This is a genomic window from Mesorhizobium sp. B1-1-7, from assembly GCF_006442705.1.
Taxonomy (GTDB): Bacteria; Pseudomonadota; Alphaproteobacteria; order Rhizobiales; family Rhizobiaceae; genus Mesorhizobium; species Mesorhizobium opportunistum.
This window is the reverse complement of the sequence record NZ_VFWQ01000029.1, coordinates 1-57,671: the sequence shown is the minus strand read 5'-3', so window position 1 is coordinate 57,671 and position 57,671 is coordinate 1. Positions and strand designations below refer to the sequence as shown.

49 protein-coding genes and 1 pseudogene (1 of these 50 running past the window's edge) are annotated in these 57,671 nt (G+C 61.1%); 28 read left to right on the top strand and 22 right to left on the bottom strand.

Going from position 1 to position 57,671, the window contains the following annotated elements; all coding sequences use genetic code 11:
• The coding region annotated (locus FJ978_RS33010; RefSeq protein WP_210241455.1) for a hypothetical protein crosses the window boundary (this coding region is incomplete at its 3' end): on the bottom strand, positions 1-107 show 107 of its 218 nt. Its footprint begins 111 nt before the window's first position.
• A 371-nt stretch (positions 108-478) separates the two neighbouring features.
• Positions 479-1,003 carry a transglutaminase-like cysteine peptidase gene (locus tag FJ978_RS31275; protein ID WP_245265122.1) on the bottom strand — a complete coding sequence of 175 codons (525 nt, stop codon included), beginning with the start codon at positions 1,001-1,003 and terminating at the stop codon, positions 479-481.
• A 178-nt stretch (positions 1,004-1,181) separates the two neighbouring features.
• Here FJ978_RS31275 and FJ978_RS31270 point away from each other — a divergent pair, with 178 nt between their 5' ends.
• From FJ978_RS31270 to FJ978_RS31255, 4 genes are all read left to right on the top strand, one after another.
• Positions 1,182-1,736 carry a hypothetical protein gene (locus tag FJ978_RS31270; protein ID WP_140576649.1) on the top strand — a complete coding sequence of 185 codons (555 nt, stop codon included), beginning with the start codon at positions 1,182-1,184 and terminating at the stop codon, positions 1,734-1,736.
• Between the two features lie 170 nt (positions 1,737-1,906).
• Entirely contained in the window at positions 1,907-2,314 is a 408-nt protein-coding gene (locus FJ978_RS31265; protein ID WP_140576647.1) for a metalloregulator ArsR/SmtB family transcription factor, read from the top strand.
• Between the two features lie 339 nt (positions 2,315-2,653).
• Positions 2,654-4,435: an adenylate/guanylate cyclase domain-containing protein gene (locus FJ978_RS31260; protein WP_013893327.1), complete on the top strand. Its 1,782-nt coding sequence runs from the start codon at positions 2,654-2,656 to the stop codon at positions 4,433-4,435.
• A gap of 117 nt (positions 4,436-4,552) precedes the next feature.
• Entirely contained in the window at positions 4,553-8,788 is a 4,236-nt protein-coding gene (locus FJ978_RS31255) for a cytochrome P450 (RefSeq protein WP_140576645.1), read from the top strand.
• 28 nt (positions 8,789-8,816) lie between these two features.
• Here the strand turns inward: FJ978_RS31255 and FJ978_RS31250 are convergent, their stop codons facing one another.
• The 10 genes and pseudogenes from FJ978_RS31250 to FJ978_RS31210 all read right to left on the bottom strand — a co-directional run.
• Positions 8,817-9,503, bottom strand: coding sequence for a Crp/Fnr family transcriptional regulator (locus FJ978_RS31250; protein ID WP_013893329.1), 687 nt, complete (start codon positions 9,501-9,503; stop codon positions 8,817-8,819).
• A 299-nt stretch (positions 9,504-9,802) separates the two neighbouring features.
• Positions 9,803-10,219, bottom strand: a complete 417-nt coding sequence (locus FJ978_RS32925) for a hypothetical protein (protein WP_181176849.1) — start codon at positions 10,217-10,219, stop codon at positions 9,803-9,805.
• A gap of 111 nt (positions 10,220-10,330) precedes the next feature.
• Positions 10,331-10,870, bottom strand: coding sequence for an NADH-quinone oxidoreductase subunit B family protein (locus FJ978_RS31245; protein ID WP_140576644.1), 540 nt, complete (start codon positions 10,868-10,870; stop codon positions 10,331-10,333).
• Positions 10,871-10,882: 12 nt separating this feature from the next.
• Complete coding sequence (locus FJ978_RS31240) at positions 10,883-12,400, bottom strand: NADH-quinone oxidoreductase subunit C (protein WP_140576642.1); 1,518 nt, start codon at positions 12,398-12,400, stop codon at positions 10,883-10,885.
• Between the two features lie 19 nt (positions 12,401-12,419).
• Positions 12,420-13,871: a hydrogenase 4 subunit F gene (locus FJ978_RS31235; RefSeq protein ID WP_140576640.1), complete on the bottom strand. Its 1,452-nt coding sequence runs from the start codon at positions 13,869-13,871 to the stop codon at positions 12,420-12,422.
• Positions 13,868-14,530 (bottom strand): hydrogenase-4 component E, encoded by a 663-nt coding sequence (locus tag FJ978_RS31230; RefSeq protein ID WP_140576639.1) that lies wholly within the window; start codon positions 14,528-14,530, stop codon positions 13,868-13,870. Before FJ978_RS31230 ends, FJ978_RS31235 begins: the two co-directional genes overlap by 4 nt.
• A complete protein-coding gene (locus FJ978_RS31225) occupies positions 14,530-15,486 on the bottom strand; it encodes an NADH-quinone oxidoreductase subunit H (protein ID WP_140576637.1) in 957 nt (318 codons plus the stop codon). The genes FJ978_RS31230 and FJ978_RS31225 overlap by 1 nt, the downstream gene beginning before the upstream one ends.
• Positions 15,477-17,495, bottom strand: coding sequence for a hydrogenase 4 subunit B (hyfB, locus tag FJ978_RS31220; protein ID WP_140576650.1), 2,019 nt, complete (start codon positions 17,493-17,495; stop codon positions 15,477-15,479). The genes FJ978_RS31225 and hyfB overlap by 10 nt, the downstream gene beginning before the upstream one ends.
• Positions 17,495-17,809 (bottom strand): helix-turn-helix transcriptional regulator, encoded by a 315-nt coding sequence (locus FJ978_RS31215; protein ID WP_013893336.1) that lies wholly within the window; start codon positions 17,807-17,809, stop codon positions 17,495-17,497. The genes hyfB and FJ978_RS31215 overlap by 1 nt, the downstream gene beginning before the upstream one ends.
• A gap of 230 nt (positions 17,810-18,039) precedes the next feature.
• Positions 18,040-18,780: pseudogene (locus FJ978_RS31210) on the bottom strand (YoaK family protein); the annotation flags it as partial.
• A gap of 126 nt (positions 18,781-18,906) precedes the next feature.
• Between FJ978_RS31210 and FJ978_RS31205 the strand changes: the two are divergent.
• Positions 18,907-19,119 carry a hypothetical protein gene (locus FJ978_RS31205; protein ID WP_140576634.1) on the top strand — a complete coding sequence of 71 codons (213 nt, stop codon included), beginning with the start codon at positions 18,907-18,909 and terminating at the stop codon, positions 19,117-19,119.
• Entirely contained in the window at positions 19,116-19,328 is a 213-nt protein-coding gene (locus FJ978_RS31200; RefSeq protein WP_013893339.1) for an alkylphosphonate utilization protein, read from the top strand. The genes FJ978_RS31205 and FJ978_RS31200 overlap by 4 nt, the downstream gene beginning before the upstream one ends.
• 84 nt (positions 19,329-19,412) lie before the next feature.
• Here the strand turns inward: FJ978_RS31200 and FJ978_RS31195 are convergent, their stop codons facing one another.
• On the bottom strand, positions 19,413-20,087 hold the full coding sequence (locus FJ978_RS31195; RefSeq protein ID WP_032922970.1) for a GntR family transcriptional regulator: 675 nt from the start codon (positions 20,085-20,087) through the stop codon (positions 19,413-19,415).
• Between the two features lie 291 nt (positions 20,088-20,378).
• On the opposite strand from FJ978_RS31195, the gene FJ978_RS31190 reads away from it, so the two are divergent.
• From FJ978_RS31190 to FJ978_RS31145, 10 genes are all read left to right on the top strand, one after another.
• A complete protein-coding gene (locus FJ978_RS31190) occupies positions 20,379-21,506 on the top strand; it encodes a BMP family ABC transporter substrate-binding protein (RefSeq protein ID WP_013893341.1) in 1,128 nt (375 codons plus the stop codon).
• Positions 21,507-21,525: 19 nt separating this feature from the next.
• Positions 21,526-22,644: an ABC transporter permease gene (locus FJ978_RS31185; RefSeq protein WP_140576633.1), complete on the top strand. Its 1,119-nt coding sequence runs from the start codon at positions 21,526-21,528 to the stop codon at positions 22,642-22,644.
• On the top strand, positions 22,644-23,570 hold the full coding sequence (locus FJ978_RS31180) for an ABC transporter permease (protein ID WP_140576631.1): 927 nt from the start codon (positions 22,644-22,646) through the stop codon (positions 23,568-23,570). Before FJ978_RS31185 ends, FJ978_RS31180 begins: the two co-directional genes overlap by 1 nt.
• Positions 23,571-23,586: 16 nt before the next feature.
• Complete coding sequence (locus tag FJ978_RS31175) at positions 23,587-24,282, top strand: isochorismatase family cysteine hydrolase (protein ID WP_023765231.1); 696 nt, start codon at positions 23,587-23,589, stop codon at positions 24,280-24,282.
• Between the two features lie 10 nt (positions 24,283-24,292).
• Complete coding sequence (locus FJ978_RS31170) at positions 24,293-25,819, top strand: ABC transporter ATP-binding protein (protein ID WP_140576630.1); 1,527 nt, start codon at positions 24,293-24,295, stop codon at positions 25,817-25,819.
• Positions 25,819-26,487, top strand: coding sequence for an isochorismatase family cysteine hydrolase (locus FJ978_RS31165; protein WP_140576628.1), 669 nt, complete (start codon positions 25,819-25,821; stop codon positions 26,485-26,487). Before FJ978_RS31170 ends, FJ978_RS31165 begins: the two co-directional genes overlap by 1 nt.
• A complete protein-coding gene (locus tag FJ978_RS31160; protein WP_013893347.1) occupies positions 26,480-26,830 on the top strand; it encodes a cupin domain-containing protein in 351 nt (116 codons plus the stop codon). Before FJ978_RS31165 ends, FJ978_RS31160 begins: the two co-directional genes overlap by 8 nt.
• Positions 26,827-28,644 carry an allophanate hydrolase gene (atzF, locus tag FJ978_RS31155; RefSeq protein WP_140576627.1) on the top strand — a complete coding sequence of 606 codons (1,818 nt, stop codon included), beginning with the start codon at positions 26,827-26,829 and terminating at the stop codon, positions 28,642-28,644. Before FJ978_RS31160 ends, atzF begins: the two co-directional genes overlap by 4 nt.
• Before the next feature lie 775 nt (positions 28,645-29,419).
• Positions 29,420-31,555 (top strand): AAA family ATPase, encoded by a 2,136-nt coding sequence (locus FJ978_RS31150; protein ID WP_140576625.1) that lies wholly within the window; start codon positions 29,420-29,422, stop codon positions 31,553-31,555.
• Positions 31,552-32,880 (top strand): restriction endonuclease, encoded by a 1,329-nt coding sequence (locus tag FJ978_RS31145; RefSeq protein ID WP_140576624.1) that lies wholly within the window; start codon positions 31,552-31,554, stop codon positions 32,878-32,880. The genes FJ978_RS31150 and FJ978_RS31145 overlap by 4 nt, the downstream gene beginning before the upstream one ends.
• Positions 32,881-33,332: 452 nt before the next feature.
• On the opposite strand, the gene FJ978_RS31140 is transcribed toward FJ978_RS31145, so the two are convergent.
• Positions 33,333-34,610: an AAA family ATPase gene (locus FJ978_RS31140; protein WP_140576622.1), complete on the bottom strand. Its 1,278-nt coding sequence runs from the start codon at positions 34,608-34,610 to the stop codon at positions 33,333-33,335.
• On the opposite strand from FJ978_RS31140, the gene FJ978_RS32920 reads away from it, so the two are divergent.
• A complete protein-coding gene (locus tag FJ978_RS32920; protein WP_181180446.1) occupies positions 34,597-34,767 on the top strand; it encodes a hypothetical protein in 171 nt (56 codons plus the stop codon). The two genes, FJ978_RS31140 and FJ978_RS32920, sit on opposite strands and share 14 nt — an antisense overlap.
• Positions 34,768-35,159: 392 nt before the next feature.
• Here FJ978_RS32920 and FJ978_RS31135 read toward each other — a convergent pair whose 3' ends face one another.
• From FJ978_RS31135 to ltrA, 3 genes are all read right to left on the bottom strand, one after another.
• Complete coding sequence (locus FJ978_RS31135) at positions 35,160-35,417, bottom strand: conjugal transfer protein TraD (protein ID WP_140576621.1); 258 nt, start codon at positions 35,415-35,417, stop codon at positions 35,160-35,162.
• 1 nt (position 35,418) lies between these two features.
• Positions 35,419-35,745, bottom strand: a complete 327-nt coding sequence (locus tag FJ978_RS31130) for a conjugal transfer protein TraD (RefSeq protein WP_140576619.1) — start codon at positions 35,743-35,745, stop codon at positions 35,419-35,421.
• Positions 35,746-36,037: 292 nt separating this feature from the next.
• Positions 36,038-37,564: a group II intron reverse transcriptase/maturase gene (gene ltrA, locus FJ978_RS31125; RefSeq protein ID WP_140576617.1), complete on the bottom strand. Its 1,527-nt coding sequence runs from the start codon at positions 37,562-37,564 to the stop codon at positions 36,038-36,040.
• Between the two features lie 634 nt (positions 37,565-38,198).
• On the opposite strand from ltrA, the gene traA reads away from it, so the two are divergent.
• The 4 genes from traA to FJ978_RS31105 all read left to right on the top strand — a co-directional run bounded on the left by traA (position 38,199) and on the right by FJ978_RS31105 (position 45,448).
• The gene (gene traA, locus FJ978_RS31120) at positions 38,199-41,246 is read left to right on the top strand and encodes a Ti-type conjugative transfer relaxase TraA (RefSeq protein WP_140576616.1); all 3,048 of its coding nucleotides are present in this window, start codon (positions 38,199-38,201) and stop codon (positions 41,244-41,246) included.
• Between the two features lie 128 nt (positions 41,247-41,374).
• Positions 41,375-41,590, top strand: a complete 216-nt coding sequence (locus FJ978_RS31115) for an AlpA family phage regulatory protein (RefSeq protein ID WP_140576614.1) — start codon at positions 41,375-41,377, stop codon at positions 41,588-41,590.
• Between the two features lie 793 nt (positions 41,591-42,383).
• Entirely contained in the window at positions 42,384-43,913 is a 1,530-nt protein-coding gene (locus FJ978_RS31110; RefSeq protein ID WP_140576612.1) for an FAD-binding oxidoreductase, read from the top strand.
• A 416-nt stretch (positions 43,914-44,329) separates the two neighbouring features.
• Positions 44,330-45,448, top strand: a complete 1,119-nt coding sequence (locus tag FJ978_RS31105; RefSeq protein ID WP_140576610.1) for a Gfo/Idh/MocA family oxidoreductase — start codon at positions 44,330-44,332, stop codon at positions 45,446-45,448.
• 182 nt (positions 45,449-45,630) lie between these two features.
• On the opposite strand, the gene FJ978_RS31100 is transcribed toward FJ978_RS31105, so the two are convergent.
• The 4 genes from FJ978_RS31100 to FJ978_RS31085 form a co-directional block, all read right to left on the bottom strand.
• Positions 45,631-46,344 (bottom strand): TetR/AcrR family transcriptional regulator, encoded by a 714-nt coding sequence (locus tag FJ978_RS31100; RefSeq protein WP_181180445.1) that lies wholly within the window; start codon positions 46,342-46,344, stop codon positions 45,631-45,633.
• Positions 46,345-46,602: 258 nt separating this feature from the next.
• On the bottom strand, positions 46,603-47,016 hold the full coding sequence (locus FJ978_RS31095; protein WP_140576607.1) for an MAPEG family protein: 414 nt from the start codon (positions 47,014-47,016) through the stop codon (positions 46,603-46,605).
• A gap of 21 nt (positions 47,017-47,037) precedes the next feature.
• On the bottom strand, positions 47,038-47,520 hold the full coding sequence (locus FJ978_RS31090; RefSeq protein ID WP_140576605.1) for an SRPBCC family protein: 483 nt from the start codon (positions 47,518-47,520) through the stop codon (positions 47,038-47,040).
• Positions 47,517-47,834, bottom strand: a complete 318-nt coding sequence (locus tag FJ978_RS31085; protein WP_181180447.1) for a metalloregulator ArsR/SmtB family transcription factor — start codon at positions 47,832-47,834, stop codon at positions 47,517-47,519. Before FJ978_RS31085 ends, FJ978_RS31090 begins: the two co-directional genes overlap by 4 nt.
• A gap of 248 nt (positions 47,835-48,082) precedes the next feature.
• Here FJ978_RS31085 and FJ978_RS31080 point away from each other — a divergent pair, with 248 nt between their 5' ends.
• From FJ978_RS31080 to FJ978_RS31055, 6 genes are all read left to right on the top strand, one after another.
• The gene (locus FJ978_RS31080) at positions 48,083-48,748 is read left to right on the top strand and encodes a carboxymuconolactone decarboxylase family protein (RefSeq protein WP_140576601.1); all 666 of its coding nucleotides are present in this window, start codon (positions 48,083-48,085) and stop codon (positions 48,746-48,748) included.
• A gap of 31 nt (positions 48,749-48,779) precedes the next feature.
• Positions 48,780-49,223, top strand: coding sequence for a DUF3224 domain-containing protein (locus FJ978_RS31075; RefSeq protein WP_140576600.1), 444 nt, complete (start codon positions 48,780-48,782; stop codon positions 49,221-49,223).
• 134 nt (positions 49,224-49,357) lie between these two features.
• On the top strand, positions 49,358-50,098 hold the full coding sequence (locus FJ978_RS31070) for a DUF4336 domain-containing protein (protein ID WP_140576598.1): 741 nt from the start codon (positions 49,358-49,360) through the stop codon (positions 50,096-50,098).
• Positions 50,099-50,513: 415 nt separating this feature from the next.
• The gene (locus tag FJ978_RS32915) at positions 50,514-51,782 is read left to right on the top strand and encodes a hypothetical protein (protein WP_181180444.1); all 1,269 of its coding nucleotides are present in this window, start codon (positions 50,514-50,516) and stop codon (positions 51,780-51,782) included.
• Complete coding sequence (locus FJ978_RS31060) at positions 51,769-52,737, top strand: site-specific integrase (RefSeq protein ID WP_140576597.1); 969 nt, start codon at positions 51,769-51,771, stop codon at positions 52,735-52,737. The genes FJ978_RS32915 and FJ978_RS31060 overlap by 14 nt, the downstream gene beginning before the upstream one ends.
• Positions 52,738-52,938: 201 nt before the next feature.
• Positions 52,939-53,850 carry an FRG domain-containing protein gene (locus FJ978_RS31055; protein WP_181180443.1) on the top strand — a complete coding sequence of 304 codons (912 nt, stop codon included), beginning with the start codon at positions 52,939-52,941 and terminating at the stop codon, positions 53,848-53,850.
• A 1,053-nt stretch (positions 53,851-54,903) separates the two neighbouring features.
• Here the strand turns inward: FJ978_RS31055 and FJ978_RS31045 are convergent.
• On the bottom strand, positions 54,904-56,013 hold the full coding sequence (locus tag FJ978_RS31045) for a DUF3578 domain-containing protein (RefSeq protein ID WP_140576592.1): 1,110 nt from the start codon (positions 56,011-56,013) through the stop codon (positions 54,904-54,906).
• A gap of 1,296 nt (positions 56,014-57,309) precedes the next feature.
• On the opposite strand from FJ978_RS31045, the gene FJ978_RS31040 reads away from it, so the two are divergent.
• Positions 57,310-57,651 (top strand): hypothetical protein, encoded by a 342-nt coding sequence (locus tag FJ978_RS31040; protein WP_140576590.1) that lies wholly within the window; start codon positions 57,310-57,312, stop codon positions 57,649-57,651.
• Positions 57,652-57,671: the final 20 nt, after the last annotated feature.

Genomic DNA, 57,671 nt, shown 5'->3' with positions numbered 1-57,671 from the left:
GACAGACATGCCGCATCAGCTAATCCAAAAGGGCGGGCCTTGGTACGAAGACCACGGCAAAAGGCCGTCGCGCGGATGCGGGCTTTTGTCGGGAAGAACTTCGCCACCACAATCGTTTTGCAAGGTGGATGGGCAACGGGGCTAGGAAAAATGTCTCACAATGACGCGAACCTGTGTGCTCGGGCGCAAGCACGAGGCATCACGATCTATCAGCGTTCAAAGACTGTATGGATCGCGGCGGGAAGCCATCGGGGGCAAGATTTTGAAGTGAAGGGACGTTCTCCAGCAATTGCGCTCGCATTCTGGGTAGAAGCCGCCCGATACAGAGGCTCGGGCATATAGGCCAGTCCGTGCCTTGGAGGCGCATTGCGCTGGAAAGGGGTGTCCGGTCGACACGCTTCAAGCCATTTTTGCGCAGGCCGCTATCCCAAACAGCCGCGCATTCTCGCCGGTATGCCTCGGGGGTTTGCACCGGAGCTCAAGAACCGATCCGTACCCACTTCCCGTTGGCCGATTGCGACTGTCTGGCAAAATAACGGTACGAAGTGTTTGACCAATCGCGGATGACACTGCCACGGTTATCCAGGATCAAGTCGCCCTTGTCGGTTCGAACCGTGAGCACCGTGTGACCCTCGCCGCCAAGCGAAGCGACCGTCAGAAGCAAAGCGGAAGCCGGCCATCCACGCTTCAAAAGCTCGCTTTTTTTCAGGATCGCAATATCCTCGCAATCACCCTGTTTGGTCGGTAGACGCCAATCGTCGGCACTGCCTGCCGTGACGAGATCGCTGCGCTCCTCGATCCGGCGATTGACGGAGGTGTTCACCGCTTCGAGTTCGGCTCTGCGTGCCGGTGTCAGCGTCACCAGCTTGACCCGCCCGCTGGTGCTGCAGAGTCGTGGCTGGTTGGCGCAGAACACACGAGCGGCCGGCGGAGGGAACGCATACCCCTTTGTGACCATCATCGCATGGGAGCCGGCTGTCGCGCTGCAACCAGTTGCCACCATGGCTACGGCAACAAGCGTAGCAAAACGCATCACGTACCATCTCCTTTTGGCTGTCAAGCTGCCAACAAGCCTCGCAGAAAATGGTAAATCAATCCTTAAAAAGGTATTCTCGGCAAACATACATAACAATATGTTACCGGATTGTAGAAATTAATTGATAGCGTCTTGGTTTGGGACCATGCGCACCTTTGCGTTGGAGGAAGAAATGCTGCGATCCACGACTTTGATGAGAAAGGTTTATTCGACCTTGCTCGTCTCATCTGCTGTTCTGGCTGCGAGTATGACGAGTTCTACGGCAGCACAGGATAGTATACGGCCGCGGATGACGGCAGCCCAATGCCAACCTCTTACCGACGCGAACTATGCGATGTGTTGTATCGCGATCAATCGCGGAAGCATCCTTTCGTCAGATCAACTCGATCAATGCCCACCCATCACCACCTCGCTCATAGCAACCACGCTTTCACGCATCGGCGACAGCAACGGGCCTGGCAATGGAGGTGGTTCCAGTGGCGGTGGTACGGGCGGCAAGGGCGGAGACGACGGCGGCAAGGGCGGCGATGACGGCGGCAAGGGCGGAGACAACGGTGGCAAGAGCGGCGACAACGGCGGCAAGAGCGGCGACGACGGTGGCAAAAGCGGCGACAACGGCGGCAAGAGTGGTGACGACGGCGGCAAGAGTGGCGACAACGGCGGCAAGGGTGGCGATTCCGGGCGCGGCTCCGGCCATTAGCAGAGGCTTCGGCAACTCGGTGTCGGATGTTGCTGGAGCGCATGTGATATCCGGCTTCGCGCCTGACTGATCCGCTTCAAATTCAGGAAGGCGCGTCGCGCTCCAGCGAGTCCAAGCGACGCGCCTTGACACCGAGCGTTGCCGCTTGGCCAGACAATGGGTCAAGGCTAATGCAACACAATCGCAAAGAATTTTCTGTCAGGCGACTGCAGCCTATCAACACCCTGCAGGCAAACTCGCCGAACCTGGACAGCTTGTCTGACCATGCGGCGCCAGCGGCCGAACTTCTGGCGGTTTTGGGCAATGAGAGAAGACTTGTGATTCTGGGCCATCTGACGGAAGGCGAGATTTCGGTTGGCGAATTGGCTGTGCTGGTCGGACTGAGCAAAAGCGCTCTTTCTCAGCATCTGAGCAAGCTGCGCAAACACCAACTGGTTTCCACCAGGCGTCACCGACAGACCGTCTACTATTCCTGTGGTTTTGGGATCGGTCGGAAAATCACCCAGATAATCGATTTAGCCGTGAACCTGGCTGCAGTTTCGCGGGCCGAGAAGCCTCGCAGGCCCCCCGCCACATAAATCCAGACGTCCGGATCCATGACATCCTGCAGATCCTGGCAGCTCGCGCAGGCAGCAGGTTCCGCTTCGTCTCCAGTCATCAAACGCCGCGTGGCCTTCCCGGCATGGCGTCTGGCGCGTCATTGCCGGCTGTCAAGCGTGGAAACGATGCTTAAGCCCACGATCTATTAGTTGATCGTGGTAGAGCTTTTGCAGCGGCACTGTTAGAGTTCCTGACAGGACGGGGCGATATCGGCGCGGGCGCACCTGCCAGGACGATTCTCACAGCAACGCGACGAAGGTTCAGGAGCGGGTGGTCGCCTGTGCTGCAGCAGGACCAGAAGGAATCGGGACTCAAACATGGCTGAACGGAATTACACCCGTCAGCTGGCGACGATCGTCTCCATCGATGCCGTTGGATTTTCACGGTTGATGGGTCTTGACGATGAATCGGCTGTCGCTGCCTTCGAGGAACGACGCGACATCATCGCCGAGAGCTGCAGCACCTTCGGCGGCCGCACCTTCGGCGATGCTGGCGACAGCGTCATGGCCGAATTCGGCAATCCGATCGAGGCGCTGCGCGCGGCGTTCGATTTTCAGGATCGAATTGTCACGCTCAATTCATCGCTGGACGAACCCATGCGCATGCCGTTTCGCGCCGGCATCAACACGGGCGATGTCATCGTCCGTGAAGGCCGGCTTTATGGCGACGACGTCAACATCGCAGCCAGAATCCAGGAATTCGCGCCCCACGATGGCCTCGCCGTGTCGGAAACCACCTGGCACCACGTGAAGGACAAGACAGCGGCTGAATTCACCGACCTCGGCGAACTCATGCTGAAGAATATCGCGCTGCCGGTGCGCGTTTTGATTGCGAGGCGCGGCGGCAACCTTTCACCGCCACCAGCGCTGATGGCGGCAATCCCATCCGTCAATGGTCGGCAGAACGTGTCGCTCAAAGGTCCACCCGCGATCGCCGTGCTGCCGTTCCAAAGCGATGGAGGCGAGCGCGACGTCGGCTATATGGCCGACGGCATAGCCGAAGACATCATTTACGGGCTTTCCAACAGAAGATGGCTCTCGGTGATTGCCAAGAACTCGAGCTTCCAGTTTCGCGACGACACCTTGGGAACGCGCGTTATCGGCAATGCCCTTGGTGCACGCTACATCGTCAGCGGCACGCTGATGCGCAACGATGAGCGGATTCGTCTGACAACCTCGCTTGCCGACGTGTCAAACGGCCGATTGGTATGGTCGCAACGCTTCGATCGCGCGCTGGCCGACATCTTCAATCTGCGCGACGAGATCGGAGCGGAGATCGTCTCGATCCTCGACAAGGAGGTCGACCGGGCCGAACAGGCGCGGACCTTCCAAGTGCCGTGGGAAAGTCTGGAAACGTGGCAATTGGTGCGGCGTGGGCGCTGGCATATGAATCGGCGCACACGCGGCGACACGGAAATCGCGCTGGAGTTTTTCGAAAAGGCTTACCGGGAAGATCCGAATTCGAGTGCGGTGCTGAACGAACTGGCATGGTGGTATTTCTGGCGAGCCTGGCTGCGGTTCGGCGACAGTGACGATCTGGACAAGGTCAAGCAATATTCACGCAAAGCCTTGCTCATGGACAGCCTGGATGCCCGCCCGCACGCTCATCTCGGCGTCATGGACATCATGAGAGGGCGGCCCGCATCGGCGGTCGATCATCTCGAGGAAGCGCTTCACATCAATCCAAGCTTCGCTTTTGCGCACTCGGCTATGGGCAGCGCGCGCCTGCTGCTGGGCGATGCGGCCGGTGCAATACCGTTCTTCGTCGAGACGGAGCGGTTGAGCCCGTTTGACCTCTACCGGTTCCACAATCTGGGGGAATTGGCGGCAGCTTACAGTTTCCTAGAGGATTGGCCATCGGCGATCTCCACCGCGGACCGCTCGCTCGATCTGTCACCCGGCTATTTCTATTCCCGGTTTCTGAAGATCGGCGCCCTGGCGAGGAGCGGGCGCAAGCAAGAGGCCATGCGGGAGCTGGCTATACTTATGACGCGACATCCGGATTTTTCGGAGCAAAGGGTGCGCTGGATACCGTTCGTGGACAAAGCGGCAAACGAATTTCTCATCGCCAATTTCAAATCCGCAGCGAGCGATGATTAATTGAGGTGGCGAATGCCGACAACTGTGAAAGTATTCACATACGCGAGAAGGCTGCAAACCTAGCCATGGGTTAGCCGGCATCGCAATGACGTGGACAGCCGGGGGGCTTGAACGCGCATGATCCGTTTTAAGTATTTCGACGCCGTCCGGGCCGGACAAGAAAACCAGCGCCCACTAGCCGAAATGCCGCCATTCGATCTGGAGCGACTCCGCTCCAAGGGCATCGTGTCGCGCATCATCAGCGTTCTCTTCAATGATCCGCGCTGGATGCTGGCGCTGCTACGCAGGTTCTGGCCCAATCTCGCCATCGGCAACTTCCTGCTCGTAACCAGGAATGCGGACGTCCGTGAGATATTGGAGCGCGGCGACGAATTCGAGACGCCTTACGGGCCGGAAATGGCCGAACTGGCACGCGGATCGAACTTCATTCTCGGCATGCAGGACGGCGCCGATTACCGGCGCATGAAATCGTCGGTGCTGGGCGCTTTCCCACCGGGAGAAGTCGAGGCCCTGGTCAGGCCGATCGCCGCGAGGCATTCACAAGAAATAATGATGCGCGCAAGCCCCGGCTTCGACGCAATAGCGGATCTGATAAAGATCGTTCCGGTGCGCATCTGCCGCGATTACTTCGGTCTCGAGATCGATGATGAATCCGAGTTTGCCGATTGGGCCATTGCGTTGAGTGCGCTGTTTTTTTCGGACCCGACGGCAAGCCCCACCACGCGCCAGCTCGCGGTGGTGGCCGGCGACCGGCTGGTCAGGGTGATCGACCGCTCCATCGATGCGATCCGCGAGAGGAAGGGGGCCAAGGATCGGCTGCCCCTGGCAAGGCTGGTCGATCTGCTGGATCAGGATCGCCTTTCGCTTCCCGACATTCATTCGATCATGCTTGGCATGATCGCCGGCTTTGTCCCGACCAATGTGCTCGCCGGCGGCAACTGCCTCGACGTGATCCTGTCCCGCGCCGATGCGCGGCAGGCTATCGATGCAGCCTTGGCCAAGAACGACACAGGCAGCCTGGACAGAGCCATTTTGGAAGCCATGCGCTTCAAGCCTATCTGGATTGGTCCCTGGCGTTACACCGCGCGCGATGCAACCATCGCCATGGGCACGCGCCGGGAGCGTCTGGTGAAGGCCGGAACGGTGGTCATGCCGGCAACGCTGTCGGCGATGTTCGATCCCGAGGCCGTGCAAAGCCCCAATCACTTTGACACGTCGCGCCCGCATCGCGATTACCTAGTCTTCGGTTACGGCATTCATCAATGCATCGGCGCCGAAATCGCCAGGATCCAGATTGGCGAAAGCCTTCGCGCCCTGTTTCAGAAGAACAATGTCCGCCGCGTGAGCGGCAAAGCTGGCAGGATGACGCATGTCGGCGCCTATCCAGACAGCCTGAAGGTCGATTTCGAGCGACCCGCTCTTTGCCGCACGGTCACCCATTCGATGGCGACGGTGGTGTGCCCGATCACCCGGCCTGCCTCGCTGGACGCCATCCGCGAAGAGGTCGCAGGGTTCGGCAACCCTGCCAGCGACGAGGTCCGTGCCGCGCTCAATGCCACCGGCATCATCCATTTCGCCAGCCTGGCTGTTGTTCCAACCGGCGAGGCGGGCAATTCCCCCGCCGATGGGAAAGGAGCGCTTGTCCTGGAGGTATCTGGCGACGGCAGCGCCGAAGATGTCATCAATGCTGTTGCGCATGCCATGGGGGACAGGCTGCGGCCAATCCTGAAGGACGTCTGCGACCTGCCTGACGGCCTCGCCTTGGACGCATTCCTGCGCAAGCACAATGTCGAGATTTCACCATCTTTCGGCAGCAACGCCGGACTGGTTTTTTCCGGTACACCGGGCCATTCGGTGCAGCGCATCCTGGCAGAAGCCGAACTTGCCGATGCAGTTCGCCTGCTGGTCGAACAGCCGTGCGCCACCAAGGGCGGAGCGGCGGCCGCGCTTGACGAAGCCCGCCGGCATGTTCGGTCCCTGGAAAAATTCGACTGGGCATTCGAGCCTGCCGAAAGCTTGCTCGAACGGCCCCCCGGAAAATGGTGGCAAGCCATAACAACCACGCTGCTGGCGCCGGCCGTGCTGGCCGCTGTCGCCCTGCTGGTGCTCGCCTTCTGGTGGATGACCTATGTGCTGGTGTTCGGCGATCCGCCCGGTCTCACATTAGGCACCATTGCCATAGCCGGCACTGCGCTTCTATTGGCCGTGCTCGGAATCCTGGCACTGGCAGCGGTGATCCTCGGCCTGTGCTTTCTCGCCCTACGGCGCCTCGAAGACATCGATGTCCCGCACAGCACGCCGGTCGACCTCGGCGATCTCGACAAGATTCTGGGCCGCGAAGACCAGCCCGGGCAAGCCCAGAACCATCTGACGGCGATCTCGACGATGAAGGTCGGCATATTGCGGAGGCTGGCGCTCAGATTGTCGTTCTACCTGATCTCGATCTCGGCGCAGAAGGTCTTCAGGCCGGGGTTCCTTGCCACCATCAACACCATCCATTTTGCCCGATGGGTGCTGTTGCCCGGCACCAACAGGCTGATGTTCTTCTCCAATTATGGCGGCAGCTGGGAAAGCTATCTCGAGGATTTCATCGCCAAGGCCGCCGCCGGCCTGACGGGCGTATGGAGCAACACCGAGGGTTATCCTCGCACACGCTGGCTTTTCCTCGATGGCGCCCGCGACGGCGATCGTTTCAAGCGCTGGGCGCGCCGCCAGCAGGTACCCACCCTGTTCTGGTATTCGGCCTATCCTGCTCTCAACACGTTGCGCATTCGCGCCAATTCCAGGATCAGGCACGGCATCGCCACCGCGACGGGCAGTGAGGCGCGCGACTGGCTGAGCCTGTTCGGCTCCCTGCCGCGCCCGCAGGCCAGGAAGGCGGACGCCGGACCAGCGGCGCCCGACCCGCTGCCGGTCGAACAATTGGAGACCGGTGAGATCCAGTCCTTGTTCTTCGGTCCGTTCGGATCGTTGGGGCATGCCCATATGCTGGCGATCGCCATACCGGAAAACCTTTCCAGGGGCAGGCGCAGGGCCTGGCTGGAATTCATTGTCGAGCAGACCAGCTTCGGCGACGGCGTGCCGGCGGGGCGGGCGATGACCGTTGCGTTCGGTCCCGATGGCCTTCGTCGTCTCGGGCTGGACGGCAGCGTCGATGACAATCCGCTCGACACATTCCCCGTCGCCTTTCGCCATGGCATGGGCAATCCCGAGCGCAGCCGCATCCTCGACGATCTCGGCGAAAGCGTGCCTCAGAAGTGGCAATGGGGTTCGCCGCAAAAGCCGGTTGACGCGGTGGTCGTCTGCTATGCGGAAAGTCCGGAGCGATTGAAGGTCGAGGTCGGCACCGCAAAGGCAAAGCTGACGGCAGCGGGGATGGACCTCGTCTCGGAGCTGCCGCTCGCGACCAAGCGCGACGGCAAGCGCGCCGTCGAGCACTTTGGCTTCGTCGACGGCGTCTCACAGCCGATCGTCAGGGGAACCGCCCGCGCCAACGTTGGCGCGGCACCCATGCACCTTGTCGCGCCCGGCGAGTTTCTGTTCGGCTATCGCGACGAGCACGGTTTCTATCCGTCATCGCCCTCTGTCGAGGCGTCGCTCGACCGGACCGGTATCCTCTCGGCGGTGCGCCGCAACCGGCAGATACCAGGCCTGCCGCCGCCGCGCCGCGACTTCGGCCGCAACGGCACCTTCCTCGTCATGCGCCAGTTCGAGCAGCACGTCGACACTTTCAACGCGTACTGCAAGGCGGCGGCGGTACAAGCGGCCAGCGAGACCGACGACCCGGCCATTACCCCGCGTTGGGTTGCCGCAAAGATGCTTGGCCGCTGGCCCGATGGCAGCTCGCTGGTGCGCAATCCCGACGGCCGGCCGGGGCGCGGTGCCGATAATGACTTTGCTTTCGGCACCGAGGATCCCCAAGGGCACCGCTGCCCGCTGGGTGCTCACGTCCGGCGGTCGAATCCCCGCGATTCGCTGGGTGAGGACCGTGAAACGCAAATCAGGATCGGCAAGCGCCATCGGATCATCCGGGTCGGTCGCAGCTACGAAAAACAGGGCAAGAAGGGGGGCAAGGTCGAAAAAGGACTGCTCTTCATGTGCCTCAACGCGGATATCGAGCGGCAGTACGAATTCATCCAGCAGACCTGGGTATCATCGACCTCATTCCAGGGGCTTGTGGCCGAAAAGGATCCGACGATCGGCTCGCGCGACGGCAACGGCAGGTTCACCATACCATCCTGGGAAAAGGTCACAGTGCTGAAAGGTATCCCGCAATTCGTGACCACCCGTGGAGGCGGCTATTTCTTCATGCCGAGCAGGTCGGCATTGCGGTTTCTGATTTCGCGGCTCTGATCTCCCGGCACTTCAATTGTGGGCGCCGTCAGTAGTCGTCTTGCGACTCGGCAATACGACGAAGCGCGCCAGCGTCCGATATGCGCAGGCCGCCGCGCCTGATGGCGATGACCCGCCGGTTGCGCCAATCGTTGAGTGTCTTGTTGATCGACTCTCTGGTGACGCCAAGGAATTCACCCAGTTCGGATTGTGAGATCGATATCCAGCCCGCGCCGTCGGCCATGACACCTTCCAGAAAGACCAGCCGTTTTGCCAGCCTCGCCTCAATACCGAAAAAAGCCTGGTCACCGAGCTCGCCGCTGACCCAGCGCAGCCTTGCACACAACAGTTCGATCATGGCACGCGCCAGGGATGGGTTTTTCTCAATTCGATCAAACAGATGTGTCCGGCTGAGCGAAACCAGCTCGCATGCTGTGAGGCATATCGCCGTGGCCGTGCGCGGGCGCCCATCGAGCGCGCCGATCTCTCCGACCAAGCTGCGCGACAGCTCGATATTGGCGACCAGCTTCTGGCCATCCGGCGAATAGATCGAGATCTCCACCGTGCCGCTCATCACACCGAAGATTCGGTCGGCAGCGTCTTCCTGGAGGAACAGATGCTGGCCGGCGGCATAGCGTTCGAGCTTGCAGCCGCTGAAAAGGAGGTCGAACTGGCTCGGGTCGATGCGCGCCAGGTGCGGCAGATCCTGTCTGGCGTTCGCACTGGCGGCTGGCATGAAGGCTTCCCGGTGTTGTCTTGACCGGACTGATTGTATGACAACCGGGTGATCGATCAAAGCAAATGTCATTTGGTGCTTGCCCCTTCTACCAGCAGAAAGGGGACCGGAAAGCCCGATCCCCTCTCGCCCCAGCGCCCTTCCCGAATCGCGGCCGAACAGCTCAACCAGTGGCTGTACGAGAAACCCAGCCCGCGAATGATCTCTTTCTCGACTCTTTGACTGACACGAAGGATGCGGCAGTCACGATCTCCAAAGCGCATGTTTTGCCGCTCGACAGATTGATCTCCCGACCAGCACTATTTGTAGAGGGCCGTCTGCACGCACGGCTGGAGGTACACCGATAAACGTGCAGACGGCAGTGCGCCCGGCATATCCGTGCCGACCGCCTTGTTCAAACCGCCGAGATCGTCGCGTGCGATCCGCATGACGATCTCGGCACGACCGTGGGCCAATGCCTTGCATTGGGCAAAGCTCCAATTTGGTGTCGACGGCAGCGTCGAAGATGGTCGTGACAAGGACGTAGGTATCCGTCGTTGCCATCGGCGGAGGTAAAAGCCGCGGCGAGAAACGAGCCGCATGCAAATGAGATCCGCATCTGTTCGCCCCAGGTTGGAAACAAATTCTAAATTGGCGGAAGGCCGATCGAAGGTGGCCAGTTCCGCTGGGTCACACTTCTGTCTGGAAATCTCCTGGCGGTCTGTGAAGGTGGTCACAGAAGCTCGAAAACGCTCGATCGAAACCGTTGCCGTGTTTCGAGATCCATCGTGGATCGGCGGGATCGAAGTTGAAATCGCCGGGCGGCCAACGGCACTGCTGGCGCGGTGTCAGCTTCGGACGGCACCAGTCTTCGAATTCACCCCCTCAAGCAAAGTGAGCAGGCCTTTCAAAATTTCAATTGGCGGTGGCGGACAACCTGGAATGTGCAGATCGACAGGCAAGGCCTCCGACACTCCGCGCATCACGGCATAGCTGCCGGCAAAACAGCCGCCATTGCCTGCGCAATCTCCAAGTGCGACCACCCATTTTGGGTTGGGTGTTGCGTCGTAGGTCCGCTTCAATGCCTCTCGCATGTTTTTTGTGACCGGTCCGGTAACGAGCAGTACATCGGCATGGCGCGGCGAGGCGACGAACCGGATTCCAAAACGCTCGATGTCATAGAAGGCGTTGTTCAGCGCGTGCATCTCGAGTTCGCAGCCGTTGCAGGAACCGGCATCGACCGCCCGGATCGACAGGCTTCGCCCCAATCGTTTGCGAGCGGCCCCATCGAGCGCGCGTGCGAGTTCGTCGACCGCCGTGCCGCTTGCCAACGGCGGACGCTCGGTCAGAGGGCGGCGTATCAGGCTTTCAAAAAGAAGCTTGCGCATGACAGCGTGCCTTCAGAGATCATGGCCCGAATAAGAGCAGTTGAACGATTTGTTGCACAGCGGAAAGTCGGCAACGATGTTTCCTTCGATGGCGGCTTCAAGCAGCGGCCATTGAAACCAAGAGGGATCGCGCAGGTGACAACGCTCGATCAGGCCGCTTTTGCCGATGCGCAGCCAGGCCAGAATGTCGCCCCTAAAACCTTCGACCAGCGCCATGCCTTCATGCGGCCCGCATGTCCGTGAGACGTCGACGCGGATCGGTCCATCCGGCAGTTGTCGCAGGATCTGCTCGATCAGGGACAAGCTCTGTTCGACCTCGCGGATGCGAATCCAGACACGGGCGTTCACGTCGCCTTCCTGGAGGAGAGGGACATCGAAGTTGAGCGTGTCATAGGGAGGGTAGGCGAGACTTCGCCGCGCATCGAAATCCCGACCGGAGGCCCGGCCGACATACCCTCCGGCCCGATATTGTCGAGCAAGTTCCACCTTCAGCCGGCCGGTTGCGACTGTCCGATCCTGCAGCGACGCGGTGTTGTCGTAGAGATCGACCAGTGCGGGAAACCGCTGCCGGATTTCTGCGATCAGGGACCAAAGCGCTGTTGTCCCGTCATCGCTCAGGTTGGCTGCCACGCCTCCCGGCACGATGCGGTCGCGCATCAGACGATGGCCGAAGGCAGCATCGCTTGCCCGCAATATGCGCTCACGAAGCACCCCACAGTGGGCATGCATGAGCGCGAAGGCGGCATCATTGCAGATAGCGCCGATGTCGCCCAGATGGTTGGCCAGACGCTCGAGCTCCGCCATGAGCGCTCGCAGCCAGATCGCGCGTGGGGGAACCTCAACGCCCAGCGCCGCTTCGACCGCGCGCGCGAAAGCGAGGGAGTATGCCACGGTACTGTCGCCAGAGGTTCTGCCCGCCAGTTTGGCTGCGTGATCGATATCGGACCCCGCCATCAAGCCTTCTATGCCCTTGTGTGCGTATCCGAAGCGCTCCTCCAGCCGGACGACGGTTTCGCCACTCGCTGTAAATCGAAAATGCCCCGGCTCGATGATGCCGGCATGCACAGGCCCGACCGGTATCTGATGCAGGCTCTCTCCCTCGGCCGACAGGAAAGGGTAGGGGGAGGCTGTCGCAGCCGGCGTCCGGGCGCGGGTACTCAACGGATGGCTGACACCCCAATAGCCATGATCGAGCCACCGTCTCGTATCAGGCGCGCCTTGCGGCAGGAGCCCGAACAGGTCAGCGGCCGCGCGTTCGAGCCGCAACGCGGGCGGATGCAGCCGGCCGACGGATGGGTAGCGGCCATTCGGGCACTCCAGGCTGACAACGCCGATATCCCCGGCATTTTCGTCATGAAGTGCCATGTGGACGGCGCCTGGCTCACCCCATAGGCCGAGCAGGCTCCAGTGGCCCTCGGCCAATTGCTCGATGGCAAAGCCCCATTCTTTCGGAGTCACCACGGCGCGCGACCATGGGAAATGATTTTCGACACGTTGGCCAGCAAGGATGAGATCGATCAGCGCGGGCATGCTCTTTCTCTCCTCTGCTTCACCCCAGGATGCTTGCGACATGCTGGAACCAGGTGACCAGCGGTGGCGGCAGGTAGATGCCGGCGGCAAACACCAACGTCAAATGGGAATACATCGGAATGTAGGACGCCTCGGCGGGTGCTGTGCTGCCGCGCGGTTCGCCGAAAGCGACGCCGGTTAGTCGAAGCAGCAGGGCTCCGAAAGCGAGCAGGATCCCGAACACCAACGGCATCGCCAACAGGGGGTGTCTTGCAAATGTCGAACTCACGACCAGGAATTCGCTCATGAAGATGCCGAGCGGAGGGAGGCCGGCAATGGCAACGACGCCGATGACGAGCGCCCAGCCAAGCGCCGGATGTGTCTCCGTCAGCCCCCGGATCTCGGCGATGTTCTGTGTCCCCTTGACTTGGGCAATGTGGCCGACCGTGAAAAAGATCGCCGACTTGGTCAGGCTATGCATAACCATATGCAGCAGTCCGGCAAAATTGGCGAGCGGGCCACCCATGCCGAAGGCGAACACGATGATGCCCATGTGCTCGATCGAGGAGTACGCGAACAGGCGTTTTATGTCGCGGCGGCGATAGAGCATGAAGGCCGCGAAAACAAGCGACGTCAGCCCCATCGTGATCATCAGCGGCCCAGGCGCGATCGCTTCAGGGCTTGCCGCCAGCAACAGCTTGAAGCGCAGCACGGCATAGAGGGCGACGTTTAACAGCAAGCCCGACAGCACCGCGGAGATAGGCGTAGGACCCTCGGCATGCGCGTCTGGCAGCCAGGCATGCAAGGGCGCAAGGCCGACCTTCGTCCCGTAGCCGAGCAGCAGGAAGACGAAGGCGACATTGAGCAGAGCCGGATCGAAGCGCGCGGCGTGAGCGATGAGCACCGTCCAGACCATCGCATTCGTGCCCTCGCCAACAACCGGCTGTGCGGCCATGTAGACGAGGATGGTGCCAAACAGCGCGAGCGCGATGCCGACGCTGCCCAGAATGAAATATTTCCAGGCGGCCTCCAGCGCTTCGTGCGTGCGGTAGATGCCGACCATGAGCACGGTGGTCAGCGTGGCAAGCTCCACCGCTACCCACATCAAGCCGATGTTGTTCGACACGAACGCCAGGTTCATGCCGAACATCATGATCTGGTACATCGCGTGGTAGAATCGCAGATTGGCCGCGGTCAGTCGCCCGGTATCCAACTCATGCGCAATATAGGAGGCGCTGAAGACGCTAGTCGTGAAACCGACGAATGTGTTGAGCACGATGAAAACGACATTGAGATCGTCGACGAGCAGGTATTGACCTGGCTGCAGCCGATCCGTGACCAACAGCGACATTGCAGCGAGCAAGGTCAGCAAGCTCGCGGCGACATTGAGGCCTGCCGATATCCGGTAGTTCGGCAGCACCGCCAGAAGCGCGGCCGAGATGACCGGTATCAGCAAAATGGCGGCGACCGCATCGAGGGAAAACGCGGTCAACGGTGTTCTCCCCTGTAATCGTCGAGGGCACCGACATCCACCGAGTCGAACCTCTCGCGGATGCGGAACAGAAAGACCCCGATGACGATGAAGGCGATAAGGATCGAGAAGGCGACGCTGATCTCGACGACCAGCGGCATGCCCTTTGCCCCCGTGGCGGCAAGGACCAGGCCGTTCTCGAGCGACATGAATCCGACAACCTGGCTGACGGCATTCCGGCGGGTGACCATCACCAGCAGTCCCAGCAAAATGATGGACAGCGCGAAGGCCAGATCCTCACGGGCGAGGGGGTCGGCTTCGGGTGTTACCCGCAGCATCAGGACCATGGACAGGGCCACCAGACCTATTCCGGCAAGCATGGTCGGACCGATCCCGACGGCCGTCTCGATATCGCGATGGATGCCGAGCCGCTGAATGATGCGATGAAGCCCGACGGGAATGACGATCGCCTTGAAGATAAGCGCGATTGCCGCCGTGACGTAGAGATGATGGGCGTCCTGGATGTAGGCCTGCCAAGCCACGGACATTGCGAGCACGATTGCATGAAGCGCAAAAACGTTGATCAGCGCAAAGAGACGGTCCTGGTAGAGCATCATGAAACTGACCAGCACCAGGCCGCCGGCGAGCAGGTGAGCGATATCGAAGGTGAGACCGTTCATCACAGGCTCCGGGAGACAAACCGGAGGAGCGTGGCGAGCAAGGCAAGCATCAGCGCCGCGCCCAGGAAATCCGGGACACGGAAGACGCGCATCTTGGCGATGGCCGTCTCGAACACGGCGAGCAGCACGCCGCAGACGGCAAGTTTGCCGATATAGGCGACGACACCCGCGGCAAGGGATTGCAGTCCTGCCCCGGCGCTCGCCGCTCCCCAAGGCAGGAAGACGCAGGAAATCAACGACACATAGAGCAGGAGCTTGAGGAACGCGGCAAACTCGATCATCGCCAGATGGCGACCGGAATATTCCAAGACCATCGCTTCGTGGACCATGGTGAGTTCCAGATGGGTCGCTGGATTGTCCACCGGAATGCGCGCGTTTTCGGCGACCGCCACCATCACGAGAGCAATGAGCGACATGCCGAGCGATACCCGCAGCCCAACCTGCGGCGAGGCCATGAAGGCGGCGACCGTGGACAACTGCGTCGCTCCGGCAACGAGCGCCAGGCTGAATACGATCAGCAGCATGGCGGGCTCGGCCAGCGAAGCGATCATGACCTCGCGGCTCGAACCTATGCCGCCAAAGCTCGTGCCGACGTCCATCCCCGCCAGCGCCAGGAAGAACCGAGCGCTTCCAAGCAGCGCGACGATGGCTATCAGATCGGCGGTCCAACTGAAGGTGAGGCCGGTAGCGAATGTCGGGATAAGCGCGGCGGCGACCCAAGTGGCGGCAAAGATCAAATAGGGTGTCACGCGAAACAGCCAGGATGCGCTGTCCGCCAGAACGACTTCCTTGCGCATCAGCCGCAGCAGATCGCGGTAGGGTTGGACCAGGGAAGGACCCTGGCGGCGCAAGAGTCGTGCCTTCACCTTGCGCACGAAGCCAGTCAGGAGCGGCGCCAGCAGAAGCACCAGCGCCATCTGCGCACCTTGAACGGCCAACTCAAGGATCATGGCCATAGTGCAAGCACCAGGAGCAGGACAATGAGAAAGAGGAAAACGAGGGTCAGATAGCGCCGGATCGTCAGGAACTGCAGATGGTTGAGGCGGTCGGTCGCAAAATCGACGGCCCTGGCGATCGGCTGATAGAGCGTCTCCCAGATCACATCATGCATTTCGACATGCAAACGCGCCGGCCCAGTTTCGCCAGGCGCAACCATTTCGACCGTTTCCCTTGCACGGAATACGAACGTGCCGAACACGCGACGGATAGGCTGCGCGAAGCTGACGGCCGTGTACTGCGAGCTGGGGATGACGTTCGGGAAGCCACAACCCCAGGCTGGACCTCGACGCAGTGCATGCGACGCGAAGCGGTGGATTACATATGCCGCCGCGGATGCGGAAAAGGCGATGAACAGGAACACCAGCAGGCCGTTGTAGGAACTGCGGCTCGCTGCAATCGGCACGATCGACAGCCAAGGTTGCGCCATCTGCACAGGCATCCGGCTGCCGATCAGCGATAGTGTCACCGAGGATAGGCCGTCTATGACAAGACCCGGCAGAATGCCGGCAAACAGACAAAGTGCGGCGAGAATGAACATTGCCGCCAGCGAGTAGCGGTCGACCTCGTGCGCCAGTTCCACCGCGGCCGAGCGTGGCCGGCCGAGGAATGTGATCCCGAATGCCTTTACGAAGCAGGCTGACGCCAGTGCCGCTGACAGCGCCAGCAGACCGCCAACGGCGGGCACCATGACCTTCAAGCCCCATTGCGGCAGATCGGGGCTTTGCAATATCGCCTGAAAGGCCAGCCATTCCGAGACGAACCCGTTGAAGGGTGGAAGGGCCGAGATCGCCACGCAGCCGACCAGAAAGACAAAACTTGTGAGGGGCATGCGAGAGATGAGGCCGCCCAGCTTCTCCATGTCCCGCTCGCCAGTTGCCGTCAGCACCGCGCCCGCACCGAAAAACAGCAGGCTCTTGAAAAAGGAATGGTTGAGGACGTGGAACAGCGCGGCGGTGAGCGCCAGCGCGGCAGCCGATGGCATGGCGTTCGCTTTGAAGGCCAGCGCGAGGCCAAGGCTCACGAAGATAACGCCGACGTTTTCGATGGTGCTATAGGCAAGAAGCCGCTTCAGGTCCTTTTCCATCAGCGCGTAGAGGATGCCGAGAACCGCCGTCAGGCCGCCGAAGAAAAGGATGACGACGCCCGACCACCAGGGCGGCTCTCCGAGAAGATCGAAAATAACGCGAATGAAGCCATAGACGGCGACTTTGGTCATGACGCCGCTCATGAGAGCCGAGACGTGGCTTGGCGCGGCCGGGTGAGCGAGCGGCAGCCAAACGTGGAGCGGAACAAGTCCAGCCTTGGAGCCGGCGCCCAACAGCATGAGAGCCAGGACGAAAGCAGTGACCAGCGGGGTGGATGAGGCGGCACGCATCGCCTCGAACGTGTAGTTTCCGTCCGGGCCAGCCAACAGGCCGAACGCAAGCAGCAGCGCGAGCGTGCCGAAGCTCGCCATCACGAGATAGATGTAGCCCGCCCGCGCATTGTCCTGGTCGCGATGATGCGCCATGACGAGCGCCCAGGAAGCGAGCGACATGAATTCCCAGGAAAGCAGGAAAGTGAAGGCATCGTCCGCGAGCACGACAAGATTCATTCCGGCGAGGAAGGCCGGGAAGAACGGCAGCACCCGATGTGGCACAGACTCATGCCTGCCGTAGCCGAGGCCGTAAAGACTGGCCATGGCGCCGCCGAAGTTGACGATGACGAGGAAGAAAGTCGAGAGCGCATCCAGCCGGAAATGCGCGCCGATCCATGGCAATCCAAGCGGCAAAACGGCGGTCGACGGGGTGACGGGATCATCGGCGATGCGGCTCGCGAGAACCAGGAGCACGGCCGTCGATATGCCTAGCGTCAAGCTATAGATCAGGCGTGTTGCCGGTCCCGCCCTGCGGCTTTCCGAAACCGCAAGCACCGCGGTCCCCAGGAGCGCGGCGACGCTCCACAGAAGGACCGCGGCCCCCGGAATCACGCCACGCTCCTCACAGGGAATTTGGCATCCGCATCTGCCCGGCCAAGAACCTTGGCAGGATCAAAGTCTGCCTTCAGCCGCACGCCGCGCCCGCCGATCTGGCTTGAGGCGCCATCGGCGATCAATTCGACGCCGGCGAGGTCAAGTGCTCCGATCAACTTCATGAGGGAATCGACGTTGCCCCGGATAATCGACTCACTGGCCTCCATGCGTTGAATTGTCGGCACGGAAAGGCCAGACAATTCGGCAAGCCTGCGCTGGTCGATACCAAGGAGTGCCCTTGCGGCACGCAACTGTGGAGCAGTTATCACGGTCGCACCCCCTTTGTCAGCTTTGAGGTATTATCTCTGGGCGTTGGAGCATATATTAAAATGGGGAGCATTCAAATAATGATGCGTGACGCATCTGCGAGGCGAGCTGCAATGGTGGAGGTATCGCTCCCCTCACGAGGGGCGGCACAAAGCTTGGCGACGAGGCATCCCTTGGCCTAGTCTTGTCGTGGTCCTGAGGCAGCACTGCCGAGCTACTGCAGGAGCCGTCTCACGCGAACGGAGACATCCTCCAGGACTGGCATGGTGGCCAGAACGAGGAGAATGGCTGCGAGAAACAGCGTTGCGGCAAAGCCGACGTGCTTGAAACCCACTGCGCCGATGACGCCGCCTATAAAGAACAATGCTACAAGCGACGCGAGCAGTCTCAGCTTCCTTCGATCCGCCTTGACGAACAGTCCGTCGGAGTCATTTCCCGAGATGTTCCAATAAAGCAGCTTGCCGATTTCGATGCCCATGTCGGTCACCAGGCCGGTGACATGCGTCGTCCGGATTCTGGCTTCCGACAGCTTGGTGATGATGGCGTTCTGCAACCCCATGATGAAGCAGAGCAGCATCACGGTCATCGGCACGAACAGCGCTTCGTGACGTGCAAGATGGCTGCCGAGCAGACCGAAACAGATCAGCAGGATCGCTTCCAGGACAAGCGGGAACGCGTATTCGCTCTGCAGGCCCTGCCGCCTTCCCCAGTTGACCAAGACGGCCGAACAGGCGGCCCCGGCAACAAACGACAAGAAAGCTCCCAATCCCGAAAGCACCAGTTCGACATTGCCGAGTGCCAGATGATCAGCCATCGAGGAAACGATGCCTGACATGTGGGACGTATACTGCTGAACTGCCAGAAAGCCACCGGCATTGGCGGCTCCTGCAATGAACGTCAGAAAGCGAGCGAGGTGCCGGTCGGTTCTTTCGCTTCGCTCCTTTCCAGTCAACCGGCGCAGATACACGATCATGACCGAACCTTGCCTCCCATGCGGAATCGAGGCGTCAGTGTCTGAGTATGAGAAATGATAATCTGGATGGTATCATTGATGTTCAAAACATCAATACAAACCGAAAAATATTGACCCGCCCTTGGCATGGCAAACTGGCGCGATTATCATGCCGGCATGATTCAACGCTACAAACCTTGCCGGGAGCCGGCCGGCACCTGGACCGTCGACGATGCCCTTACCGGGCGGCCTGCCGAGATGGGCAGCCGTACCATTGTTGGAATGAACCAGCACGATGCCGAGGAACTCGCCGATCTCCTCAACGGGCTGAATGCACAACGGCAGGAAGCGAAATCATGAAAGTCAAAGACAGCAATGGCACCCCTTTGAGTGACGGAGATTCCGTCACGCTCATCAAGGATCTCAAAGTCAAGGGCACGTCCGTCACTCTGAAACGCGGAACATTGATCAAGAACATCCACCTCACGGGCAACGAAGATGAGGTTGAATGTCGAGCCGAAAAGGTCAAAAATCTGGTTCTGCGAACGGAATTTCTAAAGAAGGCGTAGGAGAGCGACAGCTTCGATGGGATGTTGCCTGGAGTGCAATCCAGAGCACCGAAACCGCAATCAGGCACCCTTCTCGGAAAAACATCACTGGTGTTGTGGCGCGGCTCTTGTTTGGTCGCCAACGGCAAACACGGCGCTCGCTTCGCTGACGATGGACACGTGATCCCTGGCAGCCTGGCCTGCCGCATTGCCATCGCCGCGCATGATCGCGGTGACGATGGCGTCGTGCTCCTGCCAGGACTTGGCGAGGCGCCCCGGCAGCATGAACTGGGCACGGCGGAACGGCGCCAGCCGGCTCCGCGTCATCACCGTCATTTCGCAGATATGGGCGTTGTGGGCGCCGCGATAGAGCCGGCTGTGGAACTCGGTGTTGAAATACTCGTAGTCCTCCTCGGCGCCTAGCCGTACCATCCGCGCCGAAGCCTGGTGCTCGACCTCGAGCGCCCGGCGCTCGCTGCTGGTCATGCGCTCGGCCGAGAAGCGCGCGCAGATCGCTTCCAGTTCGGCCATGCTCTCGAACATCGAGGCCAGATGCTCCTGCGTCACCACGGCGACGATGGCGCCGCGGTTGGGGCGCCTTTCGACCAGGCCCATGGCGCTGAGCTGCCCGAGCGCCTCTCGAACCGGAGTGCGTGACACGTCGAAGCGGGCGGCGAGCGAGGTTTCATCGAGCTTTTCGCCCGGGCGCAGGAAGCCGGTGACGATCCGGTCGCCGATCGCCCTCACCATCTGATCCACGGTCGTGCCCGACCTGATCAAGCTGCGCTTCCCCGACAAATCTCCTCCGTCCCGTCTTCTCGTGGCGTCGGTCGAAGCGGCGTCTTCGACTCAATATACCTCTCTATGCCTTTATTTTAATCTGCCTGTCAAATTGTCTGTTTTCAAGGCAAAAAGTGCATGCAATTGCCTGCTACATGAGCAGTCGCTTTTGAAGTGGAAATTGATTTTGTTCAATAAATTTCGCCAAACAAACTGGCACAGTGATTGCATGCACTTTCTTGATGGCATGTTAACCGACCCGAAAAGGGGTCCTACAGGGGAGCATTCAATATGACCGCGAGATTCACGCTTAACCGCCGCGAACTGCTCAAGACCTCCGCCGCCGGAGCCGCGCTCGGCCTGGCCTCGGCATCCTTTCCGATCAGCAGGGCCTTTGCCGCCGCCGCCACTGTCGGCTTCATCTATGTGGGGCCGAAGGACGACTACGGCTACAACCAGGCGCATGCCGAGGGTGCGGCGGCGCTGAAGGGCATCGAAGGCATCACCGTCGTCGAGGAGGAGAACGTCCCCGAGACGGTCGACGTCCAGAAGACGATGGAATCGATGATCAATCTCGACGGCGCCTCGCTGATTTTCCCGACCTCCTTCGGCTATTTCGACCCCCACATGCTGGCCATGTGCACGAAATTCCCTGACGTGCAGTTCCGCCACTGCGGCGGCATGTGGAACAAGGACAAGCATCCGATGAACGCCGGTTCCTATTTCGGCTATATCGGCATGGGCCAGTATCTCAACGGCGTCGTCGCCGGCCACACCTCAAAGTCGAAGAAGCTTGGCTTCGTCGCCGCCAAGCCGATCCCGCAGGTGCTTCTCAACATCAACTCCTTCCTGCTCGGCGCGCGCTCGGTCGACCCGACGATCACCTGCCAGGTGATCTTCACCGGCGAGTGGTCGCTGGCGGTCAAGGAGGCCGAGGCCACCAACGCACTGGTCGACCAGGGCATTGACGTCATCACCTGCCATGTCGACAGCCCCAAGGTCGTGGTCGAGACGGCCGCCGGCCGCGGCGCCTTCGTCTGCGGCTACCACGCGAACCAGAGCCCGCTGGCACCCGAGAAATACCTCACCGGCGCCGAATGGAACTGGGCCAAGGTCTACAAGATGTTCGTCGACGACCTCATCGCCGGTAAGCCGCTGCCCAATTTCACCCGCGGCGGACTGGCCGACGGGTTCGTCAAGATGAGCCCGCTCGGTCCCGCCGTCTCCGAGCCGGCGCGCAAGCAGTTCGACGCCACGCTGGCCGAAATGATGAAGGGCGGCTTCTCCGTCATCAAGGGCCCGCTGAAGAGCAACAAGGGCGTCGTCGTGGCAACCGAAGGCCAGGCCTTCGCCGAGACCGCCATCGAGCTCGAAAGCATGGACTATCTCGTCGATGGCGTCGTCGGCTCGACCGCCTGAACCGCACGGAGACGGCAACATGACAGACACGGTGGCAGGCGCGCCGGCGACGTTCGGGGCCAGGGGTTATCCGGCGGCGCTCGAATGGATCGCCAGGCGGGCGGAAGCCTTCGTCATTCCGCTCGCGGCATTGGTCGTCGGCATGGTGCTGTTCAGCCTGTTCATCCTGGCTGTCGGCAAGTCGCCGGTCCAACTCTATGAAACGATGTGGCGCGGCGGCTTCGGCTCGTGGTTCTCGGTCCAGAACTCCCTGTCGCGCGCCGCACCGCTATTACTGGCGGCGCTCTGCGTGGCGCTGCCGGCCCGGCTCGGGCTGGTCGTCATCGGTGGCGAGGGCGCCATCGTGCTCGGCGGCGTCGCCGCCGCGGCAGCTGGCACCATGCTCAGCGGCGCTCCCTCCCTCATTGTCATTCTCGTCATGGGCGTGGCGGGCATGGCCGCCGGCGGCATCTGGATAGGTGCCGTCGGCGCGCTCCGCCATTACCGCGCCGTCAACGAGACCATTTCCAGCCTGCTGATGGCCTATATCGCGATTGCCCTGATGAACCAGCTGGTTGAAGGGCCGCTGCGCGACCCAGCCTCGCTCAACAAGCCCTCGACCCAGCCGCTGGCCGACATCTACCGCATCGGCAACATGCCCGGCATGGAGGTGCATTGGGGCCTTGCCGTCGGCGTCGTCGCCTGCGTGCTGTCCTGGGTGCTGATCGAAAAGACCCGCTGGGGCTTTGCCGCACGCATCGCCGGCGGCAATGTGCGGGCGGCCCAGGTGCAGGGGCTTGCCGTCGGCTCGCTGATCGTCGGCTTCACCGGGCTGGCCGGCGCCTTCGCAGGTCTCGCCGGCATGCTGGAGGTCGCGGCGGTGCAGGGCAGCGCCAACGCCTCGCTCGCCGCCGGCTATGGTTATACCGGCATTCTCGTCGCCTTCCTTGCCCGCCATAATCCGCTGGCCATCATCCCGGTCGCTTTCCTGCTCGGCGGCATCGATGCGTCCGGCGGACTGATCCAGCGCCGCATGGACCTTCCCGACGCCACCGTTCTGGTGCTCCAGGGCATGCTGTTCATCGTCATCCTGTTCAGCGAGACCCTCTACGGCCGCTTCAAGGCCTTCAACCCCGATCTCTGGCAAAGGAGCAGCTGATGGACGCCTCCGGGATCGGCCTCTGGGGCGTTCCGCTCGCCATACTCGGCGGCGCCATCCGCGTTTCTACCCCCTTCATCTTCGTCTCGCTCGGCGAAGCCATCACCGAACGCTCCGGCCGCATCAACCTTGGTCTCGAAGGCACGCTGGTGTTCGGCGCCATGAGCGCCTACGCAGTGGCGGTGAAGACAGGCTCGCCTTGGCTCGGCCTCGTCGCCGCCGCCTTCGCCGGCCTCTGCTTCGGCCTGTTCCACGGCTGGATCTGCAAATTTCCAAAGGTCAACGACATCGCCATCGGCATCGCCCTGATGCTGTTCGGTTCGGGTCTGGCCTTCTTCTTCGGCAAGCCCTTCATCCAGCCTTCGGCGCCCGACCTGCCGGCCATTCCCTTGGGCGCCTGGTCCGACATTCCGCAGGTGCAGGCGGCGCTTGACGTCAACGTGCTGTTCCTGACCGGCGCCGCACTGGCGGTGTTCCTGTGGTGGGCCTTCCGCAACACCCGCGCCGGCCTGATCCTGCGCGTCGTCGGCGACAGTTCCGACGCCGCGCGCGCCATGGGCCTCAATCCGAATACGGTGCGGCTCGCCGCCACCGGCGTCGGCGGCGCGCTGGCAGGGATCGGCGGCGCCTATCTGTCGCTCTACTATCCCGGCAGCTGGACCGAAGGCATCTCCTCGGGGCAAGGGCTGATGGCGGTGGCGCTGGTCATCTTCGCGCGCTGGAACCCGCTCGGCTGCTTTGCCGCAGCGCTTCTGTTCGGTGGCGCCGGCGCGCTCGGGCCGGCGCTGCAGTCGGTCGGCGTCACGCAAGGCTACTATCTCTTCTACGCCGCCCCGTACATCCTCACCCTCGTCATCATGATCGCCACCTCGTCGCCGAGCCGGTCGCTCGCCGGCGCGCCGGGCGAACTGTCGATCACCAAATGAGACCGGAGGTTTTGCCATGAACGCCAGAACCGGGCAGCGCTACATCGAGGCCGATCCCTATCCATGGCCCTACAATGGCGATCTCAGGCCCGACAACACGGCGCTGATCATCATCGACATGCAGACCGATTTCTGCGGGCCGGGTGGCTATGTCGACCACATGGGTTACGACCTGTCGCTGGTCCGCGCCCCGATCGAGCCGATCAAGTCGGTGCTGTCGGCGATGCGCGAGAAGGGCTACACCATCATCCACACTCGCGAGGGCCACCGGCCCGACCTCGCCGACCTGCCGGCCAACAAGCGCTGGCGCTCGCGCCGCATCAATGCCGGCATCGGCGATCCCGGTCCCTGCGGGCGCATCCTGGTGCGCGGCGAGCCGGGCTGGGACATCATCCCCGACCTCTATCCGGCCGAGGGCGAGCCGATCATCGACAAGCCGGGCAAGGGCTCGTTCTGCGCCACCGACCTGGAGCTCATCCTCAACCAGCGCGGCATCGACAACATCGTACTCACCGGCATCACCACCGATGTCTGCGTCCACACCACAATGCGCGAGGCCAACGACCGCGGCTTCGAATGCGTCATGCTGGAGGATTGCTGCGGTGCCACCGACTACGGCAATCATCTGGCCGCCATCAAGATGATCAAGATGCAGGGCGGAGTCTTCGGCGCGGTGTCGAGCGCAGCCTCGCTCGTCGCCCAGCTACCGTGAGGAAATTGCCATGAGCGGAACCAGGAAGGCGGTCGGGGTCGAGACCATCGGAATGACCATGCGCTTCGGCGCCTTCACCGCACTCGACAATGTTTCGGTCAAGGTTCCCGCCGGCTCCTTCCACGCGCTGCTCGGCGAGAACGGCGCCGGCAAGTCGACGCTGGTCAAATGCATGATGGGTTTCTACCATCCGACATCAGGCGACATACTAGTCGATGGTCGCGAGGTAGCGATCGCCAGCCCCAGGGATGCCTCCGCGCTCGGCCTCGGCATGGTCTATCAACATTTTACGCTGGTGCCGTCGCTGACCGGCGCCGAGAACCTGGTCATTTCGCGCGAAAAAGTGCCGGGGGTCATCGACTGGCGCAAGGAGCGCGCCGGCCTTGCCCGGTTCATGGAGCGGATGCCGTTCAAACTGCCGCTCGACGTGAAGGTGGCCGAGCTTGCCGCCGGCGAGAAGCAGAAGCTGGAGATCGTCAAGCAGCTCTATCTTGGCCGCTCCTTCCTGGTGCTGGACGAGCCGACTTCCGTACTCACGCCCGCCGAGGCGCAGGAAGTGCTGGGTCTGGTGCGCGCCATGACCAAAGCGGGCGACCTCACCGTGCTGATGATCTCGCACAAGTTCCATGAGGTGACGGCCTTCGCCGACGACGTCAGCGTGCTGCGCAAGGGCAGGCTGACTGGCACCGGCCGCGTCGCCGACCTCGACCACAGGCAGATGGCGGCGATGATGATCGGCGACCAGCCGATCGCCGCCCTCGACAGCCGTGCTGAGACGAAGCCGAACGCCGAGATCGTGCTGAAAGTCAAGGCATTGAAGGCACCGGACCGCACCGGGCTGAAGTCGATCCGCATCGAGGATCTCGGCGTGCGCTCGGGCGAGATCGTCGGCATAGCCGGCATTTCCGGCAACGGCCAGAAGGAATTCCTCGAAGTGCTGGCCGGGCAGCGCCCGCGCGATGCCGGCGAAGTCATGGTGCGCGGCACCGCCTATGCGGCGACGCGCGCCGAGGCGCGCGCGCTCAATGTCCGCCTCATCCCGGAGGAGCCGCTGAAGAACGCCTGCGCGCCGAAGATGACCGTGGCCGAGAACATCTCCTTCCGCACCTTCGATATCGACGGCAACGGCAAGCCGGTGAGCTGGATCAGTGCCGGTGCCATCAGGACATTCAGCGCCCGCCTGGTCGAGCAGTTCAAGGTCAAGACCGCATCGCTGTCCTCGCCGATCGCCTCGCTGTCTGGTGGCAATGTGCAGCGCGCCGTGCTCGCTCGTGAGCTCACCGGCGAGGTCGATCTGCTAATCGTCTCTAACCCGTGCTTCGGTCTCGACTTCTCGGCCGTGGCTGAGATCCGCGCCCGCATCATGAAGGCGCGCAATGCCGGTGCCGCCGTGCTTTTGATGTCGGAGGATCTCGACGAACTGCTCGAACTCTCCGATCGCATCCTCGTCATGTCCGACGGCGCGCTGGTCTACGAAACATCGATCACGCAGGCGAGCGTGCAGACGATCGGCGAGCACATGGCGGGACATCATTGATGGCTGAAATCGCAGCGCGGCCATTTCCATTTGCCTTCAAGCCGCGCACCGTGGCGCTGGTCGTCATCGACATGCAGCGCGATTTTGCCGAGCCCGGTGGCTTCGGCGCCAGCCTCGGCAACGACGTCAGCCGGGTCGTGGCGATCGTTCCGACGGTGAAGCGGCTGATCGAGGGCTTTCGCGCCGCCGGCCTGCCGGTGATCCACACCATGGAGTGCCACAGGCCCGACCTTTCAGACCTGCCGCCGGCCAAGCGCAACCGCGGCAATCCGTCGATCCGCATCGGCGATGCCGGCCCGATGGGCCGCGTGCTGATCGCCGGCGAGCCGGGTACGGCGATCCTCGACGCGCTTGCGCCGCTGCCCGGCGAGATCGTGATCGAGAAGCCCGGCAAGGGCGCGTTCTATGCGACCAGCTTCGGTGACGACCTCAAGCGGCTCGGCGCCCAGCACCTCGTCTTTGCCGGTGTGACGACCGAAGTCTGCGTGCAGACGACGATGCGCGAAGCCAACGACCGCGGCTATGAGTGTCTGCTCGCCGAGGACGCGACGGAAAGCTACTTTCCCGAATTCAAGGCGGCGGCACTGGCCATGATCCGGGCGCAGGGCGCCATCGTCGGCTGGACGGCAACGACCGACCAGGTGCTCGAGGGAATTGCCAATGCCTAATCTTGCCTTTGCCGGCCTGCTCGACGGCGGCTGGCGCGATCTCGCGTTCGAACATTTCCGCGACGGCATCAGCGTGCACTGGCTGCTGAAGGGCGGGCCGGTCGAGCCGTCGGTCGCGATCCTGAAATACCGGTCCGGCGCCAGCGTGCCGCGACACCGGCATGTCGGGCTGGAAACCATCGTCGTGCTGGAAGGCACCCAGAGCGACGAGAACGGCGACTATCCCGCCGGCAGCGTCATCCTGAACCCGGTCGGCACCGAGCATTCGGTGTGGACGAAGGACGGTTGCGTGGTGCTGATCCAGTGGGACCTGCCGGTGATCATTCTGGGGGAGACGAAATGAGCGATATCCACTTCGACATAGCGAGCCTGCACGCAGCCTATCGGGGAGGCCTCGCCGTCGGCGATGTGATCGCGACGATCTTCACCCGCAGCGAAGCGGCCGATGACCCCGGCATCTTCATCCATCTCGCCGCCAAGGCGGATCTCCTCGCCCAGGCTGCGGCACTCGGTCCGTTCGACCCGGCGACAAAGCCGCTCTGGGGCATTCCCTTCGCCGTCAAGGATAACATCGACGTCGCCGGCATGCCCACGACGGCCGCCTGCGCCGAATACACCTATTGGCCCGAGAAAGACGCCACCGTCGTGGCGCGGCTGAAAGCGGCCGGTGCGCTGGTCGTCGGCAAGACCAATCTCGACCAGTTCGCCACCGGCCTCGTCGGCGTGCGCACGCCCTGGCCGATCCCGCGCAACGCCATCGACGAGGCGCTTGTGCCAGGCGGCTCCTCCTCGGGGTCGGCGGTGGCGACGGCGCGCGGCATCGTCTCCTTCGCGCTTGGCACCGACACCGCCGGCTCCGGCCGCATTCCGGCCGGCCTCAACAACATCGTCGGGCTGAAGCCGACGGTCGGCGCGCTGTCGGCCGCCGGCGTCGTGCCGGCCTGCCGCACGCTCGACTGCGTCTCGGTGCTCGCGCTGACCGTCGATGATGCGTATAGGGTGTTCTCCGTTGCCTCCGCGCGCGACGCTGCCGATCCTTATTCGCGTGACATCGCCGTCCAGCCGCTCGCCAGGCGCCAGCCGGTGCTGACCGTCGGCGTGCCTGCAAAAGCGGACCTCGAATTCTTCGGCGATACGGCCATGCAGGCTGGATTCGAAGCTTCGCTTGCCATGCTGTCGCGGCTTGGCTGCCGGCTGGTAGAAATCCCCTTCGGCGATTTCTACGCCACCGCCAACCTGCTCTATGAGGGCGCCTGGGTGGCCGAGCGCTATGCGGCGATCCGCGATTTCATGGAGGCCAACGAAGCCGCCTTGCATCCGGTGACGCGCAAGATCATCGGCGGCGCCAGGAACCTGTCGGCGGCAGACGCCTTCCGCGGCCTCTACACGTTGCAGGCCTACAAGGCGAAGCTCGCCCCGGTCATCGCCTCGGTCGACCTGTTCTGCGTGCCGACCGCCCCAACGCACTATACCACTGCTACCGTGCTCGCCGATCCCGTCGAGACCAACAGCCGCCTCGGCACCTATACCAATTTCGTCAACCTGCTCGATATGTGCGGCATCGCCGTGCCGACCGGCAAGCGCGGCGACGGCCTGCCGATGAGCGTCACCTTGCTGGCGCCGGCCGGCTGCGATGCACTGACGGCGATGCTCGCCCGCGACCTGCATGCGGCGAGCGGCCTTCCGCTCGGCGCCACAGACTGGCCACAGCCCGGCCTGCAGCCAGCCGCCCAGCCGCCTGGCGACGGCCTGATCGACCTAGTGGTGGTCGGCGCGCATCTGTCGGGCATGCCGCTCAACGGCCAGCTCAACCAGCTTGGCGCGCAGTTCGGGCGCGCGACCAGGACCGCCGCCGCCTACAAGCTCTATGCTCTGGCCGGCCAGTTGGTGCCGAAGCCGGGGCTGATCCGCGTTGCAGATGGCGGCATGCGGATCGACGTCGAGGTCTGGCGACTTGATGCGGCTGCATTCGGCCGCTTCGTCGCCGCCATCCCGCCGCCGCTCGGCATCGGCACGATCGAGCTCGATGATGGAACGTTGGCGAAGGGGTTTCTCGCCGAAACAGCAGGCCTGTCGGCGGCTACCGACATTTCGGCCTACGGCGGCTGGCGCCGCTTTGTCGCACGCGGCACGGCCGACCAAAGTGAAAAGCGGTAGGACTGGCCCGCTGGCGTCCCAATCTGACCGTCGTGCAGACTTGCTTTGCCGGACTTGCCTATTGGCACGCCGGTGGAGGTGTCCTCTCGACCACCAGTCCCACAACGCTTCCCTATCTCATGAAGCCCTGTGGTCAGATTGCGCGGGCGTTGAGGGTTTAGGGAGTTTTGGTAGCGGGAGAGCGCTACCGCCTTTCCCCCCACTCAGACACCCCACGATATTTTCTACAATGTCGGGCGTGACGTGCCTCTCTAGTGTTGCAAAAGATCGGGAGGCAATACCAGAATCTTACCTGAAGGCGATGATGTGAACGGCAGCTTTGCGCCTGATTTCGGCCGTTCACACCGCATGTGGGATTTCGCGAAAGCGGACGTTCCTCGACGGTGGCGGATAAATCCTGTCGGTGCCCGTCGTCCAGCAACTTCATGTTCCGCTACTATCGATGGCCTTGACGAGGTGGACCGGGAACTGCCTTCGGGTGGACGAGGATGTAATGCAAAAAAGACCTTGGAGGACCAGAGCGGGCACGGCGGAGGGGGTTCGAGCGCGTCGCGTAGCAAGCGCTACAAGTTGACATGGCCGCTCGTTGCTACGAACCTATTGGCATAGTTGGGGGACTGCTTGATCGACTTTTTTGATATCGCGGGCTCGCTGACGTCTCCTGACAACGTCGATCAAGCGCCATCGATCAATAGATCATTCGGCGACTAGGGCTGCTTGCACTTGCCCTCGACCGCGATCGGTTGGAGGTTGCCGGCATATTTGGGGGAAGCAATTGCAGGACGAAGCATTCAAGCTGTGGCTTCAGCAAAGAGGGGCCGAATCCGAAAATGGGCGACGGACGCGCGTTCACGCCGTCCGGACCATCGAGAACAATCTGGCGAAGCTGGGCTCTTCCCATACCGACCTTGAGGCGGCCTGGAAGGCCGATCGCTTCGAACAGCTGCGTCGTCGTTTGAAGGAGCTGCGCGAGGATTTCGAGGCAGGCGGCAACGAGTTTCGAGCCTTGATGCCACAGGCGGAGCAGCCGGGTGGCCGATTGTCGAACTGGCGCTCTTGGCTCGCGCAATACGGCCAGTTCCTGGCGGGTGAACCCCAAAGCGACAAGTACGCTGACCGGATTCGCGAGTACGTGCTCGAGCACTACATCGAGGCGGCACGCGAGGGCGACGAGGCAGAAGTCGAGGTTCTGGTCAGCGACGTCAACTCGGCGTTGGGCTTGAACCAGGCATGGCCCAACATCTGCCAGGCGCTGAAGGGTCAGAAGTTCCTCACCATGGCGGATGTGGCAAGCCCAGTGCAGATCGGGGCCGACCAGAGTTCCGCGACCCGCTTCCGCTTCAGGGTCGATGGTTCGACGCCGGCCTACAACGAGAACCCCACAGAGGCACCGATTGCGATGAGGCAGCCGACAAACTTGATCCTTTACGGCCCTCCTGGCACCGGCAAGACCTTCGCGACGGCCCGGGAAGCCGTACGCATGTGCGGCGAGGCCGTACCTAGCGATCGAGACGAGCTCATGGCTGTCTATCGGCAACTGCTCGACGCTGGAAGGATCGAGTTCGTCACCTTTCACCAGTCGGTCGCCTATGAGGACTTCGTCGAGGGATTGCGCCCAACGCAGACCACCGAGGAGGGCGCCGCCGGCTTCGAGCTGAAAGTAGTGCAGGGCGTCCTTCGTCGTATCGCTAGGCGAGCGGAGACGAGCACGGGGACAGGTGACGTCCAGTACTCCGTCGCTGGACGTCAGGTCTTCAAGATGTCCATTGGCGAAGCGTTCAGCTCGGAGGATGCACACCTCTTCGAGGAAGCGATCGCCGGCGGCTACACCCTTCTGGGCTTCGAGGACATCGACTGGACGGATGCGCGCTTTGAAACGCGAGAAGCGTTCATCAAGGCGGTTCGCTCGAATGGCGTCATGGGAGTGGGAGAACCCACCGCGGCGAGCGGCCGCGTGCAGATGCCCTTCATCTTCCGGAACTGGCTCAAGGTCGGCGACATCGTCGTGGTGTCGAAGGGCAACAGCCTCTTCCGCGCCATCGGTGAAGTGACGGGCGACTACCGGTTCGCGCCGCGCGAGGGTGGCGGCTACGCACATCGTCGGGCGGTGAAGTGGCTCTGGGTTGACAGAGCCGGCGTGCCGGTGAGCGAGATCTATGGCCGGAGCTTCAGTCAGAAATCGATCTACCTGCTCGACAACTCCGACCTTAACCGCCCGGCACTTGAGCGCTACATCGCGAGCCAGCAGAGCACCGGCAGCGGTGCTCCAGAGTCGTTCGTGCTAATTATCGACGAGATCAATCGGGCCAACATTTCAAAGGTTTTCGGCGAGCTGATTACCTTGCTGGAGCCCGACAAGCGGCTGGGGCAACAGAACGCCTTGCGGGTGCGGCTGCCATACTCGGCAGAGATGTTCGGCGTGCCGGCAAACCTCCAGGTCATTGGGACGATGAACACTGCCGATCGATCCATCGCGCTTCTAGACACTGCCTTGCGGCGCCGATTCGAGTTCAGGGAGTTGATGCCGGATCCGACGACGCTTGGTGAAGTCGATGGCATCGATCTTGGGAAGCTGTTGGCGGTGGTGAACGAGCGGATCGAGTACCTATTCGACCGCGAGCACCAGATCGGCCACGCCTACTTCATTGGCTGCTCAAACCGTCAGGACGTGGACGCCGTCATGCGCCACAAGGTGATCCCACTGCTGGCGGAGTATTTCTACGAGGACTGGTCGAAAGTTGCAGCGGTGCTGGGCGACGCCACGGAGAGCGAAGGCAGCCGCGAAGGCCGCTTCATCGACCGGGTGCGCCTGCAGCCGCCCAAGGGGATGTCCCAGGACGGGGATGGCAGCGCTCGCTACCGCTGGAGGGTTCGCAACGCATTCTCCTACGAAGAGTTCGCCGCCTCATGATCAGGCGAACCGTATTGGAATGGGACTCCATTCGATATGGGCCAGGGGACGATCAGATCCCCGCCGATGCCGCCGATCGTATCGCAGCTGTTGCTGCCGCTTCGCCACTGGCTGGTCGCGGTGAGAGCGGCGTCCTGGAGCATGGACGGAAAGCTTTGCGTGCCCGCGGCGTCGTCGGTGTTGTGGCCGCGCAGGGCTGCGCGCTGGAAATCCTACCCAAAATCGACATTCCGGGGGAGCAGGGCGCCCAAGCCGTTGGGAGCATTCGGCGTCGCTTGGTGCACATGCTCGCCGTCGCGCTGGATCTGAGGATCGAAGCAGGCCAGGTCACAGCACTCGATTGGCAACGGGAGACGCTGCTCGAGATCCTCATCCGACTTTTTACGACGAAGCTGATCGACAGCATCCGGGAGGGCATGCCCAGGCGCTACCTGCGGCACTACGATGACCTGCCGGTTCTACGCGGGCGACTGGATGCCAAGCGTCAGTTCACAACCTTGGCGGCCAATCCCGCTCTACTCGCCTGCCACTACGATGCACTGACCGTCGACATCGCCCTTAACCAGATTATGAAGGCAGCCGTCCTTCGTCTCGTGCGGGTCGCACGAACTACGGCCAATCAGATGCGCCTTCGCGAGCTCTCGTTCGCCTACGCCGATGTGTCCGACGTTCCCCTCGCCGCTTTGAGGTGGGATGCTGTGGTCCTCGACAGGACGAATTCGCGGTGGCAAGAGCTGCTCAATCTTGCTCGACTGCTGTTGGGTGACCGCTTCCAGACGACGTCCGGCGGTGGCTCGGATGGTTTTTCGCTCCTCTTCGAGATGAACGTCCTGTTCGAGGAGTATGTTGCTCGGATGCTGAAGCGCGGGCTTGCGGGCAGCGAGTTGCGGGTCGTCAGCCAGGGCGGCCGACTCTATTGCCTTCAGACCGAGGACCAGCGCGGATTGTTCCAGACGCGCCCCGACATCCTGATCAAACGCGGCAATGAGGTGGTCCAGGTCATCGACACGAAGTGGAAGCGCATTGACGCCCGCGTCGACGACCCCAAGCGCGGGGTGTCTCAGGGCGACGTCTACCAGATGATGGCCTATGGCGAACTTTATCACTCACCCGCGCTGACGCTACTGTATCCACATCACTCGGGGCTCAAGGGAGATGGCAGCCTTCTAGCCGACCATATGGTCACCGGCAGTACCAAGCGATTGCGTGTGGCGACCATAGATATCTCGAAGCCGTCGGGAATCTCGGAGCGTCTCGCCGCGTTTATTCCTTGGGCCACCCAGCTCGAGCCCATGCCATCATCAACCGGGGGATCCCAAAGTTAGGCGGATGGTCGCGGCGCGTCACCAGCCCCTACCATGTCCGCTGGTGCCGGTTGGATGTCTAATAGCTGTCAGTGTGCTACCGGCCCATTGCAGACCTAGTTTGATCGAGTCTAACGAGCGGAAGCTCTGCGTTTCAGGGCGGTTGTTGAGAAGAACTTTGCCGTTTCATAGAAGCAGATACCGGTTTGCGTACCGTGTCGCCTAACTCGGCATGCCACGGGCGCGCCCTCAATTCTCGCGACTGAGTGCCTACCTCGGTGCCAAATGCTGTGGCGGCAGCCAAGAGCAAGTCTCTCCGAACACAGCAAAGTTAGGTCCGACGATACCGCGTGGCGCGCGACTGAGCCATCTAGACTAGGTGGCAGTGGCATTGTGCGCAGGAGGCCAACGACCCGCTGTTTTGTCGCAGAGCGGATCGGGCTCTGGATTCCTTTCGGCCCCATCGATGCGAGTCAACTAGGCGCATCGCCATAGATTACCGACCGCCTCTCGAAAGCTTCTCGAGAACCTTCAAGAATAGCACAAGCTGCTTCGCGCGTTTCGGAATGATCGATTGAACCGCGCGTGATGATGGATGCCTTCTCATTGGTGGCCTTGAGTGCAACGATCAATTCGGAGTCACCAAGAACGGCAATGTTGGCGTTATGGGTAACCACGATAACCTGTCTGCGCTCCTTCGCTGCGCGTATGACCGGGACGAGAGCCTTATAGATGAACTCACTGTCAAGGTTATCCTCTGGTTGGTCAACGATCAATGGAGCTGTACTTTCACTAGTCAGCATCAGCGCAAGCAGCACGGACTGTTGTTGCCCGAGCGAGAGTTTCTTGAAATCTCGCGGGACGTGCTTCGGCGCGCCGCCTGGTTGTGCGATGCGCTTTGTCACGCTGAGCTTCGGTCGATCATGAACGGCCACAGTTTCAAAGTTCCGGAGGATTTCAGGATCTGTCAGCCGTTCCAACAATGTCAGGGCTTCGTTTCGCTGAAAGATCGCGGATTGCCCCCCGTCGCGCAATGCAACGATAGGATCGGGATTACTGCGACGAACGCACTCGAGCAGGCGCGGAACGGTCAGCTGGGAGACTAGCGCGCCGGCCTTTTTTTGTTGGAGCGTTCTCCAGCCCATCACCTCGTTCAGCATTCGCTCAGCATCAGGTGAAAGGCTACTTTCATCATACTTGAGTGTAACAAAGAGATCTGACAGGCCACCATCCAAGGCCCTAGAAGCGCGTGAAGCAAAGCCAACGCGCAACATTGCGACCTTCGAGCGTGCTTCCCAACGTCGCTTGAGCAAGGACGTGTAATCGGCGCGGAGTTTTGCAAGCCCAGGAATCCAAGTCTTGGCATTGCCAAGGTTGGTTTGAGCTCGTGCCTGATCAGCGACGAGTTTTTGAATGAATGGCATGTCCAGCCGGATGCCTGCGGCAAGCAGCTCTTTCTTCTTCCTCTCAATATCCTCTACGGTTTGAATTTCCTTAGACTTCCAGCTTGCGATTTGCGCCTTGATGGTATTTACGTAGGCCTCAGTCGCAGCCTTCAGTGATGTAACCGACCCGGTCACCTTGCCTTCATACGTCGTGGTGTCGGTGATGATCTGCTGCACTTCCGTCGCTCCAAGTTTGATCTCCTCGCTCGCGACGGCGTTCCTTATCTCAGCCAGTACCTCTGTGACTGCGTCGGCGCTTATCCTCAACCTAGCTGAATACTTCAGGTCTTCCGTGACGACCATCATTGGCTTGGCCCGGGCAAACGATCAACCGTCCGACATCGACCAGATCGTCGCTGAAATCGGCATCCGGTATGAGATCATGAGGACCAAGCTCGCCCGCCGGCCGGCCGGCTCTCTTCAGATTACGCCGGAAGACGTAGCGATGATTATGGACCAGTAAGCGCGATTCGACCTAAGCCAAACGCCGTAAGGTAGCGAGCAGGCCGGTTCCGGCCCCATTTCGGCCGGGCTAGAGCGAGTTTAGCGCGACTTCTACCGTTGCTCGTGTTGGCGGAGGTCAGGCATGGCGTGTTGGGTCAGTCATTCTTATCAGACCCCTGCGCTTAGCCATCCCAAGAGAAACGAATCGGGTAAATGCGAGCTTAGCTTACGTGGCGCTCGACCGTCGTTGAAGCCAAACCTGCTGGTCGACGAAACGAGGCCAAGACCGTTCGTAGGATTTTTAAAGGGTTCGCGACAACTTGTTCCGCAACCTTTTCCGGCCAAGAGGTACATGCGGGGCATCACCTCGGCGTGGGCGGAGCTACGCTATCCGGAAGCTTCGCGCCAGTCTCACCGACGATCTCTACGTTCGCTGCCCTTTTGCTCGTCATTTCGTTCTGCGAACGCGTGTTTTCCTTTCGCGGCCCATAGGTTTCGCGCATGCTCGCCTTCGTAGCTCTGAAGCTTCTCGGCGATCCAAAGCATCGCGCCGTGAATAGTAGCGCGATCGTCGTTGGTGAGCTCGACAATGCGTGCCTTGACGACGAGACCGCCGAGTTCGATGAGCCGCCGGGTGCGGTGGCGTCGCTCGACCTGCCATGTCCGCATGTCATTGCGAGCCTGTGCCGCTCGCCGGCGATTGTGTGCTGCCCGGTTGCGCTGGAGCGCCGCGAGGGTTGCGCTGAGATGCCGGAGCAGTTCGCCGGGACCTGCTTTCGAAAAACATCACTCCATGCTTGGCCCACGCCTCACGCTTTGCGGCGTCTTTCGTCTCGGCGATTGCAACCAGTGCGCCGGCCAATTCGTCGGTACTGAGTTGATCGGCGCCGGTGGCGATCACCAGTTCGCCGAGTTGCTGCACCTTGCGCGTTTTGAGTTCTCGCGCTTTGTCTTCCAGCGCCTTCAGTTCCGCGTCGAAGTCCCGTGGTTTGCGCATGGCTGTCTCCGTTGATTGTCGATGTGGCGATGATAGGCGAGAGCTTGCCGGAAGGCTTCAGCGTTGCCGAGACAGCCCAGGACGGGCTGGTCCATCCCGAGAATTTTTCGAGGGAGGGCGCGCTTATACGTCGTGCCGACGTACGCTTTGCCGTGCAAATGGTGGAGTAGAGATGAAGCGCTACTTCCCCTTTCGGAGACAAGTTTCTCCATCCCTCTCCCCGAACCGGACAGGCAAGTTTCCCTGCATCCGGCTCTCCGTGCATGAGCGAGAGATCGCTCATGGGTGTGCCTCAGTCCGACGTGAGGCGGTAGAACGCGTCCCAGAAGTCGCCCACGCTCTCGCGCTGACGGTGCCGGGATTGGGCATTCCATCCGTTCGGTTTCTCGATGCTTTGGTGAGGGTAACGCATGGTTCCGCCGTCGCGGAGGAGCCTCAGGCGCTTCGTGCCTTCGACCCATCGATGCCGTTGTCCCGTGACGTTGGCGGTGAAGCGGCGACGCAGCTCTCGCCACGTTGCCTTTCGATGCTTCTTACGCAGCCAATGTCCAACGCGCTCCCAAATCCATTTGTCGAGATGGCTGAAGTCCCGACACGCCTGCGTGGCATATCGGTAATAGTTCCGCCACCCGAGCAGGATCGGGTTGAGGGTGCCGACGACTTTGGTGAGCGGCCATCCGGTAGGAGTGCTCTTCACCAGGACCTTGATCCTGTGGCGCAGGTCGTTGAGCTTGCTCCTCGGGATGAAGAGGTTGCCGACCAGTCGCCCCGTGCGGAGCGCTTTGGTGCGCACCACCCGATAGCCGAGGAAGTCGAAGCCCTCCTTGGTCTCGGTGATCCGGGTCTTTTCCATCGACAGTTCCATACGAAGTTCCGTCTTCAGGAACTCCGCCAGCGCCTGCCTTTCAGCTTCCGCTTGCTCCCTCGTGCCTTCCACGAGGACGACGAAGTCGTCCGCATAGCGCACCATGTAGAATGTCGGCTTGCCGTTCTTGCGGTCCAGAGTCCGCCGGCCTGCCGCCCTGCTACTCGGTTCACGGGGGCGCATGGACCATCGTCCGTACCGTTCGTCGATGGCTGTCAGGTAGACGTTCGACAGCATCGGCGAGATGATCCCGCCTTGTGGCGAGCCAGTTACGGGATGTCGGATGGTCCCCTCGATCATCACGCCGGCCTTCAGGAATGCGAGGATCAGCCTCAGCACCTTGCGGTCGCCGATACGCCGTCGCACGCCTTCCATCATGACGTGATGGTCGATTGCGTCGAAGCAGCCCTTGATATCGCCTTCAATGGCGTAGTCGTAGACCGAAGGTCCACGGACCGACGGGTGAAGACACTTCTGGATTCGCTCCAGAGCATCATGGGTGCTCCGTCCTTTCCGGAACCCATACGAGGTCGGATAGAAATCCGCCTCGAAGATGGGTTCGAGGATCAGCTTCATGGCCATTTGCACCAAACGATCGGTCAGCGTGGGGATTCCGAGTGGCCGGAATGCTCCCGGTTTGCCAGGCTTTGGGATGAGCCGCTGCCTGACGGGTTCCGGGTCATATGTTCCGTTGCGAAGTGCCTCGCGTATTTCGTCGAGGAACCTTGCTGCGCCACCGGCACGCTGTTCGACCGTGCGACGCGTCATCCCGTCCGTTCCCGGTGTTCGGCTGCCGCGGTTGCCGGCGAGCCGTCGCCAAGCCTCGGCAAGGGTTCTGCGGCCGCATATGAGATTGAACAGATCAGCAAAGACCTTGTCAGGTTCGTCGCTGCTCCACCGATACAGTTTGCACTGCATGTCGAGGACGAACGGGATATTCACCCCGCCGGACATGTGCCCGCCTCCTGCTTGCAAGCTGTATCCACTGCCTCCCTTCGCCATGTGAACGGCTTTCCCGTCCTCGGACTACTACGAAGGCTCCGTCCCTGGGCACCACGGTCACTGGCCGCTTCAGTCGTCCGGCGTTCGAAACCACCGGAGATGGTGACAAGGTTCTTGGGTTCCGCAACTGATCTCTCGCTCGCTTTAGGCGCCGACTCTACCCCGTGTGGAATCCGGCCTCGGCGCCACGCAAACTCATGTCGAGGCTGGCGCACAGCAAGCTGCGCGCCTCCAATCCGCGTACTGATAGCGCGGACCAACACTCCACCGATCCGCAGATCGACCCGCCCACTTCCGAGTCGGCAGGCTCCATCTCTAAACGGGGCGTCCGCCATCGGTTCGGTTTCCCTCGCCATGGCAAGCTCGCTGGCCGAACCGCTCACGGGGTCGGAAGTCCCCGCCCGTTCGGCTTTGATGGGTTCTGCTAATTTACGGTTCCCCGGAAGCGCCCGGTTCTCCTCACCCATCTGCTTATCGCCGCATGTTGCGTCATACAGCGTGCGGGGTCCTCCACCCCGCGAGATCCATTGCAGCATGAAGGCTGAATCCCTCCTTCCTTTCAACTCCCAACGCACATCCTGTCGCGATGGCGATCTATCATCTTCACGTCAAGGTCATTGGCCGCAAGGCTGGGAGCAGTGCTGTGGCGTCTGCGGCGTATCGCTCGGCTTCGCGGCTGCGCGACGAGCGCATCGATCGCAGCCATGATTTTTCGGCCAAGCGCGGCGTCGTCCATTCCGAGGTGATGCTGCCGGAGGATGCACCGGAGGCCTGGCGCGACCGCGAGAGGCTGTGGAACGATGTCGAGGCGTTCGAGGTCCGCAAGGATGCCCAGCTTGCCCGCGAGGTCGAGTTTGCCCTGCCGCGCGAACTCAGCCAGGCGCAAGGCATCGAACTGGCGCGCGACTTTGTACAAGCCGAGTTTGTCAGTCGGGGCATGGTCGCCGATCTCAATGTGCATTGGGACAGGGCAGAGGATGGCAGCCCCAAGCCGCATGCCCATGTCATGCTGACCATGCGGTCCGTGGACGAGAATGGTTTTGGTCCAAAGGTTCGAGACTGGAATGCTACCCAGCTGCTCGAGCGCTGGCGCGAGCGATGGGCGGAGCTGGCCAATGAGCGGCTGGCAGAACTCGACATCGACGCACGCATCGATCATCGCAGCCTGGAGGCGCAGGGCATTGCCCTGGAGCCGCAAACCCAGATCGGTGCACCGGCTCAACGCATCGAGGTCGGTGGCCTTGCTGCTGGCGACATGGAAGCGGATCGCGCCGAACTGCATCGCGAGATCGCGCGCAACAATGGTGCGCGCATCATTGCCGATCCATTCGTGGCGCTGGACGCCATCACCCATCAGCAATCGACCTTCACCCGAAAGGACATTGCAAAGTTCTCGCATCGCCACAGCGACGGAATGGAGCAGTTCAACGAGGTGGTGGCAGCCATCAGCAATGCACCCGATCTGGTGGAACTCGGCGAGGACGGACGCGGTGAAGACCGCTTCACCACCAAGCAGATGATCGAGACCGAACAGCGCCTTCACCGCGCGGCGGAACGCATGGATTTGGACGAGCGACACACGGTGGGTGACGTACATCGCGAGGCAGCGCTGGCGCGGGCTGCGCAACGCGGTCTTGTCCTGTCACGCGAGCAGACCGATGCGCTTGCGCATATCACCGATGGTCGCGGTCTTGGTGTCGTTGTCGGCTTTGCCGGAACGGGCAAGAGCGCCATGCTGGGCGTTGCGCGCCAGGCATGGGCAGCTGCTGGCTACGAGGTTCGAGGCGCAGCACTCTCCGGCATTGCCGCCGAGAATCTGGAAGGCGGATCAGGCATCGCGTCACGCACCATCGCCAGTATGGAACACAGCTGGGGACAGGGCAGGGATCTGCTCACCACTCGCGATGTCCTGGTGATCGACGAAGCCGGCATGGTCGGCACGCGCCAGTTGGAGCGCGTGCTTTCCCATGCGGCGGACGTTGGCGCAAAGGTTGTGCTGGTTGGTGACCCGCAGCAGTTGCAGGCAATCGAAGCCGGCGCTGCATTCCGCTCGATTCACGAGCGACACGGCGGCGTCGAAATCGGCCAGGTGCGGCGGCAGCGCGAGGACTGGCAGCGTGATGCCACGCGCGATCTGGCAACCGGCAGGATCAACGCTGCGATCAGCGCCTACGACGCGCAAGGCATGGTGCATCAGGCTGCAACGCGCGACGACGCGCGGAATGAACTCGTCAAACGCTGGGATCGCGACAGGCAGGCAGAGCCTGAGGCAGGCCGGATCATCCTCACCCACACAAACCACGAGGTGCGCGCCCTAAACCAGGCCGCGCGCGAGCGCATGCGCGCTGCCGGCGATCTCGGCGACGATGTCCACGTGGATGTGGAACGCGGTGCAAGGGCCTTCGCCAGCGGCGACCGCGTCATGTTCCTGCGCAACGAGCGCGGGCTCGGCGTCAAGAACGGTACGCTTGGCATCGTGGAGGACGTCAGCGCACAGCGCATGACGGTTCGCACCGACGACGGCCGTTCCGTGCGGTTCGACCTGAAAGACTACGCACACATTGACCACGGCTACGCCGCGACCATTCACAAGGCGCAGGGCATGACTGTCGACCGCACCCATGTGCTCGCCACGCCGGGCATGGATGCGCATGGCAGCTACGTCGCACTGTCGCGGCATCGCGACGGGATGGACCTGCATTACGGCGGCGACGACTTCAGTACGCGGGAGCGGCTGGACCGTACGCTGTCACGGGACCGCGCCAAGGACATGGCGTTGGATTATGAGCAGATCGACCCAGCGCAACAGTATGCCGAGCGGCGCGGCATCACGTTCCGCGAGCGTGTGGTCGAGATCGTGCGCCGGATCGTTCCGGAAAAGCTGCGCGACAAGATCGACGGGCTGCTGGACGGGTTACGCTCGCCCGCAGACGGCGGGCCCGGCCAGGAAGGTGGACCTGGGCCGGGAAGGGAAAGTGTCGGGACGCGGATCGGAGATGTTGGCGCCACGCCTGGAAAAGAGGCTTTTGCTGGGGGAGCGCACCGCGACACGCATGTGCCGAGGAGCGCAGAAGCAGAAATGCGACGCGCGCGCACCCAGTCGCTTGTTCGTCACGCGCGCGCTATCGACGCGATCCTCAGTACTGGAAATTCCGACGGGCAGGGCAGCCCCGAACAGATCCGCGAATTGAGGGATGCCCGTAGCGCTTTCGAGAAGGTGCGGCCGTATGGCTGGCATGATGCCGAAGCGGCTTATGTCAAGAATCCCGAGTTGGTTCGTGAGGCGGGGGCTGGCCGCGTCAGCCGCATCGTGCTTGCTCTCCAGCTTGAAACGGAAATCCGCACCGGGATGGACATCGATCCCGGCCGCCGCGCCGACCGTTTCGTCGAACGCTGGCAAAAGCTCGACCGGACGGGACGGGAGCAATATCAGGCCGGCGACATGTCTGGCTACAAGTCAACGCGCTCGGCCATGTCCGACATGGCCAAAAGCCTTGAACGCGATCCGCAGCTTGAATCGCTACTGGCAAACCGCAAACGCGAGCTTGGCATCAACGTGGAGTCGGGTCGTCGCTTGGGCGCGGAACTGGCATTCAGCCATGGCATCGGTAAGGGGCGGGGCATTGGGATCTAAGGCGTGCCGATTTGCCGCCGTTTCCACGCCGCAGCCGGCTGAGACGACAAACCTGATTGCCTTTGGCATGGGTTCGTCCTGTCTGTCCCAGCAGACATCAGCAACAACCAGTGAGGTGCAGGCAAGCTATGTCCGAGCCGGATCGTATCGTTCGCCTCAAAACCGTCCTTTCCCGGACCGGCCTGTCCCGTTCGACCGTCTATCGCAAGATCGCCGAAGGCACGTTCCCGGCTCAGATCAAGATCAGCGTCAACGGGGCGGGCTGGCGGGAATCCGATGTCAATCGATGGATCGCTGATCCCGTTGCATGGCACACCAGTGCATCACGAAAAAAGAGCGACTAGTGGCGGTCGAGTGGTACGTTACGCCCATCGTTGAACAGTCCTCTCTGATGTAAGTTCAACCACCGGGAAGGGGCCGCAAGCAGAAGGTCCGCTCGTGTCGGCGGAACCACGATAAGCAGACCTGCTCGGTAATTACGCCAGAGGTGCTTAGGACAGGGCAGATCCCATCATTGTAAATGATCGGGTGGTCTCATGGTAGAAAAGCGCCCTGCTCGCGACCGACAGCGGCGCTCAGGTAGAATTTGTCTGTAAGCTACCATTCTGCATGAAAAATAGGCCTTCCCGTGCTCGATGGACGCGCAATGCACTAGCCAAACATTGTTAGTGTGACTCGTCGGTCCTCAGTTCGCGCGCCTTTGGCTTCGGTCCGGAATGGGACTGTGTGGCCCGGCAAAGGTGGATCAGTGTGCGTCACTTCTTCCAAGACGCGCCCGGCGCCGTTGTAATCAAGGACAGTGGGTGGCGCTTTGGCTGCCAGGCCCTCTGCGGGTCCGTAGCGTGGGCAAGCATCACAACATCGCTCGGCTCCAAAAATCGACCCGGATATAACATACCGTCCTCTGTCGGAAGCTACTGTGAGCTGTCCATTGCGCTACCTCACCCGCGGGCACAATCACCTATTATAGTCATGTACCCGACTTTGCCTAAATAAAGAGTGGCACCGCAGGAACATATGCTGCGCAGGCGAGTTTTACAGACTGATGGTCTGCCAAACAGACCCTCGGTTTTTTCGGAGCGACCGCCGGAACCGCCGCGCCCGCTCGCCGTCAAGCGACAGACTGGAGTCCGCCCCATGCAGCAGCTCGTCCCCCACCCCGCCGATCCCGTTCCGCAACTCCTGACGCACTTGCGCGGCGCGCTTGGCGACGGTGCGGTGCTGGATGATCCGGTGAGCCGCGCCTTCTATGCCAATGACATCTTCTGGCAGCCGGGCGTGCTGCCGGACGCCATCGTCTGTCCGGCCACGCCCGGCGAGGCGGCCGAGGCGATCCGGCTCGCCTGCGACGCGGGCTTGGCCGTGATCCCGCGCGGTGGTGGCATGTCCTACTCAAAGGGCTGCCTCCCGGCCACGACCCGGTCGATCGTCGTGGAGGCCACCCGGCTGACCCGGATCATCGAGGTGAACCTCTCCGACGCCTACATCACGGTTGAGGCGGGTTGCACTTGGGCCGATGTCGAGGCCGCGCTCAAGGGGTCCGGCTGGCGGGCGGCATTCTGGGGACCGCTCTCCGGGAGCCGGGCGACGGTCGGCGGGACCCTGGCCCAAAACGGGGCGTTCTACGGCTCCGCAGCTCACGGCTCGGCAGGCGACAGCGTCCTCAGCCTCACCGTCGTGCTTCCGAACGGCGCGCAGGTGACCACCGGCTCCGCTGCCCGCCGCGGAGCCGCGCCCTTCACCCGCGATGGCGGCCCCGACATGACCGGCCTCTTCGTGGGCGACAACGGCGCGCTGGGCTTCAAGGTCGCCGCGACGCTACGGCTCGCACCCCGGCCGGCGCACGGGCGTGGGTTGTCGTTCGGATTCGCGTCGCTGGCCGCGGGCGTGCGCGCCCAGGCTGCCCTTGCAAGGGTGGCGGGCACCTCGGAGATCTTTGGGATCGACAGCGCAAAGATCGAGCAGTCGGCCTCCTTCGGAGGCGTTGCCGGGGCCGCCCCGGTCCTGCAGGACCAGGCGTTCTGCCTGCACCTCTCCGTCGAGGCGGGCTCGGCTGATGAGCTTGAGGCCACCATGGCCGCCGTTCGCACCGCGGCCGGCCGAGAGGGGGTCGAAATTGACCCGGCCGTGGCCAACAGCCTGCGCGCCCATCCCTTCGGCCTGCTGCGCGGGATCCTCGGTCGCAACGGAGAGCGCTGGGTGCCGGTGCACGGGCTCTTTCCGATCTCGCAGGCTCTCGATATCTGCCAGGCCAGCCAGGCCTTCCTCGCCGCGCACGCCGCCCTGATGCAGTCTCACGGGATTCGTCATTCGCTGATGACCATGACGGTCGGCCACGCCTTCTTCCTGGAGCCGTCCTTTTACTGGCTGGACGAGATCACCCCACTGCATGTGCGCACCCTGGGCGACGACGTGGTCGCGCCCTGGCGGGGCCGCCCGGCCGACCTTGCCGCCCGCGAGGCGGTGGTCAGCCTGCGGCGTGGCGTGCAGAAGCTCTTCGCCGGTCGCGGCGGCGTCAGCTGGCAGGTGGCGCGCGACTATCCCTTCCGTGAGGTAATGGACCCTATGGCCTACCGCCTGCTAAGCCGCCTCAAAGCGGCCATCGATCCGCAGGGATTGATGAACCCGGGCGCTCTGGGTCTCGGCGGGTCGGACGCAAGCCACTGAGTGGCGGTGGCGCCCACTGGTGAGCTGGCGATCCAAATGTGGCGTTGAAGACGCTATCCGGCGAGGCCCGGCCGCATTGGGGGTGAACCCTCGAAGCCCGAAGTGGTTGCTCCTGTTCAACCCGGTGAAGTCTTCCACGCCGGCTCGCGTGCCGCACGTGCCTCTTGAAGTACAAACCGATGGTCCATATAACAGACTGATGGTCTTTCCGATGCCGATTGCCGCCCTAATTGAGCGCGGCTGTTCCGGCCTTTCGCGCTTGGAAAGGCAACTGCAAAACAGGTAGCCGCGTCTTCAAAGATCCGCGCAAGAGTAAATATGATCATCCCGCGCCGCGCCGGACGGAACCCAAGGAGCGGAGACTTTGTGTTCACTGAATGCGGTCGGCGATAGGATACGAAGGAGAACAGCACACTATGTCGAAACGGCGCTTCGGGGTGGGGATTATTGGTATTGAGCCGGGCAGGAGTTGGGCGGCGCGAAGCCACATTCCTGCGCTACGCGCGCTGTCGGAGACCTTCGAGATCGTCGGCGTCGCCAACACCAGCAAAGCAAGCGCCGAGGCTGCCGCCGCAGCGACTGGGCTGCCGCGGGCATTTGCCGACGTTGCCGAACTGGTCGCGGCCCCGGAGGTCGACATCGTCACCGTTGCGGTGAAGGTCCCGCCTCACCTGGACATAGTGAAGACCGCAATTGTGGCGGGCAAGCACGTCTATTGCGAATGGCCGCTTGGAAAAAGCCTGGCCGAAGCCAGGGAAATGGCGGCGCTCGCGCAAGCAAGAGGCGTACGGGGTGTGGTCGGAACTCAGGCGCGGGTCGCTCCGGAGGTCGAATATTTGCGGGAGCTGATCACAGGGGGGTACGTCGGAGACCTGCTATCGACCACGTTGGTGGGACGGGGCGGCGCTTTGCAGGGGGGTGGCAGCATCCCCGACAAGAAGACGTGGGCATATCTGCTGGACCGCTCCAATGGGGCTACCTTGCTCACGATTCCGGTGGGCCACACTCTGGCCGTTCTGCGGGACGTGTTTGGTGACTTCGCAGAAGTTTCTTCGGTCTTGGCTGTCCGGCGGCCTTCGGCGCTCGCCCTCGATACGGGCGAACTACTCCCAGTCACGGCCCCGGACCAAGTGCTAATCAGCGGTACATTCGCCTCCGGCGTTCCCATCTCTCTCCACTATCGTGGCGGCGAAGGCCGGGGCGGGGACGGCCTGTTCTGGGAAATCCATGGCACGCAAGGCGACATCCGTGTGTTGGGTCCGTCGGGCCACACACAAATGGTTCAGCTTTCCCTTGAGGGCGCGCGCGGCGAGGAAAGGGCGTTCCGACCGCTGGAGGTTCCCTCATCATACCGCGCCGGCTGGCCCAAGGATGTGGAATCGGGGAACGTGGCGCGCCTCTATGCCAGGATGGCCCGTGATCTGCGAGAAGGTACCTGCTCAGCGCCAAGTTTCGAAGACGCGGTAGCGGTGCACCAGATCATCGAAGCGATCGAGACCGCGGCCGAAGGTGGATGTCGGGTCAGGCTCATCTGAAACGTCCGAGAGAGGAAAGAGGTCTCAATGAAGGCTTGTCGATACGCAACGCCATCGCTTCGCCAAAGCCGAAAACCGCCGCGGTGTTGCGCTGGCGCGCTGGGTCGGCTGCTGCTCGTCGCCTAGCTCGCGTTAGCTGTCAGGTGGTGGAGGTTTCCATCGGCGAGTTAGAAGCGGCACAGCTATGCCTTGCGCGCTCGTCCGACAGGGTTCAGCGCTTTGATGAATTTGCGCGCGAAATCTGGCGGACCGAACGTGAGGGTCCGTTTCAGACCAAGTGCGTCCGAAATCACCTTGGCGTGGAACTCGATCCTTTTCTCCAGGGCAGACGCCGCCGCGTCTCTCTCTCGCGAAGTGCGAGCGGTCGCGCCCTGCTCCACCAGATACTTCGCCGCCATCTGTACCTGGAGAATCAAATCACCAGCACCTTCCGGATCGTCCGTTTTGAACGCGCCAGCTTTGACGCCTTCCCAGACCAACTGCGTGAGAATCGGGCGCATCCGCTTTGCCCATGCGGCTTCAATTCGATGATAAAGGTCTCTGCTCTCCGGTCGAAGCAACGACACGAACACGCTCCGGCTGAACTCGACGGACCGGAGCCGGTCCTCCCGGCTGGCGGTCAAAAGCTGCTCAAGCCGTCTTTTCGGGTCCACATCCTTGGCGGCAATGATCGGCGCGAGCACCTCATAGGTTTTCTCGGTTATCCGGTCGAAGAGAGCTTCCAACAAGGCCTCCTTCGAGGCGAAGTGGTGGTAAAGCATGCCCTTGGAAAGCCCTGCCCCGTCGATAATATCGTTCAGGCTAACATTATCGTAGCCACGCTCGATGAACATCGCGAACGCTGCATCAAGGATTTCCGCGCGCCGAATCTCGGGGTGCTTAATTACGCGAGGCATTCGAATTCCGTCTGTCTTCGACCATCCCTGCCGCCTCTCGTTGTCATATTCCATTGCGTCGAAGCGTTGACAGACTGATATTCAATTAAGTAGACCGTCGGTCTATTCCGCAGCACTATATCGGCATGTGTTCGTGACTGCAACGCGTTCACGACTTTGAGGTGCGCGACCAGGGACGCGAACCTCGCCCGCCCATAGCCGATACCGGGTGCGGCCCTGTGCTTCAATGCTTGGTGTTGAGGCGGTCGGGTGCGTCCGTCAGCGAATCACCGCCCAGCCGGTCATGACGATGAGGACAGCCGTGACGAGGGCTCCCGAGACATAAAGGATTGTTCTGATGCTGCCGCCCTTGGCAGCGTTGCCGCCGCGAATGTAGATTCCACAGTGAACCAGTCGGATCGCCAGATGCAGCCCAACGAGAACCGCCAACGCGGCAGGTGCGACGCCGACCGTCATCGCCAGCAAAGCCGGGACGACAAAAGGCGCCAACGCCTCGACCGAATTCATGTGGACGCGGTCGATCCTGTAGAGCAGGTTATCATCGTCAGCAGGGACTATCGGGCCTGAAAGCACGCCCCGGCGACCCTTGGAAAAGCCCGAGTAGACCGCAAGCGCGACCGACAGTAGGCACAGTGCGAGCACCCCGATGATGCTGAGCCAATAAGCGGCCATTCTTTCCTCCGTCGCTACAGCTTACCTATCAGTCAACAGCTCGCGAAAACGCTGGAGGTAAAGTGGCCAGCCCTGATCACTGCCGACGCCGTTGCGCACACTTTTCCATCCTTCGCCGTGCCTCTCGAATTTCCGGTGCTCGAGATCGATCCGGGTCCGGTTGTCCGTCTCCGCCGTGAACCGGACTTCCCACTCGCTGGCCCGCTCGGGATCGGTTTCGATCTGCCATTGCGGATTGATGTCCCAACTCAGAAGCACACGGTTGGGCGGCTCGTAGGCCAGCACCCTCGCCCAATGGCACTCGCTGCCGTCAACGCCCCGGTCATACACGTGACCGCCAACTCGAGGCTCGAAGACGGTCTCGGCGAGCGGGACCGCCAGCAGATTGTGCTCGCGGGGTTTGAACCGCCCGAAGTCCTCGGTGAAGACCTTGAAGGCACGCGCGATCGGAGCCTCCACGACGACGGAATGCCTCACCGGCGGGAGTGCTTGATTTGTGTTCATTCCTGCCCCTTCGATGATTGTTCAACAGTCACTTTGTAGGCCGCCAGGGTCTTGATCCAGAAGCGGTCGACTTCGGCGCGCAAGCTAGCCAGCCCTTCCGGATCGACGCGGTAGATGCGTTGCTTGCCCAACCGCGTGTTGGCCACAAGCCCAGCATCCCTAAGCACCTTAAGGTGCTGAGAGACCGCTGGCCGGGTGACGGGAAGTACACGAGCCAGTTCGCCAACGGAACACGGGTGCTCGACCAGCAGTTCGAAGATCGTGCGCCGGGTTGGGTCACCGAGCGCCGTCCAGCTATTCGCGTTAGTCTCCACTAACGCGAACCTACATAAAACTGTTCTCACTGTCAATTTGGTTCGGTGGAAAGGGATCTCCTCGTGCCGCCTCGGCAATCGGCGCGCATCGATTCAGTAGGATTTTGACTGATATGTGGTGGCCTGGGATGAGCAACTTAGCCTGAGCCCTGTGGTGCCAAACACCGTCGCATTTCTTTTTTCGGAACAAATAGACCATCAGTCTGTTTATCAGACTAACGGTTTGAAAGATAGCCCCGGAGGCGCCTATGGAACTGTTGTCGGAAGATCGAGTTGCACGTCTGGATCCAGTCTTCGGCTCCATGGGTCTCGGAGCCGGGCGCGCGATATGGTCAGACACCAAGCTGAGGCCGCGAGAAAAGTGTATCTTGATGATCGCGTCCGATGTTCGGATTCCCGAACTGGGCCTCCCGTTCGAGCTGCATATCGTGATGGCACTGGAACGAGCGCATATGTCCGTTGAAGAGCTAAGAGAAGCTCTTCGACACATCGCCCCGTATGCGGGCTTGAACATCACTTCGATGGCCTTTGAGCGGATGATCGATATCGCTCACAAATCGGGTTTCGACACCCGAAGTGATGCCGCGAGACACCAGGCAGGCAGTAAAGCTGCCCCGTACCGCGAGACGGACTTGGCAAGTCTACGGTCGGCAAATCCGGGTCTGGCAAATACCGTTTCGCGCATATCAGCTGAGCTGTGGGGCCGCGATATATTGGGTCATCGGGAACGTGCGCTTGCAATGCTGGCAATCGACGTGGTGGGGGGAACTCTGGGCTCGCCCTTTGCGGCGCACGTCGCAATTGCACGAGAGGCCGGTCTCGGTGATGAGGAGTTGGGCGAGATGATTGAGATCCTCTCCGAGTTCTCTCTTCCACGCGCGTGGCAGGCGGCCGAAGCACTCAGACAAGTGTGAATCTCGGTGTCCACAATCAGAGGACTTGACAATGCTGCAAGCAAAGACCTCCGACCACAAGACGATCCAGAGTGACGTCGAGGTGATCAAATATGATCGCAACGTGATTGATCAGACGTTCTCCAGTGAGCTGGCAATCGTCGAGACATTGCTCGAAGAGAAGTTTTCGGGCGGACTGGAAGCGGTCGGAACAGCAAAACATGTCCGCCTCGAACGAAGGGACGGCTCCGGGACCCTGATTTGTTATGAGCGCATCGACGGAGCCATTGATGACTGCAGAGGATCATTTCTGCTGGAGGCATCAGGCCGCATGGACGCGAACGGGTATGTCCATGGCAGGTGGGAGATTATCGCCCACTCGGGGACAGGCGATTTGGAGGGCATTCAAGGCTACGCCGCCTTCATGGCGAAGCGCGATGGACGATCCAGGAGCGGCTGGTCGGCCCAGACAACGCTGACCTACTGGTTTGAATAGTCACGGGCATTCGCATTGGCTTGGCAAAACTGTTCGTCATTGGCGCCACGGTCGAGAGCTGACAATGCCGATGCGGTTTTGCAAGACAACGGGCCTGTTACGTCGACTGACCATCTAGTTCCCTGGAGTGCTCGATGAGCTTGGGATATCGCCTCTATGAGCCGCTGTTTGTTTTGAAGCCGATCGTTCGAGATGTCTGGATCGCGGACGGTGGTGAAATCCGGATGCGCCTCGGCCCGCTACGCATGCCATTTCCTACAAGAATGATCGTCGTTCGATTGCCGGATGGCGGACTGTGGCTTCATTCACCGATCGCTTTGCAACCAAAGCTGGTCGCGCAGATTGGAGAACTGGGGCCCGTGACGGACATCGTGGCGCCCAGCAATCTTCACTATACTTGGACGTCGATCTGGTCACATGCGTTCGGCAACGCCCGCGTCTGGACCGCACCCGGAATGACCCAGCAAGTTTTGGCGCGACTGCCGGCTCACCGACGGCTGTCGGACGACGCCCCACCTCACGAATGGCAAGGAGCGTTCAAGCAACAGCGGATATCGGGCGGGCCGGTCACAGAAGTGGATTTTTTCCACGAGCCGAGCCGCACATTGATGCTGACCGACGCAATCGAAAATCTTGATCTCAAGCGTTTTAAGTCGATCTTCTATCGCCTGGTAACCTGGGCGGCGGGTTCCAATGATCCCGATGGGATGCTGCCATGGGAACTGCGCAGACATTTCAGGCAAAATCGACAGCATAACCGCGTTGCGATCGATCGTATGATCACTTGGGGACCAGACCGAATTCTGCTCGCCCATGGGCGTTGTTACGAGCGGGATGGCTGGCAGGAGCTCAAGCGAGCGTTCCGCTGGCTTTAGGAGGTCGGAGGAAAGCTTTGGCGACTGGGTCCATATGCGCTGAAATTCCAACGCTGGTGCGTTACAGGGCGCGACAACAAGCCCCGAGGCCGACCGGAGGTAAATGAGAAACTCGCATGTGATCATCCTCATCAGCTCAGTTGGCGGTTGTGCAAGTTCGGCCGAGAGTCATGGGCAAAATCCGTCCGGGGTCCGCTCAACGGCAGCCCCAGCATTGAAACAGACCGACGGTCTACTAAATAGACTGATGGTCTTTCAAGTGTGCCAGCTTGCGGAGATTTGGACTCACGTTCTGCCCTAAACGGGGACACTCGCCCGAAGGAAATCGCTTCTGGTTTGTACATGGAGGTTGATATGCGAATTGCGGTGACCGGAGCTACCCGCTGCGACCGGAGTAATCGCGCTGCACCCTGCGGTGCTTGCCCGCTACCAGGAACAACTGAACCAACTTCAGTCCGGGCTTGCCAAGGGCATCGCTTCTGGCGATTCCGAATGTGCAGAGGCAATGCGTGACTTGGTCGAAACCGTCACGGTGTTTCGAGATCCATCGAGGATCGGCGGCGTCGAAGTCGAAATGGCTGGGCGGTTAACGGCACTCTTGGGCGAGGGTGCCTTCCCCCACGGCACCAAAGGAGTGGGGGGAATGGTGGTAGCGGGAGACCGTTCTCTCCGCTTTCAACACTCTCACGTACCCATTTCGCCTTGGCTTGCTATGAGCGCCCTACAGAAGGGCATTCGGCGCGGCGATGTCGATCTGGCCACCCGTGCCGCCGCAACCCTGTTGAAGGACGATCCGGCGAAGCTATGGCGGCGTCTGATCGGTATTGTGTTTGAGGATGTGGGTTTGGCGTCTGTCGAGACCATCCGCCTTGTCATGACAGCAACCTCAGGGAAGACCATTCGCCAGCAGTTCGGCGGGGAGTGGGCGATTGCATCGCTACTGGTTAAACAGATGTGCGCTGCACGGAAATGCAGAGCTGCCGATGACCTGTTTCTCGCCATCAGCCATCATCACGAGCTAGAAGCCCTACGGGCCGATCTTGCGCGCGAAACCACTGCGGAGCGCCTTTCCCGCGTCCAGGGTCGCGGTGCGCTTCTAGGAGCTTCTTTGGCGGCTCTGCACGCCTCTGGCGCTCGGTGGACAGGACAGGTCGAAGGCCAAACCGCAAACCCCAACGCGATGTTTGCCGCGATGCGGCCAGCCGGGATTGACGACGACCTCGTGAGCCTTGCCGAGCAGGGTTGGAAGCGGACGCGAGAGGCGTTGCCTATCCTGCTGGCCCTCGTCACTCTCGCCCGTCCTGCCGGAGTACTTCCCGTCGCCGATGATGAGTTTCCGCCGGTTGTGATTGCCCGGAACGGATTGCCTACCTACTGCCTTGATCGGTTTTCTCGGGAGGGTGGGGCGACCCTCTCTCGTTTCCTGAAACGCAACACCGCGACAAGTCGCTGGCTCCGCAGCCACGTTCCAACCAATCGGCGGCTCGCGGTGCTGGCAGGTGGATTGTTCCGGGTCGAAGGCGGGCTGGTGCGCCAACGGGTCGAGTGGCCCTGTGCGATGACCCTGCGATGGCTTGCTGACACGGGGTTTCATCAGATGAAGCTGTCGGACCCTGCTGGATTTCTCGACATGATCCGCGCCGACCTCCCCGCGCTGAACGAGGTCCGCTATGATGTCCGCTGACCGCCACACTGATAACGGGAACCTGCTGCGCGTCCCGACGAGCCACGACGTGGGGTCGGACGTTCTGCCCGCTGCCGTGCAACGCCTTGTCACCGCCTCGCTGGCTGACGCGAGCAAAAGGGCCTATCGACTGGACATCGCGCATTTCGAGGCAACCGGTAGGCGGCTCCCCGCGACCCCGGAAATTGTAGCGGCATATCTGGCCGAGGGCTCACAGACGTATGCTGTGGCGACCCTTCAGCGGCGGCTGGCGTCGATCAGCAAAGCCCATCGTGCGATCAGTGCGGAAGACCCGACCAAGAGCGAGTTGGTACGCGCGACATTGCGCGGCGTGCGCCGGACCCTTGGGGTTAAGCAACGGCAGGCGCAGGCCCTTCTCCGCGATGACCTGTTCGCCATCCTCGACCGGCTCGGAGACCGCACGAAGGATGTCAGGGACCGCGCCATGCTGTTGTTGGGTTGGGCCTGTGCCCTGCGCAGATCGGAACTTGTGGCGCTGGAGGTGGCGGATATCGCGTTCACAAGCCAAGGGGCGCTAGTGACGATCCGCAAGAGCAAGACCGACCAAGAAGGTGCCGGGCGCGAAATTGCTATGCCGTTCGGGCGCGCCCGGCATTGCCCCATCGCCGCCCTGAAACGCTGGTTGGAGTTCGCGGGGATCGAGGCCGGGCCGATCTTCCTTGGCATGGACAAGCACGGCAACGTTCTTCCCGACCGCATTTCCGGCGAGGCCGTCAGCGATGTCGTCAAGCTCCGTGTCAGTTCAGCAGGCTACGACCCTGCTGTGTTCTCCGCTCATTCCCTGCGCAGCGGGTTTGCGACCTCCGCAGCGATGGCAGGCGCGACCAGCTATAAGATTAGGCAGGTGACGGGTCACCGCAGCGAGGCCGGGCTTGCCCCCTACCTGCGCACCGTCGATCTGTTCGATGACAGCGCGGCGGCTCGGGTTCTCTGACTTGGACCTCTTTGGATAAAGTTTTTGTATGTGCGCGCTGCGGTCGATATGCCACGACAGCAAGAGCTGGTCAAAAAATGGGTGATGAACAGTCACTTGATTTGGTAGCGGGTTTGTTGTTCGTTCCAAACTCAAATTTAGGATGTGTGGTCCCCGATGGCTGAAATTCAGAGGCGAGTTGCAAGATCAGTCTCGGAGTACATGGATGTTGTGGAAGGACTTACTCCATCAACGCTCGCAGGCATTTGGTTCCGTGGACAATCCAATGCTTCACATCAGCTCACACCAGGCGTCCTCCGCAACACCACCCTGACCACAGACGGGAGAGGCCAGCCCATTCGAAAAAACCAAGTGGTAAACGCAAGTGGCAGCGATGTTACCGGGATGAACCCAGAGCGGATGCTCTCAGAATTTAAGCGACAGGCTCAACCATTTCTCGAGCGACCGTTGAGAAATTCATTTGAATGGATGTTCTTAGCGCAGCATCATGGTCTTCCTACGCGTCTATTGGACTGGTCAACGAACGCACTAGTTGCTCTCTATTTCGCTGCATCAGGTGCGCCGTCGGGGATAAAAAACGGGGGTGGTGAAGAAGCTTGCCAAGAATTCCTTGAGGGCATCGAACATCGTGACGATGGCTTTGCCGTGTTCGTAATTGACCCTGGTGCTATCAACGCAATTGTTTGTGACGTGTCTGATCCAATCGATGTCGCCGACGAACCAGAACGCTGGGCGCATTATCTTCGGCCAGCGGAAAACACCATAGCTGCTTACGCCCCGATCTGCGTCGTCGCGCCCCACATTTCTGCTAGAATACGGTCGCAATCGGGTGTTTTCACACTGCATGGAAGTAACGTCCATCCACTCGATTGGTACGATATTATTCGCCCTCTCATAACAAAGGTGTTCATTCCGTATACGTCAACGAATGACGTTTTAAATGGCCTTCGCAAAGTCGGCATGACCAAAGGTTTCATATACCCCGGGCTTGATAGCATCGCCATGGATGTGAGGCTCGCCGAAGCCATGAGGCACGAGGCGGAGAAGGAAGCCTATTTCGCCAAGGTCGAGAAGGACGCTGCACGGGAAATGAGACGGAGAAAGCGAACCTGAAGCGAGGATATTAGCATCCTCTGTGTGGTCCCTCTAAAGGTCCCGCAACAGGCCGTCATCCGGGATAACTTCAATTAACTAGAGCTAGAGCGGCACGGGAAGATGCGTATCATGCCGGATTTTGAAAGCCTCAGCTGTTGCATTCGTCAAAGCCGGAGCCAGTAGCTGGGGAATGCCGGAAGAAATGTCTTTGACGGCGGCAGCTACAGCCGCCTGTCGCACCCGCTTAGATTGAAGCCCGCTGCTCCTACCAGTGATTGAAGCCGCCGCTTCTCCGTCACCTGCCACGTGGCAAGCAACGGCTTGAGCGCCGCCAAATTTCGAAGTAATGAAGAATGGTGGGGACGGCCTTTAAGTCGTCTGGGAGCCGTCTATCGGCGACTGTATGGATGCTGATAACGGTCAGCATCTGCCGCTGAAATACTGCGGAGTGGCGCTCTTGAGGGTGCTGTCTCGTGCGAGGGCTTATCCCTTCCGAATGAGGGGCAATCTCTTACGGGTTGCTGCACATCCGCTTCATGTTGATGAAGCAAGGGATGTGCAATGAGCAAATCGAACAAACTGGCAAAACTCAGAACCGTGCGCGCCAACCAGCAAGATTGGCGATGCTTCTACTGCGGCTTTCTGATGTGGCAAGGAGACCCGACACTCTTCGCAACGCGTTACCGTCTTCAGACCGGGTCTCTCAACCGCTTCCAATGCACTGCCGAACACATGCGGCCCCGAACGAATGGCGGCGAAGATAGACATGAGAACATCGTAGCGGCGTGCAAATTCTGTAATCAGACAAGGCATCGAATGAGCGAGGTGCTATCGCCCGCCGCCTTCCGGCAGCACGTGAGTAAGCGCATAAGGACCGGCAAATGGCATCCCCGTAAGTTTTGTCCTTTGTCGAAGTGAGACATGACATCTCCTTGGACAGGAGACCCAGCGCCGCCACGGCCTGCGCCTCGACTTAGAAGGTCAGGCGCAGAGGGGGCACGCCTCGAAAGCGATGCCCTCTCGCTACGTACACGACCGCGACATGTTCAGTGAAACGCACCGGGCGCTGTTTTAGGAAGTAGAAAGGTCTTTCGTCATCGCGGGCCGCGTCATACGAAAAGCCGTCGGCTCATGTAGCCATTCATCGATGTCCCACCCGAGCAGCCACTCTATCGTGCCACCGGAGCCGGAATAGTCTCCGTCCTTCTCGGACAGTCGGATGCTCGACACAATGATAAGGGCTGTGTTTCCCTTCTCCGTCTGATGAAGTTTGACTTCATTAGCAGTCATCAGAATGCCGTCAGCGCGATCACTTGTAGTGCCTTTGACCTCAACCTTAATCCGTGTCCCGCCTAACGTCGCTTCAAAGTCGAAAGGGCTTGAGCTCGACGTGTCTCGAACTCCATATCCATTGGAGCGTAAGAACTGCGAAGCTACGTCCATCGCTCGTTTCTCAACGGCCCTCCTAGCTGGTGCCGACAGGCCATATCCCTGCCTACCGGAGGTCCGAATTAAGGGGTTCAGAGCGGAAGCAACTTCTAGCTCACGTTGATCGGCATCGGTGAGATCGCGTCCGATAGCTTGGGCTGCGTAGATAGGCCGGAGACGTCGCGCTGCCTGATCGAATAGTTCGCCAAAGTCAGTGGCACGGATGTCGGAGTATGCAATGCGATGGGAAATCGCTGTAGCGCGCTGGAATGAAATCGGCAGCGCGCGTTTGGCACCGAAATCGGCGGGATCGTCAAACGGCACCAATGTCCCGAACTCCTCGATGACAACTCGTCTTGCCCAATCAGTTTGTGCGTCCAGTTCATGATCAGGGAGTGGGACTGAGCTTCCCTTGTGAAAGCGGGACGAACCGCACCCGGCTGTTACGTGTACGGCTGACCCGTCGGTCGAGAAATGCGTCACGCAATAAAAGCCTTCGGTTGGGTTCGGCGACATATTGCGCGAACAGAACCTTACCCAAGGAAGCTCTGTCTTTCGCCCGATCCCATCTGAGGCTTCGACAAGAAGATCGCCGCCAAAAGGACCCAGAGCCCTAGTCAATCGAGAACGAAGCCCATCAATCTCCGTCTTGAGATTGCCCCTCACCAACCGACCCCGTTCCTGCATGGCAGGCGTATTTTCAGCTGAGTATTGAGGTTGAAGCTCACAGATGCGTTCCAGTGTCTCGTGCACGTCTTCTCCCTTTGCTTGCCCTCGCCACAGTCATAGGCGTAGCGTCTTACCTCCGAAACACTTTATATTTAGTCGCTCAGAAACACCTCCTGCCAGCGTCCCCGCCATTGGCGGGCTTGGCGGATTTTTGAAGCCTCAGCCGTTGCCCTCGTTAAAGCCATGGCGGGTAGCTGGGGAATTTTCCTGATTTTGTCGTTGGCACCGGCGGCTACAACCCCGATTTGCTAATGGCAGAGGCTGCCTTCTGCGGGCTTGTGAAATCAATTTCACAGAGGGTTACCCAAATGCCCTTTCGCCAGTTTTGAAAGAAAGTCTAGCAGCGGCAAATCCTCCCAGCTACTTGACTGCATTTCACGCGAAGCGCTTTTAATAGCGGAAAGCTGGGGATTTCTCATGTCAAGGAAGTTGCCTATCAGTGACGCAACTTGGAAACAGCTTACGGAATGCAATCGTGTGGCCGTTAAGCAAGGCTGGGCATCGCCCGGAGTGTTTGCGACCGGCGTCGGCCCTGAATATGATCCGACAAGCAATTTGGCATTGCTCTACGTCGGAAAGAGCGCGGGACCATTAGGAACGCTCGTAGGTTCAAACACCAATCAGACTACGAGCGGGGCCGCGTCCACCAAGTGGATGGTGGAAAAGAGGAATAAGTCGGCCTTCTGGCAAATGGTCGATCTCATCGATCCGTCTCGCCGTCGCATCGCTTGGACAAACATTTGCAAGATGGACGAGGTAGGCGGTTCAAGGCCGCCACCAGCGTATCGATGGCCCGCTATTGCAGAGCCTCACTTGCAGGCATTGAAAGAGGAGATTGCATCACTCGCCCCCCGCGTCATCCTCTTCGCAACTTCCGGGTATTGCGGGGCAACGATTGCTTCGTTGCTGGAAGACCTTGGTTATAAAAGTCGGACGCTTCGGTTTCGTGACGGCCACACCAAGCTAACTGCCACGTCCGAGGGGTCGGTGGCCATAGAGACGCGGCATCCTCAGGGCTGGCCCACGTCCGAGCGAAACCGTGTAGTCGATTGGACAAAGCAACTCCTGCTTCGATCATGAGCAAGCGACAGTCATCTATGTTGGAGCCGGGATGGCGTCGGCGAGCGTGAATGCTGAGGTCGATTGAACGAATTGTGCTGACCCTCTGCATCGACACCGACAGCGGTATTTGTTCGGTTTGTCGAAATCGGAGTACAGAATGCCACGAAGGCGTTGACCATCAAGCCCTTCAAAGCGGGATCCGCTCGTGCTGGACCGAAGTGATGGAATAAGGGCGGCGGTAAGCCGGTGGAGAGGGCGATGGTGGCAAAACTGCTTGATTGGAGCACGGACGTCGAAGATGCGATTGCAAGGCTAGGAAAACCTGGCCTTGTGTTCCCATTCTCAAAGGCAGCTCCGCTCGTTGACTACCTAGCGTCGAGGATGGTCGTGCCACGTTCTGATCTGCTGGACCGAGCTAAGCAAATCAATGGATCGGATGCCGAGAATTTTCTCGCCTCCACGCTTGCTAACGTGACTATGGCCATTGATCACAAGGGTGCAGTGCCCGATCCAGGCGGCTGGTACTTTCACGATGCCGACTTTGATATGTACGTATTGGATCGTCGGTTCTCTGCGGCATGGCGATCCGCGCGGTCGTGATGGTTCAATTAAAACTGAGA

Excerpts from the sequence above, each read along its gene's own strand:
- FJ978_RS31275 (WP_245265122.1), bottom strand. The coding sequence starts at position 1,003 with ATGGTGGCAACTGGTTGCAGCGCGACAGCCGGCTCCCATGCGATGATG.
- FJ978_RS31270 (WP_140576649.1), top strand. The coding sequence starts at position 1,182 with ATGCGCACCTTTGCGTTGGAGGAAGAAATGCTGCGATCCACGACTTTG.
- FJ978_RS31265 (WP_140576647.1), top strand. The coding sequence starts at position 1,907 with ATGCAACACAATCGCAAAGAATTTTCTGTCAGGCGACTGCAGCCTATC.
- FJ978_RS31260 (WP_013893327.1), top strand. The coding sequence starts at position 2,654 with ATGGCTGAACGGAATTACACCCGTCAGCTGGCGACGATCGTCTCCATC.
- FJ978_RS31255 (WP_140576645.1), top strand. The coding sequence starts at position 4,553 with ATGATCCGTTTTAAGTATTTCGACGCCGTCCGGGCCGGACAAGAAAAC.
- FJ978_RS31250 (WP_013893329.1), bottom strand. The coding sequence starts at position 9,503 with ATGCCAGCCGCCAGTGCGAACGCCAGACAGGATCTGCCGCACCTGGCG.
- FJ978_RS31245 (WP_140576644.1), bottom strand. The coding sequence starts at position 10,870 with ATGCGCAAGCTTCTTTTTGAAAGCCTGATACGCCGCCCTCTGACCGAG.
- FJ978_RS31240 (WP_140576642.1), bottom strand. The coding sequence starts at position 12,400 with ATGCCCGCGCTGATCGATCTCATCCTTGCTGGCCAACGTGTCGAAAAT.
- FJ978_RS31230 (WP_140576639.1), bottom strand. The coding sequence starts at position 14,530 with ATGAACGGTCTCACCTTCGATATCGCTCACCTGCTCGCCGGCGGCCTG.
- FJ978_RS31225 (WP_140576637.1), bottom strand. The coding sequence starts at position 15,486 with ATGGCCATGATCCTTGAGTTGGCCGTTCAAGGTGCGCAGATGGCGCTG.
- FJ978_RS31205 (WP_140576634.1), top strand. The coding sequence starts at position 18,907 with ATGGCAAACTGGCGCGATTATCATGCCGGCATGATTCAACGCTACAAA.
- FJ978_RS31200 (WP_013893339.1), top strand. The coding sequence starts at position 19,116 with ATGAAAGTCAAAGACAGCAATGGCACCCCTTTGAGTGACGGAGATTCC.
- FJ978_RS31190 (WP_013893341.1), top strand. The coding sequence starts at position 20,379 with ATGACCGCGAGATTCACGCTTAACCGCCGCGAACTGCTCAAGACCTCC.
- FJ978_RS31185 (WP_140576633.1), top strand. The coding sequence starts at position 21,526 with ATGACAGACACGGTGGCAGGCGCGCCGGCGACGTTCGGGGCCAGGGGT.
- FJ978_RS31180 (WP_140576631.1), top strand. The coding sequence starts at position 22,644 with ATGGACGCCTCCGGGATCGGCCTCTGGGGCGTTCCGCTCGCCATACTC.
- FJ978_RS31175 (WP_023765231.1), top strand. The coding sequence starts at position 23,587 with ATGAACGCCAGAACCGGGCAGCGCTACATCGAGGCCGATCCCTATCCA.
- FJ978_RS31170 (WP_140576630.1), top strand. The coding sequence starts at position 24,293 with ATGAGCGGAACCAGGAAGGCGGTCGGGGTCGAGACCATCGGAATGACC.
- FJ978_RS31165 (WP_140576628.1), top strand. The coding sequence starts at position 25,819 with ATGGCTGAAATCGCAGCGCGGCCATTTCCATTTGCCTTCAAGCCGCGC.
- FJ978_RS31160 (WP_013893347.1), top strand. The coding sequence starts at position 26,480 with ATGCCTAATCTTGCCTTTGCCGGCCTGCTCGACGGCGGCTGGCGCGAT.
- atzF (WP_140576627.1), top strand. The coding sequence starts at position 26,827 with ATGAGCGATATCCACTTCGACATAGCGAGCCTGCACGCAGCCTATCGG.
- FJ978_RS31145 (WP_140576624.1), top strand. The coding sequence starts at position 31,552 with ATGATCAGGCGAACCGTATTGGAATGGGACTCCATTCGATATGGGCCA.
- FJ978_RS31140 (WP_140576622.1), bottom strand. The coding sequence starts at position 34,610 with ATGATGGTCGTCACGGAAGACCTGAAGTATTCAGCTAGGTTGAGGATA.
- FJ978_RS31135 (WP_140576621.1), bottom strand. The coding sequence starts at position 35,417 with ATGCGGACATGGCAGGTCGAGCGACGCCACCGCACCCGGCGGCTCATC.
- FJ978_RS31130 (WP_140576619.1), bottom strand. The coding sequence starts at position 35,745 with ATGCGCAAACCACGGGACTTCGACGCGGAACTGAAGGCGCTGGAAGAC.
- ltrA (WP_140576617.1), bottom strand. The coding sequence starts at position 37,564 with ATGTCCGGCGGGGTGAATATCCCGTTCGTCCTCGACATGCAGTGCAAA.
- traA (WP_140576616.1), top strand. The coding sequence starts at position 38,199 with ATGGCGATCTATCATCTTCACGTCAAGGTCATTGGCCGCAAGGCTGGG.
- FJ978_RS31115 (WP_140576614.1), top strand. The coding sequence starts at position 41,375 with ATGTCCGAGCCGGATCGTATCGTTCGCCTCAAAACCGTCCTTTCCCGG.
- FJ978_RS31110 (WP_140576612.1), top strand. The coding sequence starts at position 42,384 with ATGCAGCAGCTCGTCCCCCACCCCGCCGATCCCGTTCCGCAACTCCTG.
- FJ978_RS31105 (WP_140576610.1), top strand. The coding sequence starts at position 44,330 with ATGTCGAAACGGCGCTTCGGGGTGGGGATTATTGGTATTGAGCCGGGC.
- FJ978_RS31100 (WP_181180445.1), bottom strand. The coding sequence starts at position 46,344 with ATGCCTCGCGTAATTAAGCACCCCGAGATTCGGCGCGCGGAAATCCTT.
- FJ978_RS31095 (WP_140576607.1), bottom strand. The coding sequence starts at position 47,016 with ATGGCCGCTTATTGGCTCAGCATCATCGGGGTGCTCGCACTGTGCCTA.
- FJ978_RS31090 (WP_140576605.1), bottom strand. The coding sequence starts at position 47,520 with ATGAACACAAATCAAGCACTCCCGCCGGTGAGGCATTCCGTCGTCGTG.
- FJ978_RS31080 (WP_140576601.1), top strand. The coding sequence starts at position 48,083 with ATGGAACTGTTGTCGGAAGATCGAGTTGCACGTCTGGATCCAGTCTTC.
- FJ978_RS31075 (WP_140576600.1), top strand. The coding sequence starts at position 48,780 with ATGCTGCAAGCAAAGACCTCCGACCACAAGACGATCCAGAGTGACGTC.
- FJ978_RS31070 (WP_140576598.1), top strand. The coding sequence starts at position 49,358 with ATGAGCTTGGGATATCGCCTCTATGAGCCGCTGTTTGTTTTGAAGCCG.
- FJ978_RS31060 (WP_140576597.1), top strand. The coding sequence starts at position 51,769 with ATGATGTCCGCTGACCGCCACACTGATAACGGGAACCTGCTGCGCGTC.
- FJ978_RS31055 (WP_181180443.1), top strand. The coding sequence starts at position 52,939 with ATGGATGTTGTGGAAGGACTTACTCCATCAACGCTCGCAGGCATTTGG.
- FJ978_RS31040 (WP_140576590.1), top strand. The coding sequence starts at position 57,310 with ATGGTGGCAAAACTGCTTGATTGGAGCACGGACGTCGAAGATGCGATT.